The 46,706-nt window shown below is 64.3% G+C and carries 35 protein-coding genes, 1 tRNA gene and 2 rRNA genes (2 of these 38 running past the window's edge); 23 read left to right on the top strand and 15 right to left on the bottom strand.

Going from position 1 to position 46,706, the window contains the following annotated elements; translation table 11 throughout:
* The 9 genes from ACZ1JV_RS24450 to ACZ1JV_RS24410 all read left to right on the top strand — a co-directional run.
* Positions 1 to 1,589, top strand: a 23S ribosomal RNA gene (locus tag ACZ1JV_RS24450) (it extends 1,204 nt beyond the left edge of the window).
* 121 nt (positions 1,590 to 1,710) lie between these two features.
* Positions 1,711 to 1,825, top strand: a 5S ribosomal RNA gene (gene rrf, locus ACZ1JV_RS24445).
* Positions 1,826 to 2,031: 206 nt separating this feature from the next.
* Positions 2,032 to 2,108: transfer RNA gene (locus ACZ1JV_RS24440), tRNA-Met, on the top strand.
* Between the two features lie 893 nt (positions 2,109 to 3,001).
* Positions 3,002 to 4,183, top strand: coding sequence for a class I SAM-dependent methyltransferase (locus ACZ1JV_RS24435; RefSeq protein ID WP_465150899.1), 1,182 nt, complete (start codon positions 3,002 to 3,004; stop codon positions 4,181 to 4,183).
* 297 nt (positions 4,184 to 4,480) lie between these two features.
* The gene (locus ACZ1JV_RS24430; protein WP_465150898.1) at positions 4,481 to 6,160 is read left to right on the top strand and encodes a M28 family metallopeptidase; all 1,680 of its coding nucleotides are present in this window, start codon (positions 4,481 to 4,483) and stop codon (positions 6,158 to 6,160) included.
* 267 nt (positions 6,161 to 6,427) lie between these two features.
* Positions 6,428 to 8,914: a TonB-dependent receptor gene (locus ACZ1JV_RS24425; RefSeq protein WP_465150897.1), complete on the top strand. Its 2,487-nt coding sequence runs from the start codon at positions 6,428 to 6,430 to the stop codon at positions 8,912 to 8,914.
* Between the two features lie 102 nt (positions 8,915 to 9,016).
* Positions 9,017 to 9,361 (top strand): DNA-directed RNA polymerase subunit omega, encoded by a 345-nt coding sequence (gene rpoZ / locus ACZ1JV_RS24420; RefSeq protein ID WP_465137228.1) that lies wholly within the window; start codon positions 9,017 to 9,019, stop codon positions 9,359 to 9,361.
* 214 nt (positions 9,362 to 9,575) lie between these two features.
* A complete protein-coding gene (locus ACZ1JV_RS24415; RefSeq protein WP_465152645.1) occupies positions 9,576 to 10,304 on the top strand; it encodes a ParA family protein in 729 nt (242 codons plus the stop codon).
* Positions 10,305 to 10,420: 116 nt separating this feature from the next.
* A complete protein-coding gene (locus ACZ1JV_RS24410) occupies positions 10,421 to 11,467 on the top strand; it encodes a DUF3667 domain-containing protein (RefSeq protein WP_465150896.1) in 1,047 nt (348 codons plus the stop codon).
* A 373-nt stretch (positions 11,468 to 11,840) separates the two neighbouring features.
* Here the strand turns inward: ACZ1JV_RS24410 and ftsH are convergent, their stop codons facing one another.
* The 4 genes from ftsH to ACZ1JV_RS24390 form a co-directional block, all read right to left on the bottom strand.
* The gene (ftsH, locus tag ACZ1JV_RS24405; RefSeq protein WP_465150895.1) at positions 11,841 to 13,772 is read right to left on the bottom strand and encodes an ATP-dependent zinc metalloprotease FtsH; all 1,932 of its coding nucleotides are present in this window, start codon (positions 13,770 to 13,772) and stop codon (positions 11,841 to 11,843) included.
* 125 nt (positions 13,773 to 13,897) lie between these two features.
* On the bottom strand, positions 13,898 to 15,004 hold the full coding sequence (locus ACZ1JV_RS24400) for a sensor histidine kinase (RefSeq protein WP_465150894.1): 1,107 nt from the start codon (positions 15,002 to 15,004) through the stop codon (positions 13,898 to 13,900).
* 115 nt (positions 15,005 to 15,119) lie between these two features.
* The gene (locus ACZ1JV_RS24395) at positions 15,120 to 17,192 is read right to left on the bottom strand and encodes a hydantoinase/oxoprolinase family protein (RefSeq protein ID WP_465150893.1); all 2,073 of its coding nucleotides are present in this window, start codon (positions 17,190 to 17,192) and stop codon (positions 15,120 to 15,122) included.
* A 158-nt stretch (positions 17,193 to 17,350) separates the two neighbouring features.
* Entirely contained in the window at positions 17,351 to 19,171 is a 1,821-nt protein-coding gene (locus ACZ1JV_RS24390) for a hydantoinase B/oxoprolinase family protein (protein WP_465150892.1), read from the bottom strand.
* A gap of 137 nt (positions 19,172 to 19,308) precedes the next feature.
* Between ACZ1JV_RS24390 and ACZ1JV_RS24385 the strand changes: the two genes are divergently transcribed.
* Positions 19,309 to 20,535 (top strand): aminotransferase, encoded by a 1,227-nt coding sequence (locus ACZ1JV_RS24385; protein ID WP_465150891.1) that lies wholly within the window; start codon positions 19,309 to 19,311, stop codon positions 20,533 to 20,535.
* A gap of 76 nt (positions 20,536 to 20,611) precedes the next feature.
* Positions 20,612 to 22,087, top strand: a complete 1,476-nt coding sequence (locus ACZ1JV_RS24380) for an NCS1 family nucleobase:cation symporter-1 (RefSeq protein ID WP_465150890.1) — start codon at positions 20,612 to 20,614, stop codon at positions 22,085 to 22,087.
* A 195-nt stretch (positions 22,088 to 22,282) separates the two neighbouring features.
* Here ACZ1JV_RS24380 and ACZ1JV_RS24375 read toward each other — a convergent pair whose 3' ends face one another.
* The gene (locus tag ACZ1JV_RS24375; RefSeq protein ID WP_465137236.1) at positions 22,283 to 23,794 is read right to left on the bottom strand and encodes a replicative DNA helicase; all 1,512 of its coding nucleotides are present in this window, start codon (positions 23,792 to 23,794) and stop codon (positions 22,283 to 22,285) included.
* A 289-nt stretch (positions 23,795 to 24,083) separates the two neighbouring features.
* On the opposite strand from ACZ1JV_RS24375, the gene ACZ1JV_RS24370 reads away from it, so the two are divergent.
* The 4 genes from ACZ1JV_RS24370 to ACZ1JV_RS24355 all read left to right on the top strand — a co-directional run bounded on the left by ACZ1JV_RS24370 (position 24,084) and on the right by ACZ1JV_RS24355 (position 26,557).
* Positions 24,084 to 24,566, top strand: a complete 483-nt coding sequence (locus ACZ1JV_RS24370; protein ID WP_395393325.1) for a UPF0262 family protein — start codon at positions 24,084 to 24,086, stop codon at positions 24,564 to 24,566.
* A gap of 13 nt (positions 24,567 to 24,579) precedes the next feature.
* The gene (locus ACZ1JV_RS24365; RefSeq protein WP_465150889.1) at positions 24,580 to 25,317 is read left to right on the top strand and encodes a glycoside hydrolase family 25 protein; all 738 of its coding nucleotides are present in this window, start codon (positions 24,580 to 24,582) and stop codon (positions 25,315 to 25,317) included.
* Positions 25,314 to 25,757: a cytidine deaminase gene (locus tag ACZ1JV_RS24360; RefSeq protein ID WP_465150888.1), complete on the top strand. Its 444-nt coding sequence runs from the start codon at positions 25,314 to 25,316 to the stop codon at positions 25,755 to 25,757. The genes ACZ1JV_RS24365 and ACZ1JV_RS24360 overlap by 4 nt, the downstream gene beginning before the upstream one ends.
* A 167-nt stretch (positions 25,758 to 25,924) precedes the next feature.
* On the top strand, positions 25,925 to 26,557 hold the full coding sequence (locus tag ACZ1JV_RS24355; protein WP_395330614.1) for an RBBP9/YdeN family alpha/beta hydrolase: 633 nt from the start codon (positions 25,925 to 25,927) through the stop codon (positions 26,555 to 26,557).
* A gap of 233 nt (positions 26,558 to 26,790) precedes the next feature.
* Here ACZ1JV_RS24355 and ACZ1JV_RS24350 read toward each other — a convergent pair whose 3' ends face one another.
* From ACZ1JV_RS24350 to ACZ1JV_RS24340, 3 genes are all read right to left on the bottom strand, one after another.
* Positions 26,791 to 27,939: a M14 family metallopeptidase gene (locus ACZ1JV_RS24350; RefSeq protein WP_465150887.1), complete on the bottom strand. Its 1,149-nt coding sequence runs from the start codon at positions 27,937 to 27,939 to the stop codon at positions 26,791 to 26,793.
* Positions 27,936 to 28,550 carry a DUF4136 domain-containing protein gene (locus tag ACZ1JV_RS24345; protein ID WP_465150886.1) on the bottom strand — a complete coding sequence of 205 codons (615 nt, stop codon included), beginning with the start codon at positions 28,548 to 28,550 and terminating at the stop codon, positions 27,936 to 27,938. The genes ACZ1JV_RS24350 and ACZ1JV_RS24345 overlap by 4 nt, the downstream gene beginning before the upstream one ends.
* A gap of 149 nt (positions 28,551 to 28,699) precedes the next feature.
* Complete coding sequence (locus ACZ1JV_RS24340; protein WP_465137242.1) at positions 28,700 to 29,452, bottom strand: DUF4136 domain-containing protein; 753 nt, start codon at positions 29,450 to 29,452, stop codon at positions 28,700 to 28,702.
* A 251-nt stretch (positions 29,453 to 29,703) separates the two neighbouring features.
* Between ACZ1JV_RS24340 and ykgO the strand changes: the two genes are divergently transcribed.
* The 6 genes from ykgO to ACZ1JV_RS24310 all read left to right on the top strand — a co-directional run bounded on the left by ykgO (position 29,704) and on the right by ACZ1JV_RS24310 (position 34,959).
* Positions 29,704 to 29,829 carry a type B 50S ribosomal protein L36 gene (ykgO, locus tag ACZ1JV_RS24335; protein WP_029724010.1) on the top strand — a complete coding sequence of 42 codons (126 nt, stop codon included), beginning with the start codon at positions 29,704 to 29,706 and terminating at the stop codon, positions 29,827 to 29,829.
* A 113-nt stretch (positions 29,830 to 29,942) separates the two neighbouring features.
* On the top strand, positions 29,943 to 30,566 hold the full coding sequence (locus ACZ1JV_RS24330) for an HAD family hydrolase (protein WP_465152644.1): 624 nt from the start codon (positions 29,943 to 29,945) through the stop codon (positions 30,564 to 30,566).
* A 139-nt stretch (positions 30,567 to 30,705) separates the two neighbouring features.
* Positions 30,706 to 32,142 carry a circularly permuted type 2 ATP-grasp protein gene (locus ACZ1JV_RS24325; protein WP_465150885.1) on the top strand — a complete coding sequence of 479 codons (1,437 nt, stop codon included), beginning with the start codon at positions 30,706 to 30,708 and terminating at the stop codon, positions 32,140 to 32,142.
* Positions 32,142 to 33,089 carry an alpha-E domain-containing protein gene (locus ACZ1JV_RS24320; protein ID WP_465137245.1) on the top strand — a complete coding sequence of 316 codons (948 nt, stop codon included), beginning with the start codon at positions 32,142 to 32,144 and terminating at the stop codon, positions 33,087 to 33,089. Before ACZ1JV_RS24325 ends, ACZ1JV_RS24320 begins: the two co-directional genes overlap by 1 nt.
* Before the next feature lie 17 nt (positions 33,090 to 33,106).
* A complete protein-coding gene (locus ACZ1JV_RS24315; protein ID WP_465150884.1) occupies positions 33,107 to 33,964 on the top strand; it encodes a transglutaminase family protein in 858 nt (285 codons plus the stop codon).
* 218 nt (positions 33,965 to 34,182) lie between these two features.
* Positions 34,183 to 34,959: a proteasome-type protease gene (locus ACZ1JV_RS24310; RefSeq protein ID WP_465150883.1), complete on the top strand. Its 777-nt coding sequence runs from the start codon at positions 34,183 to 34,185 to the stop codon at positions 34,957 to 34,959.
* A 33-nt stretch (positions 34,960 to 34,992) separates the two neighbouring features.
* On the opposite strand, the gene ACZ1JV_RS24305 is transcribed toward ACZ1JV_RS24310, so the two are convergent.
* From ACZ1JV_RS24305 to ACZ1JV_RS24280, 6 genes are all read right to left on the bottom strand, one after another.
* Positions 34,993 to 35,640: a DUF4198 domain-containing protein gene (locus ACZ1JV_RS24305; RefSeq protein WP_465150882.1), complete on the bottom strand. Its 648-nt coding sequence runs from the start codon at positions 35,638 to 35,640 to the stop codon at positions 34,993 to 34,995.
* Positions 35,641 to 35,756: 116 nt separating this feature from the next.
* Positions 35,757 to 37,151, bottom strand: coding sequence for a mannitol dehydrogenase family protein (locus tag ACZ1JV_RS24300; protein WP_465150881.1), 1,395 nt, complete (start codon positions 37,149 to 37,151; stop codon positions 35,757 to 35,759).
* Positions 37,148 to 38,566 carry a glucuronate isomerase gene (gene uxaC / locus ACZ1JV_RS24295; protein WP_465150880.1) on the bottom strand — a complete coding sequence of 473 codons (1,419 nt, stop codon included), beginning with the start codon at positions 38,564 to 38,566 and terminating at the stop codon, positions 37,148 to 37,150. The genes ACZ1JV_RS24300 and uxaC overlap by 4 nt, the downstream gene beginning before the upstream one ends.
* Positions 38,566 to 40,206: a family 43 glycosylhydrolase gene (locus ACZ1JV_RS24290; protein ID WP_465150879.1), complete on the bottom strand. Its 1,641-nt coding sequence runs from the start codon at positions 40,204 to 40,206 to the stop codon at positions 38,566 to 38,568. Before ACZ1JV_RS24290 ends, uxaC begins: the two co-directional genes overlap by 1 nt.
* An 18-nt stretch (positions 40,207 to 40,224) precedes the next feature.
* The gene (locus ACZ1JV_RS24285; RefSeq protein ID WP_465150878.1) at positions 40,225 to 41,226 is read right to left on the bottom strand and encodes an alpha/beta hydrolase; all 1,002 of its coding nucleotides are present in this window, start codon (positions 41,224 to 41,226) and stop codon (positions 40,225 to 40,227) included.
* 74 nt (positions 41,227 to 41,300) lie between these two features.
* Positions 41,301 to 44,192, bottom strand: a complete 2,892-nt coding sequence (locus ACZ1JV_RS24280; RefSeq protein ID WP_465150877.1) for a TonB-dependent receptor — start codon at positions 44,190 to 44,192, stop codon at positions 41,301 to 41,303.
* Positions 44,193 to 44,513: 321 nt separating this feature from the next.
* On the opposite strand from ACZ1JV_RS24280, the gene ACZ1JV_RS24275 reads away from it, so the two are divergent.
* The gene (locus tag ACZ1JV_RS24275) at positions 44,514 to 45,809 is read left to right on the top strand and encodes a pectate lyase family protein (RefSeq protein WP_465152643.1); all 1,296 of its coding nucleotides are present in this window, start codon (positions 44,514 to 44,516) and stop codon (positions 45,807 to 45,809) included.
* Complete coding sequence (locus ACZ1JV_RS24270; RefSeq protein WP_465150876.1) at positions 45,806 to 46,210, top strand: cupin domain-containing protein; 405 nt, start codon at positions 45,806 to 45,808, stop codon at positions 46,208 to 46,210. The genes ACZ1JV_RS24275 and ACZ1JV_RS24270 overlap by 4 nt, the downstream gene beginning before the upstream one ends.
* Positions 46,211 to 46,390: 180 nt before the next feature.
* Here the strand turns inward: ACZ1JV_RS24270 and ACZ1JV_RS24265 are convergent, their stop codons facing one another.
* On the bottom strand, positions 46,391 to 46,706 hold the 3' end of the coding sequence (locus ACZ1JV_RS24265; protein WP_465150875.1) for a carboxylesterase/lipase family protein. Its footprint extends 1,265 nt past the window's final position; the window shows 316 of its 1,581 coding nt (coding positions 1,266–1,581); its start codon lies off the right edge, out of view; its stop codon occupies positions 46,391 to 46,393.

Genomic DNA, 46,706 nt, shown 5'->3' with positions numbered 1-46,706 from the left:
GAACTTGTTCTGAGCGGTAGCGGAGCGTTCCGTAAGCGAGTGAAGCGGGAGGGTAACCGACCGTGGACGTATCGGAAGTGCGAATGCTGACATGAGTAGCGATAAAGAGGGTGAGATGCCCTCTCGCCGAAAGACCAAGGGTTCCTGCTTAAAGCTAATCTGAGCAGGGTGAGCCGGCCCCTAAGACGAGCCCGAAGGGGGTAGTCGATGGGAACCACGTTAATATTCGTGGGCCTGGTGGTGTGTGACGGATCTCGTGTATTGTACAACCTTATCGGATTGGTTGTGCTTTGAAGAGGTTCCAGGAAATAGCCCCACCGTATAGACCGTACCCGAAACCGACACAGGTGGTCAGGTAGAGTATACCAAGGCGCTTGAGAGAAGTATCCTGAAGGAACTCGGCAAATTGCCTCCGTACCTTCGGAAGAAGGAGGCCCCGTCTATGCGCAAGCACTGGCGGGGGGCACAGGCCAGGGGGTAGCGACTGTTTAGCAAAAACACAGGACTCTGCTAAGTCGGCTTCAAGACGACGTATAGGGTCTGACGCCTGCCCGGTGCCGGAAGGTTAAGAGGAGGAGTGCAAGCTCCGAATTGAAGCCCCGGTAAACGGCGGCCGTAACTATAACGGTCCTAAGGTAGCGAAATTCCTTGTCGGGTAAGTTCCGACCTGCACGAATGGCGTAACGACTTCCCCACTGTCTCCAGGATATGCTCAGCGAAATTGAATTCTCCGTGAAGATGCGGAGTACCCGCGGTTAGACGGAAAGACCCCGTGCACCTTTACTGCAGCTTCAGAGTGGCATTAGGATAGAATTGTGTAGCATAGGTGGGAGGCTTTGAAGCACCGGCGCCAGCTGGTGTGGAGCCATAGGTGAAATACCACCCTGTTATGTTCTGATGTCTAACCTCGCACCGTTATCCGGTGCAGGGACCCTCTGTGGCGGGTAGTTTGACTGGGGCGGTCGCCTCCTAAAGAGTAACGGAGGCGCGCGATGGTAGGCTCAGGCCGGTTGGAAACCGGCTGCAAGAGTGCAATGGCATAAGCCTGCCTGACTGCGAGATTGACGAATCGAGCAGAGACGAAAGTCGGTCATAGTGATCCGGTGGTCCCTCGTGGAAGGGCCATCGCTCAACGGATAAAAGGTACGCCGGGGATAACAGGCTGATGATTCCCAAGAGCTCATATCGACGGAATCGTTTGGCACCTCGATGTCGGCTCATCACATCCTGGGGCTGGAGCAGGTCCCAAGGGTTTGGCTGTTCGCCAATTAAAGTGGTACGTGAGCTGGGTTCAGAACGTCGCGAGACAGTTTGGTCCCTATCTGCCGTGGGCGTCGATACTTGAGAGGAGTTGACCCTAGTACGAGAGGACCGGGTTGAACATGCCTCTGGTGTACCTGTCGTGGCGCCAGCCGCGCAGCAGGGTAGCTATGCATGGACGGGATAACCGCTGAAAGCATCTAAGCGGGAAGCCTCCCTCAAGATTAGGTATCTTCGAGTCGTGATAGACCATCACGTTGATAGGCCGGGTGTGGAAGTGCGGTAACGCATGGAGCTAACCGGTCCTAATAACTCTGTTCATGCTTGATGAATCCCACCATCAATGACAACCCTGCTACCAAGCAGCACCGTCACTGATGATCGGACGATCATCCAGCCAGATATCAAAGCACGGGCTATCGATTAAAAAACAGCACGCCGTCTCCATTGCTTGGTGACCATAGCGTCAGTGACCCACCCGATCCCATCTCGAACTCGGCCGTGAAACCTGTCAGCGCCAATGGTACTGTGGCTCAAGCCCCGGAAGAGTAGGACGTCGCCAGGCATTGAAGCCGGCGGGCTGATTAATAACCCATCACAATGACAAAGGGCACCAAGTGCCCCAAAGAGGGCCCTCGAGGCCCTCTTCGCGTCTCTACAAGACGCAAAACACGCTAACGCGGGGTGGAGCAGCCCGCCGTTCAGGCCGACGCAGTCGGAATGAACACACAAAAACGCTTCCGGGCTGACACTCTCAGCTCTCAATGGTGACGCGGGGTGGAGCAGCCCGGTAGCTCGTCAGGCTCATAACCTGAAGGTCGTAGGTTCAAATCCTACCCCCGCAACCAATCACAATCGCAACGCCTCAGAAGCCCGCGCTTCCGGGGCGTTTTTGATTCCTGCACAAGCACACGGCTCCATTTCCAACGCGGGCGCGCCGCTGCATCAAAAGATTCTGGCCTTCTAGCGTGTAGGACCACGGCTGCGGGTCAGGTCGCGGAATCGCTCAATCGCTTGCGCTCTCAAAGCCTTGCCCGCGCGAAGGTCTTCGTGGGGCCGCGACTGTCTCACGGTACACGTGTGTACGCGTACCTCAGGCTCCCAGGACATCGGGAGCATCAGCATATGGCAAATCGCCATAATGGCCGAACCGCCTTCGCCCGTCTTCCGAAGCCAATGCATCTGCGCCTTCCTGGAAATTCAGGACCGCCGCGGCGTGATCACTCGCACGCTCACGAAGGTTGGGCGTCTGGTGCGAGATGATGAAAAATGCAGCCCGGACCTGAAGCTCTGCCTTGCGACGTCATCCAGAGGCGATCGCGGACAAGGCCGGCTTCTGTCGGCGCGGTCCAATTACCTCTCCACCCCTCTATAAATGCAGAAGCAAGCGAACACGCGAGCGGTGCGCAGGCACTTCGCCGGGCCCTCAATGCGCGCCCATTGATGAGGTTGTCAGAGATGAATTTCCAAAGCTCCGCCATGCTTGAGCCGATAATCGAAACGACGGCTCATTCCATGAGCCATCGGGCGGATTGCGACATTGCGGCACCCCCGCAGGCTGTATCGGCGTTGAGGTAAGTCCCGAGCCTATCATTCAGGCCTGAACTGTCCTGACAAAGCACAGATTTCCGTAATCGTGATTATGAATATCGGGTGTAAGCGTCACTCTTTCCAAAAAATGTGCCGCTGACCGCCTCTAACGTCGCATTCAATCGCGGTCGTGAGTTTATAGGGAAAAACAATGTCTCAGTCCTACCGCATCGATGGCGATAAGTATATTTGTCGTGTGCCGATTGAAATGTTGTTCTGCGAAAGTAACGACTTTATTCACGGCCCGAATGCCTATGCCGAGCGTCCGCCGCTGTGGCATCAGCAGCACAATATCACCGACGGCCTGCCCATCATGAGCCTGCGGTCCCACATCCGGCTTTTCGAAGGCTTCTTCGATCCTTCGCAGCTTGATGTCGGTTATTACGAGAATTGGTGGAACACCATCCATCACACGATGGGCATCGCGCTGCCGTGCAGTGCGACGCAGCAGATTTCCCAGCGCTACGACTATTTCAATCATCTCAATGCACGTTATGCGGAAAATGGCATTGAAGACGCTGCCTTCGCCCTTGAAGGTGAATACGATGCGTCGACCGGCCGCTTCATTCTGCGGGATGGCCATCATCGCACCTGCTATCTGATCGCGCGTCGCGAACGCTGGGCCAATGTGCGTATGTCGCGTTCATCCTTCTCGGCGTTGTTCGAGCCGACCATCGGCGAGCGTGTGCGCAAGCATGTCGAACAGATCGGCTATACCCAACCCTATGCTCCCATCGAGCATCCGCAATTCCATGTGCCCTTCGCCTATCGGGACAATTTCTTCCCGAACCGGCTCAGCTGCATAGCCGACACGCTCGGCTATATCCGGCCGGCGAGCGTACTGGATATCGGCTGCAACGCCGGATATTTTTCGCGTCATTTCAGCCGCATGGGCGCGCATGTTGTCGGCGTGGAACCGCAGGATTGCCATTTCAGCACCGCTTCGATCCTCAACGAACTTTTCAACACGCGGTGTGATTATCGACAGGATACGGCGGAAAACGTCGATTTGGGCGACCAGGTATTCGAAGTCGCGATCATGCTTACTGTCCTATACCACTTCCTCGATAAGGGGGACACGGCGGTGAAGATCGCCAAGAAGATCGATAGTCACGTGTCGCACTTCGTGTTTTGGGAATCCGGCTCTGATGCCGAACGCGAAATCGACTTCATGAGGCGACATACGGGCTTCAATGCCTATCGCCGCCTGCGCACGACCATCGGAACCGGCCGTGTTCGCGAACTGGGCGTATTCGCGCGCGAGGCCGAAACCATCGATAACCTTCTGGCCTTCAACCCCTATCACCATTTCATGCTCGCAACCGCCCTTTGAAGGCTGCGATGATCTGCCCCCTCACCGGCTTGTTGGTAGGTCGGTGAAGGGGGCAGTAGCAGATGCACAGTGCGGATAAGCGGGGTGGCGCGATGCTTTCCTGCGGCACGCACCTCACCCTCAAAACCCATTCCAAAAACTGGCCTTGTGCACACGGCACGCGCGCATACCACGTGCCTGTCGAAATTATGTCGTATACTATCGACAACTCAATCCAGATGGGCATCATCACAGTCAGCGGATCGTCCTGATCCGATGACCCTGCATGTCTGGCGGCCTTTGGGCCAAGGAGTATCGATGATCACCCGCACCCTTCGTTCTTCGCGCAAGTCTCTGCGCCTGATCGCGCTTGGCGGTCTGTGCTCGGCCTCGGCCATTGCCATCGCGGCCGCGCCGTCCGCGCCCAGCTTCGACGTCGCGCGCGTGTCCAACGACATCAAGACGCTCTCCAGCGACGCCTTCGAAGGCCGTGGCCCTGCCACCCGCGCTGAAGTAAAGACCATCGACTACATCGCCGCGCAGATGAAGGCCGCCGGTCTCAAGCCGGCGGGCGACAAGGGAACCTGGTTCCAGAACGTGCCGCTGCTGCAGTCGGACATCGTGGGAACCCCGTCGCTCTCGATGAGCATCGGCGGAACCGCGACGCCGCTGTCGCAGGGCAACGAGATCGCCGTGCGCGCGGCTGAGAACGGCCAGTCGACCGTCAACTTCAAGGACCTGCCGCTGGTCTTCGTCGGCTATGGCGTGAAGGCGCCCGAGCGTGGTTGGGACGACTTCAAGGGCGTTGATCTCAAGGGCAAGATCATGGTCGTGCTCATCAACGACCCCGACTTCGAGGGCGGTGAAGGCGACTTCGGCGGCAAGCTGATGACCTACTACGGCCGCTGGACCTACAAGTACGAGGAAGCCGCGCGCCAGGGGGCGGCGGGCGTGCTGGTGGTACACGAGAGCGAGCCCGCCTCCTATGGCTGGGCCACGGTCAAGAACTCCAACACCAACACCATGTTCGACATCGTCCGCGCCGATCCCAAGTCGGCGCACACGCAGATGGAAGGCTGGATCCAGAAGGACCTTGCCGCGCAGCTACTGAAGGCGTCCGGCATCGATTTCGAAGCAGCCAAGGCTGCCGCGCGGAAGAAGGATTTCCAGCCCATTCCGCTGAAGGCGACGATGAGCGCCGACTATGCGGTGAAGTCGCAGGTCATCACTTCGCACAACGTCGCCGGAATCGTGCCCGGTTCGAAGTATCAGAACGAGACCGTGATCTACTCCGCGCACTGGGATCACCTTGGCGTCGGTGCACCGGATGCCAAGGGCGACCGCATCTACAACGGCGCGCGCGACAACGCTTCGGGTACGGCGGCGCTGCTCGAACTGGCGCGCGCTTTCGCCAAGGGGCCGAAGCCTGAGCGCACCGTGCTGTTCCTGGCGGTGACGGCGGAAGAGAAGGGCCTGCTCGGCTCCGAATACTATGCCGACAATCCGCTGCGTTCGCTGGCGACCACCGCCGGCGTGATCAACATGGACGGTCCGCTCTCGATCTCCAAGACCACCAACTTCAGCATCTCCGGCGCAGCCAAGCTGGATCTGCTGACCGTGCTGACCGAGGAGGGCCAGAAGCTCGGCCGACACTACACGCCTGACGCCCGTCCGGAGGCGGGCAGCTTCTACCGTTCGGATCATTTCTCGATGGCGAAGCGCGGCGTTCCGGCGATCTCGTTCAGCCCGGGGCGCGAGCTGGTCGATGGCGGCGATGCGCGCGGCAAGGAACTGTCCGACGCCTATACCCGCGACAAGTACCACCAGCCTGCCGACGAATACGATCCCAGCTGGGATACCAGCGGTTGGACCAGCGATCTGACGCTGCTCTACAATACCGGCGCGCGTCTGGCCGACAGCCACGTCTGGCCGAACTGGTCGCAGGACAGCGAATTCCGCGCAACGCGTGACGCCACCGGAGCGCAGCGCAAGCCCTGAGTGTCTCCCGTCTGACGGGCCATTTCACGCCCCGGTGCCGCAAGGTGCCGGGGCGTTTTCCGTATCGGGCAAGCGGGTTATCGCAATTAGACCAAGGCCGATGCCGCCTGCCTTGTTCCCTGCGGCACATCGGCTTGCCGAGCCGGCAAGACTTGCCTCAAACGGATTGATCGCGCCTCAGCGATTGCCCGACAGTCCCGTTCGAAACGCACGCGGCCGCGAAAAGCGACCGTGCAGGAAAAAGACGTTCGAGGGGAGGATCGGTTCATGCTCAGCAGGAAAGCAGCCTTGTGCCTTGCTGCCGCGCTCGTTTTCGCGCCGGAAGTGGTGTTGGCGCAGGAGGCTGAGGCGCCGGCGCCTGAGGACGCAGCGCAGCCCAAGACCGGAGAGATTATCGTCACCGCCCGCAAGCGGCAGGAATCGATCCTGCGCGTGCCGGTGGTGGAAAGCGTGCTGAGCGGTGAAGCGCTGCAGCAACAGCAGATCACCTCGATCCAGGGAGTGACCAGCCGCATTCCCGGGCTTGTGCTCGGCAATTCGGTCCTTTCGGTCGGCTCGCAGATTTCGCTGCGTGGCGTCGGCACCAGCGCGCTCGACGCCGGTATCGACCAGTCGGTCTCGCTCAATATCGACGGTCAGCAGTTCAGTCAGGGCCTGTCGTTCCGTAGCGGGCTGTTCGATCTGGCGCAGGCGGAAGTGCTGAAGGGGCCGCAGGCGTTGTTCTTCGGCAAGAATAGCCCCGGCGGCGTGATTGCGCTGACCACCGCCGATCCGGGGCGGACGTTCGAACTGATCACCCGCACCAGCTATGAGTTCGAGGCGCGTGAGATGCGCGGGGAACTTATCGTCTCCGGTCCGGTGACCGATACGCTGGGGCTGCGACTTGCCGGCACATGGTCGGATTCCGATGGCTGGTTTCGCAACCGGGCGGTGGCCTATCCCGGCACCGGCGCGGTGGATCCGCGCCAGCCGCGCACCGGCGGCAACGAGAACTACATCATTCGCGGCACTGCCGTGTGGGAGCCGGATCCCAGCTTCAAGGCACGGCTCAAGCTGAACTTCACCAAGGACCACAGCGACAATCCCGCCACCACGCAAAGCGTATCCTGCCCCGACGGGATCGCCCCGGTGGTGAGCCCCACCAGCATCGGCTATCCCTTTCTGGTCAGCTGCAAGCAGAGCCGAAACGTCTACTTCGTGTCGATGGACCCGGCCGCCTTCACCGGCTTGCGCCGCGATGGAACGCCGGGGCTGCGCAACAACGGTGAACCCTTCACCAACATCGTCCAGAACTTCGGCGTGCTGGACATGACCTGGCGGCCGGCAACAGACCTCAGCCTGACGTCCACCACGACGTATTACCACAACACCACCGATGCCGCGATCAACGGCACCGGCACCAGCGCGGCCGGCCCGGCGCTGTTCGCGGACAACCATTTCAAGCGCCGCGACGTGACCGAGGAACTGCGTCTGGAATCGGACTGGCGCGACAGCCCGGTCAATTTCCTGCTGGGCGGCTATTACCAGAACGGCAAAGTGACCAACGACGTGTTCGTCGGCGGCAATACCAGCCAACTGCTCTACGTGGGCGCCTATGGCATCTTCATTCCGATCCCGGCGGTGCTCTCGGCCGGCACGCACGACATGCGGATCGAATCGACATCGCTGTTCGGGCAAGTCCGCTGGAACCCGGTGAAGACGCTGGAACTGGCGCTGGGCGCGCGCTGGACCAGCGAGCAGCGGCGCGACGACGCGGTCTCGCGCAATGCCTTGGGCGAATACGTCGATATCGACCTGCCGACGCCGAAGATCTCGTCCAAAAACATCTCGCCCGAACTGACGGTGACATGGACGCCCAGCGATGACTTCACCGTGTTCGGCGCGCTGAAGCAGGGCTACAAGTCCGGCTCCTACTCGATCACCACCCCGGCGGTGGCCGGCGTCGACAACTCCTTTGGCGACGAGCGTGTGCGCGGCGGCGAACTGGGGGTGAAGGCGCGCACGGCCGACCGTTCGCTCACCGCCAACGCGGCCTTCTACTATTACCGCTACAAGGGGTTGCAGGTGGGCACCAATGTGCCGGCGCTGAACGGCATTCCGGTGGTGCGGACGATGAATGCGGGATCGTCCAAGGTCTATGGCGTCGATTTCGATACGACATGGCATCCGCCGCAAGTGGAAGACCTGTCGCTGACCGCCGCTGTCAACTGGAACAAGGCCAGCTTCATCAGCCTTGACGGCGTGCCCTGCTACGGCGGGCAAACGTATGCGGGAGGCTGCAACCAGCTGCTCGATCCCTCGACCGGGCTCTACACCGGGCAAAGCGCCTCGGGCGAGCCGCTGGAGCGCGCGCCCGAATGGCAATTTTCGGCGGGGGCGGATTACGAACTGCCGGTCAGCAGCACCACGCGGTTCGCCCTGGGCAGTTCGGTGCAGTATTCGTCCAGCTATCACGCCACGATCGGCCCGCGTGAGGATTACATTCAGGGCTCCTATGCCAAGCTCAATGCCTATCTGACGTTGAAGGGCGCGGACGACCGCTGGGAAGTCTCGCTGATCGCCAACAACCTCACCAACGTGATCCGCGCCGGCTATTGCACCAACGGCAATTTCCAGAACGGCCAGATCCTGGGCGGGCAAGTGACCGGCAGCCCGACCAACGCGGCGGGGCCAGCGGGGATCGACGAAGTATCCTGCGTGCTCGATCCGGGCCGGCAGGTGTTCCTGAAGCTGACTCTTCGGCCGTTTGGGTAAGCGGCCGATCGGTGCCGGGCGCGCGCAGTTTCCTTGACTCTGCGCGCCCCGCCGCTTATCGGGCGGAGTTTACCGATCCAGCGAATTTTTCACGGAGTGCCCATGGCGCGCGTTACTGTCGAAGACTGTGTCGACAAGATCCCCAACCGGTTCGATCTCGTCCTGCTCGCCGCGCAGCGTGCGCGCGAGATTTCGGGCGGCGCCGAACTCACGCTTGAGCGTGACCGCGACAAGAATCCGGTCGTCGCCCTGCGCGAAATCGCCGAACAGAACGTCAAGCCCACCGAGCTGAAGGAATCGCTCGTCACCTCGATGCAGCGCGTGCTGCCCGACGACGACGATGCGATGGACGATGTCGGCTCGCTCAGCCAGTCGGCAGAGGCTCTGCGCATCACCGCTTCGGCACCGACGCGCAATACCTCGATCGGCGGCGATTACGACGGTTGATGTCTTCCTTGCGATCGCTCCGTATCAGCCCTGATGGCTTGACTACGGAGGGATCGCGGGCAACCATCGCCAGGTGGTTGCAGGAAAGCACAGATTGCCCCGCATAGCCGGGAGCGGCGGGTCGGCCCTGAAAAGGGTACGGCCCGTTGTCGCGTCCGGGGAAGGGGTATCGGAAAAGGCGGGGGCGCCTGCCGAGGCGGCGCGCAGTGCCACCATCGCCATCTACAGCGTCAAGGGCGGGGTGGGGAAAACCACCTTTGCCGCCAATCTTGCCTGGTGTTCGGCGCAGTCGACCGCTCACCGCACCTTGCTCTGGGATCTCGACGCCGCAGGCGGTTCGGGCTTTCTCTATGGGCTTGAGCCGAAAGGATCGCGCCTCGCAGAGGAAGTCTTCACCAAGGATCGTCCGGCCACCAAGCTGATCCAGGCGACTCGCGATCCGCTGGTGGACGTGCTGCCCGCCGATGAGAGCATCCGCGCGCTCGACGCGCAATTGACGCGCATCGGCAAGCGCAAGCGGCTTGCCAGACTGGCGGAGGAGCTTTCGGCGGACTATCCGCGCATCGTGCTCGATTGCCCGCCGGTGCTGAATGAGCTTTCGGCGCAAGTCGCCCGTGCTGCAGACCTCATCATCGTGCCGCTGCCGCCCTCGCCGCTGTCGGCGCGGGCGCTGGAACTGGTGGTGCGCGAGATTGCGGGAACCACCAAGCGTCACCCGCCGATCCTGCCCGTGCTCTCCATGCTCGACATGCGCCGCGCGCTGCACCGGCAAGTGCGTGAGGCACAGCCGGACTGGCCGGCGGTGCCTTATGCCAGCGTGGTCGAACAATGCGCGGTGCAGCACCGCCCGGTGGGCGCGATCGCCCCCACCAGTCCGGCGGCGCAGGCCTTCGCGATGCTGTGGCGAGCGATCGAGGCCAAGCTGGCAGAGAAGCGCAACTGAGGCCTTTCCACGGGCGATGGGCGCGACTTTCGCCTGCCGCGCGCAATGGCTGTTCACCCACCGCGTGACAGGTTAAGTTCCCCCGCCCGTTTTCGTTCGGGCGACAGGGGGAAGTGGTGAGCGAACTAACTGAAAGTCTGGCGGAAATCGGGCAAGGTGCGATGGCGGCGCGCGCGGCCGAGCCCTACGCGGGGGAGGCCGAGGACGGCCATACGCATGAGACGGCCTGCCTGAACTGCGGTACCGCGCTGATCGGATCGCACTGCCATTCCTGCGGGCAGGCGGCGCATGTCCACCGCACGCTGGGCGCATTCTTTCACGATCTGCTGCACGGCGTCTTCCATTTCGAGGGCAAGATCTGGCGCACGCTGCCGATGCTGGTCCGCTACCCCGGCGCCCTGACGCGCGAATATATCGACGGCAAGCGCGCCAGCTTCGTTTCGCCCATCGCGCTGTTCCTGTTCTGCGTTTTCCTGATGTTCGCCGTGTTCCACGCGACGCACGACGAAAGCGTAAAGGGCGCCCGGGCGGTGACCAATCCCAAGGAACTGGCTGCGGCGATCGCCGGCAACGACAAGTTGATCGCCGACCTGAAGGCCCGCCGCAAGCAGTTGGCAGATGCCGGCAAGGATACAGACCGGATCGATAAGCAGATCGAGAACAAGGAAAACGCGCAGGAAGTGCTGCGTGATACGCACGATGCCATCGCCGAAAACACCAGCGACGAGCAGTTGAGCGATTTCAAGCCGCTGCAGAAGGCCGTGGCCAAATTCCGGGACGACCCGGATTTCGCGGCCTACAAGATGCAGAACTATGCGTACAAATACAGCTGGACGCTCATTCCGATCTCGGTGCCGTTCCTCTGGCTGCTGTTTCCGTTCAGCCGACGGTTCCACCTCTACGATCATACCGTGTTCGTTACCTATTCGCTGTGCTTCATGACCTTGCTGGCCATCGTGGAGATGCTGATGGGGGCCATCGGTACCTTTTCGCTGGAGAGGCTGCTGTTCTTCGTGCCGCCATTCCACATGTATGCGCAGCTCAAGGGCACCTACGGCCTTACCCGCCGTGCGGCATTGTGGCGAACCGCGCTGCTGGTGATCTTCGCCTCTACCGCGCTGCTGCTGTTCTTCGTGGCACTGACCGCGCAGAGCGGGGCGTAAGGGTGAGGGCCGTCGGTCAGGCGGCTCTGGCTTGCGGAGGTGCGATTTGTGCGTGCCGCATGCCGCAAGGCTCCCTGCGCAACCTAAGGGCGGGAACCTGAGGCGCAACCTTACGGCAGCCCCCTTCGTCATCCCCGCGCAGGCGGGGATCCCGCTTTTCTTGCGGCCATACGAAAGGTTGCAGAAGGAAGCGGGGCCCCCGCCTACGCGGGGGCGACGAGGTAGTGATGCAAGAGGCGATCCACCTTAAGTGAGCCGACCCTCCGCCCAATCAAGACAACAAAAAAGGGCGAGGACACCGCCGTCCTCGCCCTTTCCTGCATTCTTCCCCGAGGGGAAGCCTTGTTTCGGAAGTCTTGTTTCGGAAGTCCCGTCAGGCGCCTTGGGGCGTCGCGCTGCCGGAGTAGCGGCGGCCGGCCTTGGGGATCGACGAACCCGTCATCGGACGCGGCGTGCCGCTTCCGCGCGGTTCGCTCGGCCGGTCGATCTTGCCGTCGGACAGCAGCTGGTTGATCTCCTCGCCCGAAAGCGTTTCGTATTCCAGCAGCGCCTGTGCCAGCGCTTCGAGCTGCTCGGCATTGTCCCGAAGCAGCGTGGTCGCACGGGCGTGGGCATCGTCCACCAGACCGCGGATTTCGCTGTCGATCACCTTGTTGGTCTCGTCAGAGGCCATCAGGCGATGCGATCCGCCCATGCCCAGGTAGCCTTCCTGCTGCTCTTCGTACTGCAGCGGGCCCAGCTTGTCCGACATGCCCCACTTGGTGACCATGTTGCGGGCGAGGCCGGTGGCATACTGGATGTCCGACGAGGCGCCCGAGGAGACCTTGTCGTAGCCGAAGATCAGCTCTTCCGCCACGCGGCCGCCCATGGCGACCGAGAGGTTCGCGAGCATCTTGTCGCGGTGGTACGAATAGCTGTCGCGCTCCGGCAGGCGCATCACCATGCCCAGCGCGCGGCCGCGCGGGATGATGGTGGCCTTGTGGATCGGGTCCGAAGCCGCTTCGTGCAGCGAGACGATGGCATGGCCGGCCTCGTGATAGGCGGTCATCTTCTTCTCGTCGTCGGTCATGACCATGGAGCGGCGTTCCGCGCCCATCATCACTTTGTCCTTGGCGTCTTCGAACTCCTGCATGGCGACCAGGCGCTTGTTGCGGCGCGCGGCGAGCAGGGCGGCTTCGTTGACGAGGTTGGCAAGATCCGCGCCCGAGAAGCCCGGCGTGCCGCGCGCGATCACGCGCGGGTTTACGTCGGGCGCCAGAGGCACCTTCTTCATGTGCACGGCCAGGATCTTTTCGCGGCCCTCGATATCCGGCACCGGTACCACGACCTGACGGTCGAAGCGGCCGGGACGCAGCAGCGCGGGATCCAGCACGTCGGGGCGGTTGGTCGCCGCGATGATGATGATGCCTTCGTTCGCCTCGAAGCCGTCCATTTCGACCAGCAGCTGGTTCAGCGTCTGCTCGCGCTCGTCGTTCGAATTGCCGAGGCCGTGGCCGCGATGGCGGCCCACCGCGTCGATTTCGTCGATGAAGACGATGCAGGGCGCGTTCTTCTTGGCCTGTTCGAACATGTCGCGCACGCGGCTTGCACCCACGCCGACGAACATCTCGACGAAGTCCGAGCCGGAGATCGTGAAGAACGGCACGCCCGCCTCACCGGCGATGGCGCGGGCGAGCAGGGTCTTGCCGGTGCCGGGCGAGCCGACCAGCAGCGCGCCCTTCGGGATCTGGCCGCCCAGCTTGGAGAAGCGGGTGGGATCGCGCAGGAACTCGACGATTTCCTCCAGCTCCTCACGCGCTTCGTCGATGCCGGCAACGTCGTCGAACGTGACGCGTCCCGAACGTTCGGTCAACAGCTTGGCCTTGGACTTGCCGAAGCCCATCGCGCCCGAACCGCCGCCCTTCTGGACCTGGCGCAGCGCGAAGAAGGCGATGCCGACGATCAGCAGGAAAGGCAGGGTCTGCGCCAGGATATAGACCAGCACGGAGCCTTCTTCCTGGCTCGCGCCGGCGTAACGCACGTCATGGTCCTGCAGAAGCTGGGTCAGCGTGGTGTCGTTCGGCACCGGTACGGTGGTAAACGAATCGCCGTTCTTCAGCTTGCCGTCGATGCGGTCTTTGCCGATTTCCACCGTCTGCACGCTGCCTTCGGCAACTTTTGCACGGAAGTCGGAATAGGCGATGTTCGGCCCGCTTTCGGCGCGGGTGTTGAACATCGACACAACCAGAAGGAGGGCGACAAAGATGCCGCCCCATACGAGCAGGCTCTTGACCCAGGGATTGCCGCTAGGCTGGTCGTCGTTCATCGTCTGTTGAAACCGTCCTTTCGCCCGTCAATGTAAGATCGGGCGGTTGAATCGCAAGCGTGCGGAATGCAGTCACTGTAATCGAAACCGCACTTCGCTGCGAGCATTTCGCGTTCGATTGCCGTTCAAGCTTGCGCAGCCGCGCGACAGGGCGGGAGAGTCAGCGTCATTCTGGCACCTTGGGCGAGGGTTTCGGCGGCCGATTTCGGAGCGTTTGCCGGGCTGGGGAGGGTCACCGATTCCAGCGCATAGTCCGCGCCGATCTGGCGGGCCAACGCGCGCGAGATGCTAAGCCCCACCGAATCACCTTCGATTGCGACAAAGCCCGGGGGCAGCCCGGCACCGTCATCCTCCACGCTTAGCGCGATGCTTTCGCCGGTGCGACGCAGGCCGACGCGGATGGTGCCCCGGTCGCGTTGACCCAGTCCGTGCTCGAGCGCATTCGCAATCGCCTCGTTCAGGATCAGTGCCACCGGCACGGAGGCTTCGGGCCGCAGGATCAGGCCCGGCTCGGCCACGACGACGGTGGCGATGCCGTCGCGGCCGCTCGTCTCCATGACATTGCGCGTCAGTTCGGAGATGAACGAATCGAGCGCCACCAGCGCGCCATCGGTATGGTAGAGCCGGCGCTGGATGCGGCCGATCACATGTAGCCGCTTGGCCGCATCGCTGATCGCGCGGCGGGCGACCGGTTCCTCAAGCCCGCGCAATTGCAGGGACAGCACGGCCGCGATCATCTGCAGATTGTTGCCTACACGGTGCTGCAATTCCTGAAACAACACTTCCGAGCGATCCGCCAACTGGCCGCGTTCCTCGGCCAGCACGCGCACTTTCTCGCGCGTGTCGGACAGGCGGGCATTGGCGCGCTGCATCAGGTGGACGAGCGCGATATCCACCGTGACCACGGCGCAGTAGAAAGCCATGGCCACCAGCGTGCGTCCGTCCAGTGAAATACCGAAGCGCGGGGGAATGAAGAAGAACCAGGCGAAGGCCCCGCAGACCACCGCCGTCAGAATGCCCGGGCGCGGTCCGAACAGGAACGAGGACAGCGTCACCGCCGGGAAAAAGCTGAGAAACGGGTATCCCGGCGGAAAGGCATCGTCCAGTTCCCACCGCAGTCCCAGCGCGACAAGGCAGAGGCAGAGCGAGATCGCATAGCCGAGCAGCGGGCGCTCGGGAATCAACGGCAGGCGTTCGATGAAGCGGATGGAAAGAGGGGCCAGTCGGATCACGTCTTGTTTGTCGCTCGCTACGCATGGTGCGGCGAGATCGCGTCCGGCAGGTGTGTCCGGGCCGGGCGTCTCGATAGCAGAGACGCGCGATCCGGCGCGCAAGTTCCCGTGTGTGTTATCTTACCAACTGATAGTCTCCGGCCGTATCGATCTGGGCCACCCATCCGGGATAGACGACGATGGTGGTGAAGGTCTCCTCGATGATCGCGGGCGCGGCCACTTCCATCCCGGGCGCAAGGTCCGCGCCGCGATAGACCGGCACATCCGCGAAGCCCTGACCCAGATTGGCGCGGCGGTGGCGGTTCGGCTGCGGTATGACGCCGCTGGGGGCGAAGTCTCCGCCGGCCGCGGGTGAGGGCGTCTCGACATGGGCGGCGAGGCGGACGCCCGAGATTTCGGGAACCTCGTGCTCGCGGATATGGCCGTATTCGGCCATGTGGCGGGCGTTGAACAGTTCGATGGCGCGTGCGGCAAAGGCTTCGTCGATGAAGCCGAGATCGCCCAGCGGGGTATCGGCGGCGAAATCGAACGAGAGCGAGAAGTTCTGCCCCGGATAGCGCATGTTGAGCCGGTAATCGGCGCGGATGTCCTTTGTACGGAACTGCGCGGCAGTGAAGTAGCGCGCGGCGCGGTCCGACAGTTCGGTCCAGAGCTTGCGGATGCGTGCCACATCGAGCGCCGAAGCGGAGGCGATGTAGGAGCGTTCCTCGTCGATGGTCGGGTTCGCCACCAAGGTGCCCAGCGCCGAGAATGTGGGCGATGCCTTGGGCACCAGCACGCGGGTGATGCCAAGGTCTTCGGCCTGAATCGCCGCGAAGGCGGGGCCGTTGCCGCCATAGGCCAGCATGACCAAGTCTTTGGGATCGATGCCCTTGCCCGCCGTGGTGCGGCGCACGCCCTGGCTCATATGGGCGTTGACCACGCGCCAGCAGTCGAAAGCGGCGCGTTCCGCGTCGTCGTGGCCGAGTGCGTTGGCGATCTGGCGGAAGGCTTCTTCCACGCCGCCTCGGGTCAGGCGGAAGCTGCCGCCGGCGAAGCCTTCCTCGGTGGAGAGGATGCCCAGCATGACCAGCGCATCGGTCACCGTCGGCTCGGTGCCGCCGCGTCCGTAGCAGATCGGGCCGGGTTCCGACCCCGCCGAGCGCGGGCCGACTTCCAGCGCGCCCTTGTTGACGTGGCAGATCGAACCGCCGCCGGCGCCCAAGGTCTCCACTTTCACCATCGGCACGCCGACGAGATAGCGGTGATGCATGTTCCAGCCCGCCTCGGCCGGGGCTTCGCCGTTCAGCACCAGCGCCATGTCGTAGCTGGTGCCGCCCATGTCGACGCAGAGCAGGTCCGGGCAACCCTTGGCGCGCCCGGCATGGGCGGAACCGACTACGCCGCCCGCCGGGCCCGAGGCGAGCACGCGGATCGGCGCGCCGTCGATATAGTCCTTGGTCATCACCCCGCCGGAGGCCTGCATGACCATCAGCTGATTGCGGTATCCACCCTCGCCAAGCCGCTGCACCAGCCGTTCGAGATAGCCAGTGACGCGCGGGCCGACATAGGCGTTGACCACCGTGGTCGAGGTGCGATCGTACTCCGGCGCGCGGGGCAGCACTTCGTGGCTGGCGGAAACGTAGGCGTTCTGGATTTCCTGCCGCACGATCTCCTTGGCGCGGCGCTCATGCTCCGGATTGACGAAGGAGAACAGGAACGAGATCGCCACCGATTCCACGTTCTGCAGCCGCAGCTTGCGGCAGGCTTCGCGCAGCGCCGCTTCGTCCAGCTCCTTGTGGACCGATCCGTCGTGCAGGACGCGTTCGGGTACTGTCAGGCGGCGGCGGCGCGGGGTGATCTGCTGCGGCGCTTCGAGGCGGACGTCCCAGATATCTTCCTTGTAGCCGCGCCGATATTCGATCTCGTCGCGGAACCCCTCGGTGGTAATCAGGCCGGTGAGGGCGCCGTTCATCTCGATCAGGGTGTTGTCGGCCACGGTGGTGCCGTGGACGATCGCCTCGCAGCGGCCGAGGAATTCGGGGAGGGGCAGGCCTTCCTTCTCGGCCAGCTTGCCCAGACCCTCCATCACCCCCAGCGAGCGATCCTCCGGGGTGGAGAGGTTCTTGTGGAGCACCACTTCGTCGCCCTTCAGGAGCGCGAAGTCGGTGAAGGTGCCGCCGATGTCGATGCCTACTCGGTACGTCATTCAGGTTTTCTCACTCTCCAGATCCTCCCCCAGCGGGGGAGGGGGACCGCCGCAGGCGGTGGAGGGGGATTGGCGCGGCGTTGTGTTGTTCCGCGCCCCCTCCGTCGGCCCCTTGGGCCGCCACCTCCCCCGGTGGGGGAGGATCGCGAACCGTCTTGCTATTCCGCTGCCTCGGCCATGCTCGCCATTTCGGCCCTGAGCGCCTCGGTCGCGGCGTGGTCCACCGCCAGCGAGTAGTCGTCGAGGCTGCCGGTCAGCACCACGCCGTACTTCACCCGCGCCGCCTCCGGGCTGACGTACTCGTCGAGCACATCCTCCTTCACCGCCTCCGGATCGCGCTGGAGCGGGCGGCCAAATCCGGCGCCACCGCCGTGCTGGTAGGCGATCACGGCCCCTTCCGGCAGCAGGTCCTGCGCGGTGTGAAGAATGGCGCGCTCGTTGGGGGAGCCGACCTCGAAGCGGTTGGTATAGGGGATCGCATCGTCCCCGCCGCGAAGACCGCGCAAGGGGTGGTCGGCCGAAACCATCCACGCCATCGCCGAAGTCGGCCGCAGCACTTGCTTGACGTTGAGCGAGCCGGGGCACCCGCGCCACTGTCCGGCGCCGCCGCCATCGGTGGTCATCTCACGGCTGATATTGAGGATCGGGAAGCGGCTTTCCGCATCCTCCGCCTCGGAGAGGATCAGGCTGCCCAGAGCGGAAGGGCAGGAGCCCCAGCCGTCGAGCCCTTCCACCGCCGAAACGTCCATCGATCGGCAATCGACGCCCTGATCCATCCACATCATGCCGCCCTCATCGAAGCCGACGACCATGTTGGGCATGCCGATCTTGTAGAGCTGCGGCTGCGACCGTTCGGGCGCCACATTGGACAGCGCGATACAGACCGCCTCGGTAATCTCGCAGGCCGGGTGGAACGATCCCAGCGCGGCAGGCTTGTTCGGCGGCGGCTGGGCGATGCAGCCTTCGGGGATCAGGATATCGACCGCGTTGAAGAACCCTTCGTTCTTCACGATCGTCGGGTCCATCGCCGCGACCACCTGGCACATCACGTAGCTGCGCGAATTGGCGAACGTGTTCCACACGCCGACAAGGTTCTGCCGATCATCGGTGCCCGCAAGGTCGACGGTGAGCTGGTCCCCGGCGATGGTGCAGGCGACCTGGACCTTGATGTCCTTGGTCCCGGCCGTGTCGTGATCGATCCAGACGGTCGCCTCGTGGCACCCATCGGGCCATTTCGCCACTTCCTCGCGCACGCGGCGCTCCGTGTGTTCGATCGAGTGGTTGATCGCCGCCTTGATCGTCTCCCCGCCCCACTTGCCGATCAGGTCGTCCAGCATCCGCACGGCGTGCTGCACGCCGCCGACCATCGCCGCGATATCGCCCGCGAACGTGGCGAAGCGGTTGTTGCGCACCACCGTGTCGAACACGTCGCGGCGCAGCTCGCCCCGGTGGACCAGCTTGAGGCAGGGGTAGATCACCCCCTCGGTGAAGACGTCGGTGGCATCGAGCGAGAAGCCGCCCGGATCTTTGCCGCCGGTGTCGCCCTGATGCGCCTGCAAGGTCTGGATGCAGATCAGCTCGCCCTTGTCGTCATAGACCGGGCCATAGATGCAGTAATCCGGTAGGTGACCGCCGCCGTGATCGGGATCGTTGCCCAGGAAGACATCGCCCGGCCCCCAGTCATAACGGTCCTGATTCATCAGCCCCCAGCGCGTTTCCATCTGGTTGACGAACGTCAGGTGCGGGGTGCCCACCGCGCCCATGGCAAGGCGGCCGTGGGCATCGACGATGGCGGCATTGCGCTCGTTCGACTGGTTGATGATCGGGCTGGAGGCGGCACGGCCAAGATAGGTCGCAGCCTCGAAACAGACCGTTTCGAACGCGCCGCGAATGATGTCGCCGGTTACCGGGTCGATTTCCGCCGCGGTCGGCAGGGGCCCGCGCCGCTCGGCGAGCTTGCGGTTCAGCTCGTAGGACACGTCTTGCTCTCCCTTGTGGTTTGTCCGAGGTAGGAGCGGAGAGGGCGCGCTTCTCGACAGCGAGCGCATCGGCCCATGCAGATCACGAAACATCCGCGCCGGGCTTGTCCATGGCCGCCATTGGAGCAGCACTGAGAATGAAGACAGCTGGCCGTATCCACCCGGTCTATGCGGAAATGGAGCGCACGGTGTTCGATCGCATGTCGGCGCTGGCGCGTGAGCATGGCGCGATCAACCTGGGGCAGGGCTTCCCCGATGGTCCGCCGCCGCCCGCGCTGATCGAGGCCGCAAGCCGCGCCTTGCATGAAAAGTCGAACCAGTATCCGCCCGGCGCGGGGCTGATCGAACTGCGTGAGGCGATCTGCGGCTATTACGCGCGGCGACAGGGGCTTGAGCTTGCGCCCGAGCAGGTGACGGTGACTTCCGGCGCCACGGAAGCACTGGCCGCTGCCGTCTTCGCTTTCGTGAAGCCGGGCGATGAAGTCATCCTGTTCCAGCCCGCCTACGATGCCTATGCGCCGCTGGTGCGCCGGGCGGGCGGCATCGCGGTTTCGATCCCGCTCTCGCCCCCCGATTTCCGCTACCCGGCCGAGGCGCTGGAGGCGGCTTTGCAGGAGCGGTCCACCCTACTGGCGCGTTCCGGCCTGCCCGATCCGGCACCGGTAAAGCCGCGCGTGCTGATGCTGAACGATCCGCTCAATCCAGCAGGCACAGTCGCCAGTCACGAGGAACTGGCGATGATCGCCAAGGCCTGCGTGGAGCATGACCTGATCGCGATCTGCGACGAAGTCTGGGAGGATGTGCGCTTCGACGGCGTGCCGCATCGTTCGCTGATGAGCTTTCCCGGCATGGCCGAACGGACGGTGAAGATCGGTTCGGCGGGCAAGATCTTCGGGCTCACCGGCTGGAAGATCGGTTGGATGATCGCGGCGGGCCATCTGGCGACGGCGATCTCGCGCGCGCACCAGTTCCTGACGTATGCTACCGCCGTACCGCTGCAGTGGGCGGTGGCGGAGGGGCTGTCGCTGCCCGACGCGGTGCTGGACGAGCAGCGCGCCACATGGGCCGCCGCGCGCCAGCGGCTGAAGGCCGGGCTTACCGAGGCCGGGTTCACGGTGCTGCCCAATGCGGCGACGTGGTTCCTCAATGTCGATCTCGCCGCGTCGGGAATTTCATTGTGCGACCGCGAATTCAGCGAGCGTGCGGTGACCGAAGCCGGGGTGGCGAGCGTTCCGGTGGCTGCACTCTATCAGGGTGAGGAAGCACCCGAACATCTGGTGCGTTTCTGCTTCACCAAGCCCGCAGATGTGCTGGATGAGGCGGTTTCGCGGCTTGCCCGTTTCCGCAAGGCGCTGATCGGCTGAGCGCCGTCACACAACCGTCGCTTGACACTTTGCTGCAGTGCGGCATCGTGGTCCCCTCACGCATCGGGGGACGCGCATGGTTGAAGCTGAAGACACGCTCTGGAACGCGGACCTCGCGCCGACGGGCGCGGCGCAGCGCAACTGGCGCTGGTGGCATTTCGCGGCGCTGTGGGTGGGCATGGTCGTCGCGGTGCCCAGCTGGATGCTCTGTGCCGGGCTGATCGATCAGGGCATGTCGGCCCTGCAGGCGATCGGCACGGTGCTGCTGGGCAACCTGATCATCCTGGTGCCGATGCTGCTGATCGGCCACTCGGGCGCGCGCTACGGCGTGCCTTTCGCGGTCCTGGCGCGCGCTTCGTTCGGTACGGTGGGCGCCCGCCTGCCCGCCATGGCCCGCGCGCTGGTCGCTTGCGGCTGGTACGGCATCCAGACGTGGATCGGCGGCGAGGCACTGCTGACGCTGCTCGGCATCTTCCTTGGCGCGGACTTGCGCGGCACGCCGCTGCCGTTTCTCGGCATTGGCCTCGGTCAATTGCTCGCCTTTCTGGTGTTCTGGGGCGTGCAACTGTTCTTCGTGCGCAAGGGGCTGGCGACGATCCGCAAGCTGGAGACCTGGACCGCGCCCGCCAAGCTTATCGCCTGCATCGGTCTCGTCTGGTGGGCGATGGACGCAGCGGGCGGCGTCGGTCCGATCTTCTCGGCCCCTTCGGCCTTCGGGCCCGGCGGCGCGCGGGAAGGGCAGTTCTGGGCGGTCTGGCTGCCCGCGCTGACGGCGATGGTCGGCTTTTGGGGCACGCTGGCGCTCAATATCGCGGACTTCACCCGCTTCGCCAAAAGCCAGCGCGACCAGATGCTGGGGCAGGCGCTGGGCCTGCCACCGACGATGGGGCTGATCGCCTTGCTGAGCGTCATCACCACCTCCGCTACCGTGGTCGTCCATGGCCGGGCGATCTGGGATCCGGTGGAACTGGCCGGCACGCTGCATGGGCCGTTCGTGCTGCTGGGGCTGATCGTGATCGCGGTGGACACGGTATCGTGCAACATCGCCGCCAATCTGGTCTGCTCGGCTTTCGACTTCGCTTCGCTGAAACCATCGAAGATCAGCTATCGCACCGGCGCGCTGATCACCGCGACCATCGGCCTTGTCATGATGCCATGGAAGATCATGGCGAGCACGCAGGGCTACATCTTCACCTGGCTGACCGGCTACGGCGCGCTGCTAGGCCCGATCACCGGCATCCTGATCGCCGATTACTGGCTGCTGCGCGATGCGCGGCTGGATGTGGATGGGCTCTACCGCGAGCATGGCCCCTATACCTACCGCAAGGGCTGGAACCCGCGCGCGCTGATCGCGCTGGCGCTGGGCATCGCGCCCAACGTGCCGGGCTTCCTCTCGGTCGCCGCGCCGGGCGTGTTCGGGGAGGCGGGGCCGGTGTTCTCGGCGATCTATACATATGCCTGGTTCGTCGGCGTGGCGGTGGCGCTGGGCAGCTATACGCTGATGATGCGGGGCAGGGCGGCAGCGGTGGAGCCGGTGTTTTCGGGGGCGTAAGCGCGCTCCCCAACACGGCCAAGGGTATGAGCAGGGCAAGCCCCGCCTCCAATCAATTCGTCATCCCCGCGCAGGCGGGGATCCCGCTGCCTGCCTTACGGCCTTTCGTGTTGCCGCAAGAAAGCGGGGCCCCCGCCTGCGCGGGGGCGACGAATTGATTGGAGGCGGGGCGGTGTAGGAGCCCGAGACGGGCGCTTAGTCGCTCTCGAACGCCGCGCGCATATCGTCGTCGGCCAGATCCGAGAACTTGGTGATCCGCGCTTCGAAGCGCATGCGGACCTTGCCGGTGGCGCCGTGGCGCTGCTTGGCGATGATGAGTTCCGACAGGCCGGTCACTTCTTCCATCTTCGCGCGCCACGATTCCCACTTGTCGCGCACGTCCGGGGTGTCGGTGTCGCTGGGGAACTTCGGCTCGGTCGCCTTCACGTAATAGTCTTCGCGGAACACGAACCAGACCATGTCCGCGTCCTGCTCGATCGAGCCCGATTCGCGAAGGTCGGACAGCATCGGGCGCTTGTCTTCGCGCGATTCCACCGCACGGGAGAGCTGCGAGAGCGCGATCACCGGAACGTGCAGTTCCTTGGCCAGCGTCTTCAGGCCACGCGAAATTTCGGAAATTTCGTTCACGCGGTTGTCGGTGGCGCGGCCGGAACCCTGCAGCAGCTGCAGGTAGTCGATGATGACGAGGCCGATGTTGTGGCGGCGCTTCAGGCGGCGGGCGCGAGTGCGCAGGCCGGCGATGGTAAGGCCGGGGGTATCGTCGATGAACAGCGGCAGTTCGGCCAGACGCTGGCTGGCGAAGGACAGCTGCTGGAAGTCCTCGCGGCTGATCTTGCCCATACGCAGCGCTTCGGAACTGATGCCCGATTGTTCGGCAAGGATACGCGTGGCCAGCTGGTCCGCGCTCATTTCGAGGCTGAAGAACGCGGTTGCCGCACCCACCGATTTTTCGACCGGGATGCCGTCCGCCAGATCGCGCTGCAGCCGGTCGGAGGCGTTGAAGGCGATGTTGGTGACGAGCGAGGTCTTGCCCATGCCCGGACGGCCGGCAAGGATGATCAAGTCGGAATCGTGAAGACCACCGATCTTGTTGTTCACCGAGTTGAGGCCGGTGGTCTTGCCCGAGATGTGGCCGCCCGAATTGAACGCCTTTTCGATGGCGCCGATCGCGGTGCGGGTGGCTGCGGCGAAGCTTTTGGCCTCGTTCGCGGTGGAGGCACCTTCGGCCACTTTGTAGAGCGCGGCTTCGGCACGTTCCACCTGCTCCATCGGCTCCACCGATTCGGAGGTGTCCATGGCCTCGGCCACGAGATTGCGGCCCACCGAGATCAGTTCGCGCAGCAGGGCGAGGTCGTAGATCTGGTCCGCCAGTTCGCGCGGGGCCAGCAGGCCCTGACCGTCCGCGGTCAGACGAGCGAGGTAGGAAACGCCGCCCAGCGCCTTAAGCTGTTCATCGGCCTCGAAATAGGGGCGCAGAGTAACCGGGGTGACCACGGCCTTGCGATCGAGCAGCTGCAGGATGCGCTCATAGATGCGGGCGTGGACGGGTTCGAAGAAGTGCGTGGGCGAGAGCTGGGTGGGAAGCTCCTCGATCACGCGGTTGTCGATCAGCACGGCACCAAGGAATGCAGCCTCCGCCTCGACGTTCGAGGGCAGACTACGGGCTTGGGCCGCGGGCTCGCGGGTGATGACGGCTTCTTCTGACATGAGGGATTCGACAATGCCCCAAGAGACCCCGCGCCAGCAAGCGCGCGGATCGAGCATTTCTATCCACAGCCTGTTGATGGCTGGTGGATAGAAATGTTCCTGGCTTCTCTGCGGCACCAGCCCACTCCCCCACCCGACCTCCCCTACGGGGTAGAATCTGGGAGGTCGGGTGGGGGAGTGGGCTGGTGCCGCAAGCCTTCGACGGATGTCGAAGGCGTACCAAACAAAGACTCTTCTTATCGCACGGGCTTGCCCGCTTATGCCGCAACCGCGTAAAGGCCTTCCGATCATGGCCGATCCGCGAATCTCGCATATCGAACTCGACGAGGCGACCATCCTGTGGCGCAACGCCGATATCGAGCAGGAACGGCGCATCGCGATATTCGATCTCATTGAAGACAATGTCTTCAAGCCCATGCGCGCCTTCGAAGCAGGGCACGCGGGGCCTTATCGTCTGCGTCTTTCGGTGCGCGACGGGCGCCTCTCGCTGGACATCGCGGCGGAAGGCGGCGATCCCATCGAGACGATGGTGCTGGGCCTTGCCCGTTTCCGCCGTCCGGTCCGCGAATACTTCGCAATCTGCGAAAGCTACTATCAGGCGATTCGCAAAGCCTCGACCCAGGAGATCGAGACGATCGACATGGCCCGCCGCGCTATCCACAACAATGCGGCGGAACTTCTGCTCGAAAGGCTCGATGGCAAGGTCGAAACCGACTTTCCGACTGCGCGCAGGCTTTTCACGCTGATCTGCGTCCTGCATATCCGGGGCTGAAGGGGGCTTCACGATGGCAAGGACTGCAGCGGGGACTGCATCGGGCGCGGTTTCGCGCAAACGTTTGCTGTGGCGCTGGGGGCGGCAGGCGCTGGCCGCACTGCTGCTGATCGCACTGATTGCAAGTGCCTGGGGCTGGTGGACGATGCGCCACTGGCAGCCTTCCCGAACGACTTTCCCGGTACAGGGCGTGGAAGTGGGCGCAGCGGACGGCCAGTTCGACTGGAAATCGCTGAAGGCGATCGGCGTGGACTTCGCCTATGTCGACGCCAGCGCCAGCGCCTTTGCGCGTGATCCGCGCTTCGTCAGCAATTTCGGGGAAGCGCGTGCCGCAGGCGTGCAGGTGGGGGCGGTTCACCGCTACGATCCCTGCCAGCCCGCGCAGGCGCAATCGGCCAATTTCGTGACCACGGTTCCGCGCGATTCGCGCCTCCTGCCGCCGGCCATCGATCTGGACATGCTGGCCGACGACTGCGCCACGCCGGTTTCCGACGCCAAGGTCGAAAGCGAGCTGATGACCTTCATCAACCAGATCGAGACGCACACCGGCAAGGAAGTGCTGCTGAAGATCAGCCCGGCCTTCCAGACGCGCTACCACATCGCCGCCAAGTTCGATCGCAAGCTCTGGCTGATCGGCGACCGGTTGCTGCCCGATTATGCCGGGCGGCCCTGGACGATGTGGACGGCGAACCAGTCCGCCGCCAACGAGATTGCGCAAGGAGGCCTGCGCTGGGTAGTGGTGCAGCCATGACCACAGCTTTCACCCAGGAACAGCGCGACGCGCTGCTCGCCACCGCGCGCCAGGCCGCGAGCCGCGCCTATGCCCCCTATTCGAAGTTCCACGTCGGCGCCGCGCTGCTGATGGCGGACGGATCGGTGGTGACCGGCGCCAATGTAGAGAATGCCAGCTACGGCCTGTCGCTCTGCGCGGAAACGGTGGCGGTGGCCTCGATCCTGTCTTCCGGCGAATATGGCAAGCTGGAAGCCGTCGCCGTGACCGGCGGCGCGCCGGGCGCGCCGGGTGAGGGCGACGTCGTCAGCCCCTGCGGCCGCTGCCGTCAGGTGCTGAATGAGATCGCCCAGCTTGGCGGCACCGACCCGCTGGTCTGGTGCGACGGCAAGGACGGCGTGATCGAGATGCGCCTGTCCGAACTGCTGCCTCACGCGTTCGGGCCGGCCAACCTTCTGTAATTCCGGGAAATCGCGAAACGGCGCCGATGCCCGCCGCGCAAAGCGGCGCGGCAAGGCGTCGTTTCGTCGGAATCTTATTGTCAACTGAATTGGTTGAGTTATGGTGCGCATAGTCGGGACGTAGACAGAGTCGACCGGCGGTTTCCCAACCTTGTTGGAGCACCTCCATGACGCACTACCGCTATCCGCATGAGCAGGACCATCTTCCCCTGATCCTTCTGGTTCCCGGCGGCCCGCTTCGCGATGGCCACTGGATGAAGCGCTGGGCGCAGTGGAGCGAGCATTGCCGCGTGCTGGAACTGGGCATGTGGGACGAACCGCACCGCAACACCTGGGTCAACAAGCTGAACCTGGCGATCCGCCGCGCCGATCGGCCGGTGGTGATCGTCACTGATGACATCGCCGCGCTCGCTCTGGCCTGGTGGGTGGAATTCGAAGGCGTGGGCCCGGAAAACCCGGTGCTGGGCGCGATTGCCGTCAATCCGCCGAACATGGACCTTCCCGGCGCCGACCCGCGCCTGTCGCGCTTCGGAGCTTGTCCAAGGCAGCCCTTACCGTTCACGTCCTTCGTGGTGAGCGATCTGGACGCCACGGTGGCGCAGCAACGCTCGGTGATCCGCCTGGCCAAGGACTGGGGCGCGTCGCCGGTCTGCGACGACACGCGCGGCGACTGGGCTTCCGGCTGGGTAATGCTGCAAAGCGTGCTGGGGCTGGTGCCGGCATCTGCGCTGACGCCGCGCTGGTCTCAGGACGAGAACCTCGCCGTGCGCGAGGCTCTGCGCCAGTGGGCAGGTATTTGACGAGCGGAATTTTGAAGGGCGGCTAACCGCGCCTCAAATCCTTCACCACCCAATCCCCGTCATCCCCGCGAAGGCGGGGATCCCGCTTGTTCTTTGTCTCCGCGTGAACGCAAAAAGCGGGGCCCCCGCCTTCGCGGGGGCGACGAAGTGAATAGGGTACGGGAGGCGCTAATCGTGCGCCGAGAGAAGCAGGCAGCGGAAATGGAGGCCCCATTCCCGCTGCCTCGAATCCCTTACTTCGCCTCGCGCTCGATCAGCCATTCCAGCAGCGCGCCCATGCAGTCGGCGCCGAGCTGGGCGGAACGTTCCGGGCTCCACGCCTGCGCCGGATCGGCGGCATCATCGTGGTCCTTGAACGGCATTTCCAGCGTCATCGACACCGCGCCGAAGCGCTCTGCCAACTGGTTGGTGGACATCGTCAGGTTCGCGCGGCCCGGCGCGGCGACGGCATAGCCCAGCTTGCGCTGGAAATCGGGCGTGCGGCGGTCAAGGATTTCGCTGAAGCGGTCGTAACCGGCCTGCTGCTCGGCCTTGATGGAGGGGATACCCTGGAAGCCGGCCATGAACACCGCCGGGATCGCCTCGTCGCCATGGACGTCCATGGCGAAGTCAACGCCGGTCTCATCCATGGCACCGCGCACGGCGAGCACTTCGGGCGACTTTTCCGCCGTCGGCGTTTCCCATTCGCGGTTGAGGTTCACGCCCACGGCATTGGTGCGCAAGTGGCCGCGCACCGAACCGTCCGGGTTCATGTTGGGCACCACATGGAAGCGGCAGCGCTTGCGCAGTTCGCGCCCGGTCGAATCGGCGGGATCGGCCAGGACTTCCAGCGCGCCTTCCATCCACCATTCGGCCATCGATTCGCCGGGGTGCTGGCGGGCATAGAGCCAGACTTGCGTGTCGCCGTCGCCCATTTCCAGGCAATCGAGCGCTTGGCCGTCCAGCGTCTGGCCCAGGCTGCGATAGGTCACGCCTTCGGTGGTCGCCAGATCGGCGATCAGGTCGTGGTGGCGCTCCATCGAATAGGGCGCGAAGTAGGCGAACCAGGCTAGATCGCTTTCGGGCATGTAGCGGATGGTCAGCGTGCCGTTGTCCTCGGCCGCGTCCCAGCTGCATTCGGCCAGCGCCCAGTACTGGCGGTCTTCCGAAACGCGCGCGTTGTAGTTCGGCCAGCCGCCGGGATAGGCCGAACCGTTGAGCCCGGTGATCTTCAGCACCAGTTCCTGCCCGGCAATGCCGGCCCCGCTGACGCGGAAGTGGAACCACTGCAGGAATTCGGAATCCTTGTCGTGCCGGATCGCGAGGCGGGCGGTGAGCCCTTCGGTGGAGAGGACTTCGATGTTACCGGAATCGAAGGCGGAGGTGATGTGGAGGGTGGTCATTTCACAAGAATAGTTTCGCCGGACTGGCCCGGAAAGCCCTTGAACAGCGCTTCGGCCATTTTTGCGGAGCCCAGCGAGGTCTGCGCCATCGGTGACTTGGAACTGACGGTGAAGGCGGCGCGGCCTTCCCACAAGGTGCGGCCGCCGGGACGATCGCGAATCATGACCTGCATCCGGGTTTCCACCTGATCGGCGGGACGGCCAGACAAGTTGATGCCGATGCCAAGGCCCACGCCCGAACCGTAACTGCCGGCAGTGCCAAGGCCGCCCACCGAAACGGGGCTGCCCTGATTTCCGGCCTGGAGCGTGCGGCGCTCCACCGTCAGCACGGCCACTTTGGTATCGGAAACCGTCTCGCCCGGAAGCGCCTGCCGGAAGCCGACGCGGGCCAGTTCCTGCCCGACGGCGGCGGCATAGGCGCGGAATTCAAGGCTGGACGCGTCTTGCCCGGGGCCGGCGTCCACGCGGATGAGCCCGCCGTTCAGCGCCGGCGCATCCGGTGCGGTAAAGCGCGTGACTTCCACCGGACCGACTTGCGCGGCACATCCGCCAAGCGCGAGCGCGCCTGCAAGGAGCATCATGGCGACGAAAGGGCGGGCGCTGCGGGTCATCTGGGCTCTCCGGGGGCTAAGGGGTTGGACGATAACCCTTGTTGGCCGTCAGAGCCAGACGCGGGCTACGTCTGGAAATCCCGAAAAAGGGGAATCTGGGCCGGTATCGCGTGGAAATGCCCGCGCGGGGGCATTTCCACGCAAACTCTTCAGCCGGCGGAGCCGCCTACGGGATCGGCCTTGGGGAAGCCGTCGAAGAGGGCGCTGGCCAGCTTTCCGGCAATGCGGTCGTCCGGCCAGTTGTTGTCGCCTTCGCGCGTGGCGATCGTGGCGTAGCCTTCCCACAGCACCTTGCCGCTCGCCTTGTCGACGATGCGGGTGTCGAGGCGGGTGCTGACAAGCGCGCTGCGCGGCTTGGAGAGGTCCACATTGACGGCAAGGCCATAGGCCGATCCGCGATTGCTGACGCCCATTGCCGCCGTGCCGCTGACCGGGTTGCGCTTTTCTTCGGCGGGGGTGAGGACCTGGCGGGTGATCTTGAGTTCGACGTCTTGCCCGCCGTTATCGGCCTTGGCCTGGGTGTCGTAGCCGGCGCCGACGAGGGCATCGATGATCGCCGCTTCGTAGCGGGCGCGTTCGGGGCCGGCGACCCACGGGCCATCGCCCGATTCGGACGTGACGTTGACGGCGCCGTGGCCCAGTTCGCCGGCCTCGGGCCCTTGCGCCACGAATCGGCTCACTTCGACTCGGCCCTCGCGCGGGTCCTTGGTGTTGGTGCGATAGGGCGAAGATGTGGGGCCGCCCATCAGCGGATCGTTCCAGCCGCCGCCCCAGCCGGAACCGTATCCGCCGCCCCAGCGCGAACCCCAACCGGGTTGGGCCTGAACGGAGGACGCTGCGCCAAGGGCGGAAAGGGTGAGAGCCATGCCAGAGGCGAGAATCGCGGCTTTTAGCGTGTGCATCGGTGTTCTAATGTCCGAAAGAATCGGTTGGGTCGCACCCGGTATTGCGCTATCGGCTCGTCGCGATTGCCCCGCGATGAACGGAGCCGATCGACGGAAAACCGCGCCTGACCGGAGCAAGTTCGAGCAGAAGGAATGGGCGCTCACGCTTGACTTTGCAAGCCACTGCCACTAACGGCGCCACTTCAAATTTCTGGCGGCGGCCCAGTTGCTGTTGGAACAACCGCCGAACCACCAAGACGAGACGAACCATGAAGATTGTGAACAGCCTGAAGTCGCTCAAGGGTCGCCACCGGGACAACCGCGTGATCCGTCGTCGCGGCCGCACTTACGTGATCAACAAAACCAACCGTCGCTTCAAGGCTCGCCAGGGCTGATTCGTCTTGCCCGTCCCCGCTGTAACGGCGGGGTATGAGGCAGGCGGTCATCGCGACGACATTGGACCCCCGCCACAGGCGGGGGTCTTGTCATGTCCGGAGCATGCGTGAAAATGCAGAGTGAAGTGCCTGTAGAGGCTGTCGTCTTCGATGTCGGCCGCGTGCTCGTGCAATGGGACATGCGCGGCGCGCTGTTCGCCAAGCTGATCGACGATCCCGAAAAGCTCGACTGGTTTTGCGCCAATGTCGTCTCCGAAGAATGGCATTTCGCGCATGATGCCGGGGCCGATCTCGGCGAGCTGGTCGCCGCCCGCAAGGCCGAGTTTCCCGGGCATGACGCGTTGATCGACGCCTACGCCACGCGCTTCCTCGAAACGATTCCCGGCAATGTGCCCGGCAGTCACGAAATCGTGCGCGAATTGGCCGCGCGCGATGTGCCGCTCTATGCCATTACCAATTTCGCCAGCACCTTCTGGCGCGAGTATCGCGAGAGCGAACCGCTGTTCGACCTGTTCGGCGATGTCGTCGTTTCCGGCGACGAGAAGCTGGTGAAGCCGCACCGCGAAATCTACGATCTCGCTGCCCGCCGCTTCGGTCACGATCCGCGTGCGATGCTGTTCATCGACGACAATGCCGACAATATCGCCGGCGCCGCCGCGCTCGGCTGGCAGGTGCATCATTTTCGCGATGCCGAAACCCTGCGTGCCGATCTGACGGCACGTGGGCTGCTGGGGTGAAATTGCCGGACGCCCCGCCAGGGCGACCGAATAGTTCTCCGTAGGCGATCTTAAGGTAAAAATTTTTCTTCGCAGTTGCAGCGTAACTGCTTGGCAAGTGCGAATCCTTGTTGCATCACTTGGTCAACAGGGAGTCACAATGTCGGCTGCGGGCAAAACGAACTTCGATGAAATGCTCAATGCGGACGGGTCTGTAAGACCCGCCTATGCCGATCTCAGCCAGTGGTACGATTCGCAGGACAAGGCCTGGTTCAACCGCCAGCAGGTAGAGGCCGAACGCTTCTTCCGCCGCATCGGCATCACCTTCAACGTCTATGGTGACGAGGCGGCCGAGGAACGGCTGATCCCGTTCGACCTGATCCCCCGCATCATCACCGCGCGGGAATGGCGCAAGCTGACGCGCGGCATCGAACAGCGGGTGCGTGCGCTCAACGCCTTTCTGCAGGACCTCTACCACCGGCAGGAAATCGTCCGCTCCGGCCGGCTGCCGATGGAGGCGCTGCGCGACAATGTGGCGTTCCTGCCGCAGATGATCGGCATGACCCCGCCCGGCGGCGTCTATACCCACATCGTCGGCATCGACCTCGTCCGCACCGGGCCCGAAGAGTTCATGGTGCTGGAGGACAATGCCCGCACCCCGTCCGGCGTCTCCTACATGCTGGAGAACCGCGAGACGATGATGGCGATGTTCCCGGAATTGTTCACCAAGGTTCCGGTGCGTCCCGTCTCCGACTATCCGCGCCGGCTGGCCCGCAGCTTGCGCGCCTGCGCGCCGCCTGCCTTCAAGGGATCGGGCCGGCCGACCGTGGCGGTGCTGACCCCCGGTATCTACAATTCGGCCTATTTCGAACATGCCTTCCTGGCCGATCAGATGGGCGCCGAACTGGTGGAGGGCAGCGACCTTCGGGTGGTCGACGGCCGCGTCGCCATGCGCACCACCACCGGCTACAAGGCGATCGACGTGATCTACCGCCGGGTGGACGATGAATACCTCGATCCGCTGACCTTCCATCCCGATTCGGTGCTGGGCGTCGCCGGGATCATGGATGTCTACCGGTCCGGCGGCATCACCATCGCCAATGCGCCGGGCACCGGTATCGCCGACGACAAGGCGATCTACAGCTACATGCCGGAGATCGTGGAGTTCTACACGGGCGAGAAACCGATCCTGCCCAATGTGCCGACCTGGCGCTGTTCGGAGCCGAAGGCGCTGGCCTACGTGCTGGACAATCTGGCGGAGCTGGTCGTCAAGGAAGTGCACGGCTCCGGCGGCTACGGCATGCTGATCGGGCCGACCTCCTCGAAGAAGGAACTGGCCGCGTTCGAGGCCAAGCTGCGGGCCAAGCCGCATAACTACATCGCGCAGCCCACGCTGTCGCTTTCCACCGTGCCGATCTTCACCAAGGCCGGCCTCTCGCCGCGCCATGTGGACCTGCGGCCCTATGTCTTGGTCTCTCCCGACGGGATCGACATCACGCCGGGCGGGCTCACCCGCGTGGCGCTGAAAAAGGGCTCGCTGGTGGTCAATTCGTCGCAGGGCGGCGGCACCAAGGATACCTGGGTACTGGACGAATAATGCTCGGACGTGCTGCCAACGGCGTTTACTGGATGAGCCGCTACCTTGAGCGGGCGGAGAATACCGCGCGGCTGATCGACGTGGGTTTCCACCTCGCCCTCACGCGCAGCGACAAGCACGCGCAGGAAGAGGAGTGGAAGTCCGTCCTTACCACCACGGGGCAAGTGGACGATTATGCCGCGCGCCATTCGGACTTCGGCGGGCCCCAAGTGTTCAACTATCTGCTGCGAGAGAAGGACAATCCCGCCTCCGTCCTGCGCATGATCGAGAATGCGCGGACGAACGCGCGCATGGTCCGCACCAGCCTGACCAACTCGGTATGGGAAGCCACCAACGAAGGGTGGATGATCCTGTCCGAACTGCTTTCCCGCCCGGTGCGCGAATCGAATCTGGGCGAAGTGCTCACCGCGATCCGCCGGCAGGGGACTTTGGTTCGCGGCGCGCTGGAAGGCACGATGCTGCGCAACGAGGTGTTCAACTTCGCGCGCATCGGCACCTTCATCGAACGGGCGGACAGCACCGCGCGCATTCTGGACGTGAAGTATTACGTGCTCTTGCCCTCGGTGGCGTGGGTTGGCTCCAGTCTCGACAACGTCCAGTGGGATACGCTGCTGCGCTCGGTGGCGGGCAACCGCGCCTATTCGTGGCTCAATGCCGGCGCCATGGACCCGCGCGGCATCGCCCGCTTCCTGATCCTGGACGGCCAGTTCCCGCGCAGTCTGGTGTTCTGCTATGAAAAGCTGCGTAGCAATCTGGCCGGGCTCGCCAAGGAATATGGCGAGGAAACCTCCGCGCACGAACTGATGCGCGAAACGAGCGCGGCGCTGAATCAGACCACGATCGAACATATCTTCGAGACCGGCCTGCACGAATTCCTGCAGGACTTCGTCGGCAAGACCAACCGCCTCGGCAATGCCATCGCCGCCGATTACCGTTTCATCGAGTAGAAAGGGACTATCTCCCCGTGCTGCTGACCGTGACTCACACCACTCGCTACACTTTCGACGCGCCGGTCACGCATGGTCTCCAGCGGTTGAAACTCCGGCCGAAGAGCACGCACGGCCAGGACGTGATCGACTGGACGATGGATCTGACCGGCGCCAGCGCAGAGGCGGAATACGACGATCATCACCACAGCCATACCGCGCTCGTTTCGATCGAGCCGGGGGCGGACATCGTGGTCGTGGCGTGCCGGGGCACCGTGCGCACCATCGACAACAGCGGCATCACCGGCAACCACACCGGGCTGATGCCGCTCTGGACGTTCCTGCGCCCCACGCGCCTGACCAAGGCCGGAGCCCGTGTGCGGGCGCTGGTCGAGGATGTGGATGCCGACCGGCGCGATCCGCTGGAGTTTCTTCACGCCCTGTCGCGCAAGGTGGCAGATCGGATCGAGTACCGACCCGGTGCCACCGATGCGAAGACCACGGCGGAAGAGGCCTTGGCGGCGGGCAAGGGCGTGTGCCAGGACCATGCCCATACGTTCATTTCGGCCGGGCGCCTGCTCGATATCCCGATGCGCTATATCGGCGGCTACCTGAAGATGAACGACCGGGAGGAGCAGGAAGCCGGCCACGGCTGGGCAGAGGCGCACGTGCCCGGCCTCGGCTGGGTGGGATTCGACGTGTCCAACGGCATGTCGCCGGACGAACGGTATATTCGCGTGGCCAGCGGTTGCGATTATAGTGAGGCCGCACCTGTAACCGGAATCGCTGCGGGAGGTGGGGATAGCCGCCTTGAAGTGCGTTTGTCGGTGGGAGAGAAAGTGCTAGGTCAACAGCAACAGCAGCAGTCCTCCACCGGGCAGCAGCAAAGCGGCTAAGGCTTGGTTGAAAATTCGCGCTACGCGAATTTTGCGGCACCGGCCCGCTCCCCCACCCGACCGCCCTTAGGGTACTATCGTCGGGTGGCCGGGTGGGGGAGAGGGCCGGCGCCGCGACGAAAATGCCCTTTTTTGGGCATTTTTCGAACAGAGACTAGGGCGCTCCCCGCCAAGGACAGGACGTGCGGGGAAGCGTATTGATCGGGGCGTAGAATTCCATGACCTATTGCGTGGGCATGATGCTGGACCGCGGGCTCGTGTTGATGAGCGACACCCGCACCAATTCCGGGGTCGACAACATTTCGACCTTCCGGAAGATGTACCATTGGCAGATCCCCGGCGAACGCGTGATCTCGGTGATGACGGCGGGGAACCTAGCCACGACGCAGGCGGTTATCAGCCAGCTTGAGGAACGCAACAAGGCCCCGGCGGAGCGGCACAATTCGCTGCTGGAAGCCCCCACGATGTTCCAGGTGGCCACCATCGTCGGCAATCTGCTGCAGGACGTGATCGAGGAACGCGCGGCCGACAACGGCCAGACGGCGGCATCCGGCACTTTCAGCGCGACGATGATCGTGGCCGGCCAGATCAAGGGCATGGAACCGCGCCTGTTCCTGATCTACCCCGAAGGCAACTTCATCGAAGCCAGCTTCGACACGCCGTTCTTCCAGATCGGGGAGACCAAGTACGGCCGCCCGATCCTGATTCGCGGCTACGACCGCGACATGAGTTTCGAGGCGGCGATCAAGCTGCTGTGCGTGTCGTTCGATTCGACCGTGAAGGCCAACCTTTCGGTCGGCATGCCGCTGGATCTGCTGGTGCTGGAAACGGACAACTTCACACCGCTGCACCAACGGCGGATCGAAGGGAACGATCCCTATTACCAGTCGATCTCGGCCAGTTGGGGTGAGGCGCTGCGGCAGGCATTGGACGGCCTGCCGGACTACTCTTTGAACAAGGGTAAAGGCGGTAAGTTGAAAGACGCGGCCGCCTGACGGCGGCCGGCCTTTTCAACCTGCCGTTCCCGATCAATCCACCACGAACGTGGTCGTGGCGATCCGGTGCAGGACGGCGACTTTGCCAAGGCTGGTTTCGGCGCCGGCTTCGTCCTTGTGCGAAGCTGAAAGGATGTAACGCCCCTTCTCACGCGAGGGCAGGGTGAAGCCGCCTTGGGCATCGGTCTTGAACGACTTCGACCATTTTTCCGGCGTGATCACCGTAACCGCCGCATCGGCCATGGGCTTGCCGTCGCGTGTCAGCACGAAACGGTCGCTGCCCGCCGCGACGGGGGCAATCTCGAAAGGCATCACCGCACGGGCATCGCTGCGGCCGGCGCGGGCGAAGTAGGCAACGCCTTCCTTCTTGCCGTCCTCTCCCCAAGGCGCGAACACCGTGTCGTCATGCGCGCGCACGTCACCCGGCGGAACCGCGACTTCGATGTAGCCCGCCTTGCGGACTTGCGCGGCATTGGAGGCGGGCACCAGCTTTGGTGCCTTCAGATGGTCGAATTCGGGATCGCCGCCGGCGGGCAGCGGCTCTGCCGGTTCGCCGAGATAGATGCGCGCCGGCCCGGCGCCGTCGCGTTCGATCCACACTTCATGCGCCTGTACCGCCGGTGCGACGACAGCCGCTAGAACCGGGGCAAGAACCAGGGCGGGCAGGTAGCGTGCGATCATAATCGTTCCCCCAAAACAGCGAATGCGTTCCGGATTGAGTAATGCGACTGATTATTGATTGCAATAGTGGTGCCCGTCGCTCCGGATGGGGATGCATCCCGCCAAGAGGCGGACGGTCAGGCCGTAGCCCGCGCCAGTCGTTCGGCCAAAGCCGCGAAGTCGGCTTCGTTGGCCTGCCAGGTCTTGGCGAACAGGCCGCCTTCGCCGAACAGCGCGCGCGGGGTGCCGTCCTTGCCCTCTTCGCGCCAGATGTCGGCAAGGCGACCGGCCATCGGGTCGTCCACCGGGCCCCACTTGGCGGCATTGTCGCCGCGCACGTGGCGCAGCCATGCGGCCAGCGCGGTCAGGATCGCCGGGCACTGCTTGCCTTTTGCCTGATTGGCGGCGAGCGTTTCCAGCCAGCGCTGCGGGATCTTCTGGCTGCCGTCCATCGCGATCTGGATCAGCCGGTGCTGGAGCGCGGGATTGGCGAAGCGGGCCAGCAGCGCGTCGGCATAGGCCTGCAGATCTTGTGCCGGCGCGGCCTTGATGGTCGGCTGGGCTTCCTCATGCATCAGCCGCTCGATCAGCGGGCGGATCGCCGGATCGCCCACCGCCTGATGGACGAAGGCGTGCCCGTGTTCGAGGCCGAGGTAGGCCAGCGCCGAATGCGCGCCGTTGAGCATGCGCAGCTTCGCCGCCTCATAAGGCGCGACATCGCTGACCAGTTCGGCGCCGACCTTTTCCCACTGCGGGCGGGGGCCGGCGAACTTGTCCTCGATCACCCATTGGCTGAACGGTTCGGTCATCACCGCGCCGTCGTCGTCCAGTCGGGCGAGCGTTGCCACCATCTTGCGATCGGCGGCGGTGGTGGCGGGCACGATGCGGTCGATCATCGCGCAGGGGAACGTGCATTCCGCTGCCACCCATGCGCCCAGATCGGCATCCTTGAGCGCGAGGTATTCGCCCATCAGCCGCTCAAGCTGGCGGCCGTTGAGCGCAAGATTGTCGCACGAAAGCAGCGTCAGGCCGGGCAGGCCCTGCTCGCGGCGGCGGCGCAAGCCGGCTTCGAGGAAGGCGTAGATGCTGCCGTGATGCGCCAGGAACGGGTCGAGCGATCCGTCGGCCGCGCGGCAATAGCCCTTTTCGGTGACGGTGAAGGTCACGATCCGGGTTTCCGGTGCGGCGATGGCAGCGATCACCGCCTCCGAATCCTCGCTGGCGACGATCACGCGCTGGACCGATCCGACCACGCGCATGCGGTTGCGCTCCGCCGAACATTCGGTGAGCGTGTAGAGCCCGTCCTGCGGATTGAGCTGGCGCGCGACATTGGCCGAACGCAGCGAAACGCCGATGATGCCCCAATCGCGGTCGCCCTTGGCCATCGCTCGGTCGGTATACCAGGCCTGATGCGCGCGGTGGAACGCGCCGATGCCGAAATGGACGATGCCCGCCGCCTGCGCGGCGCGGTCATAGCCCGGACGGGCGACGGATTCGGGCAGACGGGACAGCGTTTCGCTGGAGAGTCTCACAGACGATAGGCCTTCTTGACGAGATTGTAGGTCAGGTCACGCGCCAGTTCGGCGGCTTCCCAATCCTCGATACGATGCTCCATTACGAGTTCGGCAAGGAACCCGCAATCGATCCTGCGCGCGACATCGTGGCGGGCGGGGATCGACAGGAACGCGCGGGTATCGTCGTTGAAGCCCACGGTATTGTAAAAACCGGCGGTTTCCGTGGTCATGCGGCGGAAGCGGCGCATGCCTTCCGGGCTGTCATGGAACCACCATGCCGGGCCCAGCTTCAGGCAGGGATAGTGCCCGGCCAGCGGCGCCAGTTCGCGGGCATAAGTGCTCTCATCCAGCGTGAAGAGGATCACCGAGAGGCCGGGCTCGTTGCCGTACTTGTCCAGCAGCGGCTTCAGATTGGCGACGTATTCGGTGCGCGAGGGGATGTCTGCGCCCTTGTCGCGCCCGAAGCGTTCGAACACGCGGGCGTTGTGGTTGCGGAATGCGCCCGGATGGATCTGCATGACCAGCCCGTCGTCCAGGCTCATGCCCGCCATTTCGGTGAGCATCTGCGCGCGGAACAGTTCGGCGTCTTCGCCCGTGAAGGCGCGCTTGCTCACCTTGTCGAACAGCGCTTCCGCTTCGGCGGGCGAGAGGTCGGCGGTCTTGGGTGTCGGGTGGCCGTGGTCGGTGGAGGTCGCGCCCATTTCCGCGAAGAAGCGGCGGCGCTGGCGGTGCGCGGCGAGGTAGCCGTTCCAGGTGAGGCAATCCTCCCCGGTGATCTCGGAGAACTTTGCAAGGTTGTCGCGGAAGCCCTCGAACTCCGGATCGACCACCGGATCGGGGCGATAGGCAGTGATCACCTTGCCCTGCCAGCCTCCCGGACGCGCGTTCTCCGCGCGGATCGCGGCGTGGTATTCCAGCGTGTCGAGCGGGCTTTCGGTCGTCGCGATCGCCTCTATGCCATAGCGGTCGAACAGTGCGCGCGGGCGGAAATCGTTCGTCGCCAGCTTGTCGGTGATCGTGTCGAAGTAGAGGTCGCTGGTCTCGGCGCCGAGTTGCACGCTGATCCCGAACGCCTCGGCGAAGACCCAGTCCAGCCACATGCGCGAGGGCGTGCCGCGGAACAGGAAGTAGTTTTCCGCAAACAGCCGCCACGCCGCGCGCGGATCGGCATTGCGGTTGCGCACGCCGAGGTCCTCCATCGCGATCCCTTGCGAATAGAGCATGCGGAACACGTAGTGGTCCGGCACCAGCAGCAGATCGGTGGCGTTGCCGAAGGTCTCGTTGCCGGCGAACCAGCGCGGATCGGTGTGGCCGTGCGGGCTGACGATCGGCAGGTCCGCGACGCGGGCGTAGAGTTCGCGCGCCAGCTTGCGCGTGGCGGGATCGGCGGGGAGCAGACGATCGGGATGAAGCTCAAGGGGGCGAATGGGCATCAGTCTTCCAGAGCGGTGAAACGGAAATCGCGGAAAATGGCTTCGCCTTCACCCGCAGCATATAGGCCGGGACGCAGCATGAGGAACCCCCCACGAACATTGTGGTGGTATCCGGAGACCTCCATGCCGCGATCAAATCGCTTCCACGTTTTCCCGCCATCGCCGGAGGTATGGTACGAAACGATGTGGCGGCGGTTGGTCACGCGCATCTTCATGCGGCGGCCGAGCGGGTTGGCGGGGCGGCCGCGTTCCATGCCGTATTGGTGGGTGACGAAGCGGGTCTGGTCGAAGCCCAGCCCGGCGTAGAGCTTGTCGTCATAGAACAGCACGAGGCCAGCGGTGCCGCCAGGCGGAATCTCGATATCGCATTCGAACTGATAGCTGGTGTCGCCGGCGATCAGCAGCAGCGGGGAGCCGCTCGACGGGGCGAGGCCCTTGCCCTTGAGATGCAGCGCGCCGCGTTCGACCCGCACGCGGCTGGCCTCGTCGGGCGCGGGGCGGAAGAAGGACCACTTGGAGCCCATCGCCAGCGGTTTCGCAAAATCGTCCGACAGCGGCATGCCATGGGGCAGGGGCGTGGCGACTTTGGGCACCGGCAGCGGCCCCGACAGGTCGCCGCCGGTCATGCGGAACCAGCCGTCGTCGGTCCACTCGATGGTATCGAGCAGGCATTGGCGGCCGAGCGTCCAGAAGCCGTTCTCGAACCCGTGGTAGAGCGTGTACCAGCGCTTGTCCGGCCCCTCGACCAGCGAGGCGTGGCCGCGCGACCACCAGGCTTCGGACTGGTTCTCGGTACGGACCAGCGGATTGCCGGGGTGCTGTTCCCACGGACCGTGGATCGATCGGGCGCGGGCGGCGATCACCATGTGGCCGGTCGGCGGGCCGGCCGTGCCGCCGACGGCGGTGAGCATGTAGAACCAGCCCCCGTGGCGGTGGATCTTGGGGCCTTCGGGGGAGAACCCCTCGACATCCCAGTCCTCCGGATAGTGCCACGGATCGTAGACATGCTCCACCTTGCCGGCCAGCGAGAGGCCGTCTTCGGAGAGGCGCACGCGGTCTCCGCCTGACAGGAACAGCCAGCGCGATCCGTCTTCACCCACGGCGTGGCAGGGGTCGATATGATCGTGCAGGCCCAGCGGCTTCGGATCGCTCCACGGGCCGTCGATGTGATCGGCCCAGATCACGTAGATCTCGTTGGGCTCCGCCTTGACCGGGATGTAGAGGAAATAGCGCCCCTTGTGCTTTTCCAGGCTCACCGCCCAGACCGAGCCGATATTGCGGGTGAGCGCGGGCTTCCGCGGCTGCCAGTTCACCAGATCGCGGCTGTGCCAGATGGTGAGGCCGGGATAGGAATCGAAGCTGGAGAAGGTGAGGTAATAGTCCTCCCCATCCTTGAGGATCGCCGGGTCGGGCCGGTCTCCGGAAAGCACGGGATTGAGCATCGTTCCGTTTCCGAGATCGGCAATGCGCTGATTGTCGAACCCGCGCCGCCATCGGACGGGAGCCGGGGCGGGCGGGGGAGGAGGCCCTCCCGCCCCGGGCTCCCTTGCGGCGGCGGCTTCCCCCTGAAGCCCGCCTGCTGCAAGACCTGCGCCACCGATCAGGGCGGCCTTCAATGCTTCGCGTCTGTCCATGCTCATCTCGTCAGTCAGAGAATGTTATCCGAACCCCTTGGTCCGCGCCCAGGCGCGCCAGAGTTCCGGCCATGCCTCCACCGGCTTGCCGATGGCGCGGCGCAGGCCAAAGCCGTGGCCGCCGTGTTCGAAGAAATGCGCCTCCACCGGAATGCCGCGCGCCTTCAATGCGGCGCGCAGGCGCACGGTGTTTTCCACCGGCACGGCGTCGTCATCCTCGGCATGGAGCAGCCAGTGCGGCGGGGCGTCGGCAGGCACGGTGCGCTCGGGCGAATGGGTCGCTTCCAGCGCGGAGGTAGGGTTGGGGCCCAGCAGCAGATCGCGCGATCCGGCGTGGGCGATCGCGGGGTCCATGGAAACCACCGGATAGATCGGCGCGGCGCAGAAAGGCTTGGCGGAAAGACGGTCCGCCGCGTCCACCGGCGCATAGACCTCAGCGGCGAAGCGGGTGGAAAGGCTGGCGCAGACATGGCCGCCGGCGGAAAAGCCCATGGCGGCCACGCGCTCGGGATCGATCGCGAAGTCCCGAGCGCGGTGGCGGATCAGGCGCATGGCGCGCTGCGCATCGATCAGCGGGGTATCGGGTCCGCTGGCCCAGCCTTCGCCGGGCAGCCGGTAGAACAGCACGAAGGCGGCGAAGCCGCGCGCGGTCAGCCAGCGCGCCATCTCGTAGCCTTCCTTGTCGACCACCACCCACTTGTAGCCGCCGCCGGGCGTCAGCAGCACCGCCGCGCCATTGGGGCGGTCGGGCCGGAACACCGCCATGCGCGGGCGGGTAATACCGTAGACGGCGCGGTCGGTGACGAGTTCGTCGCTAGAGCGTTCGTCGACCGTTTCGGCAAGGGTTTTCGCGGGCAGGCCCGGTGCGCCCTTGGGCCAGAGGTCGATGGTCTCGCTGGGTTGGGGCAGGCCGGGGGCACGGGGCTTGTTTGTTGCCACCGGCGGCGCGGTTTGCGCGGCGGCTTCCCCCGCGAGCAGGCCGGAAACGAGAGAGGCCGCCATGAACGATCGACGGTCGAAGGTCATGACGGCACTCTCCAGTCTTATTTCATGTATTAATTTAAGTCAGGTATTTAGGGCCATCCGGCCAGCGTGCGGGATCAGTACTTGACCCGCGCGCCGAACAGGATGGTGCGCCCGAAGTGGTTGTTCTCGTAGTTACGTTCCGCATCGACGTCGTTCCAGCGGTAGCGGTATTCGTCGGTCAGGTTGTTGCCGTCGATCGAGAGTTCCAGCCAGTCCGTCGCCTGATAGCGGATCGCGGCATCGACGCTGGTGTAGGAGCCATAGCCTTCGAACACGTTGCCGGTGGCACTGCCCTGATCGACGAAGGGCCCGCGATAGCTGACCGATCCGCGAATACTGAACTTGCCGTCGTCATAGTACAGCGTGGCGTTCCAGGCCCGCTTCGAAACGCCGTAGAGCGTCGAATGATAGATCGCCGAAACGCCGGCCAGCGTGCAGGCACCCGAGCTGTTGCGCGTGCAGGCGGAAACCGCCGGGCCGGTCTGCTGATAGTCGGCATCGCTCTTGATGAAAGTGGCGTTGCCCTGGAAGCCGGTGTGGCTGAGGATGCCCGGCAGGAAGGTGAAGGGCATCTGCAGCGCCACTTCCACGCCCTTCAACGTCGCACCCGCGCCGTTCACCTGCGAAGACACCACGTATTCCTGATTGGGATCGTAGTTGATGTAGGCCGGCGAACTGGGCGTCAGCACCGACTTGTCGAGGCCGAGCTGCGGCAGCGTGGCGGTGTAAGTGCCGGAAACCGGGAAGCTTTCGATCTTCTTGATGAAGCCCGCCACCGAGAGCAGCGCGCCGGGTGCGAAATACCATTCGACCGAGGCGTCGAAGTTGGTGGCGCGATAGGGATCGAGGAACGGGTTGCCGTAAGTGACCTTGTAGTTGAACCCGTCTACCGAACCGCCGGGGTTCAGGTTGCCTAGCGAAGGCCGGGTGATGACCTTGGCCACGGCGCCGCGCACGATCACGTCATGCGTGGGATAGAAGGCCAGGTTCATCGACGGCAGCCAGTCGTCGTAGGTCCGCTTCACGGTTGCCGCGACGCCGGCGGTGTAGCCGGTCGACTGCTGGTTGGTGTGGGCATAGCGCATGCCCGCGTTGCCGGCGAATTCCAGGCCGAAGATATCGCCCTTCACGTCGAACTGCAGGTACCCGCCCGAGGTGGTTTCCTGCACGCGGCGGTTGCTGCCGAGGTCTTCCACCGCCGCACGTTGGTAGAGATTGGTGTAGTCGGCGGCGTTGTTGATGTTCGCCACCAGCCAGGAGTCGGTCGTGCCGCTCGGCTGGCCCGCATCGCCCAGATTGACCAGCTGCGAGATGTCGGAGGTTACCGGCAACCCGTAGACACTGGCCGAGCAGGTGGTGGTGCCCAGGATCAGGTCGGGCTTGCCATTGCCGTTGCAGGCCACGGTGTCGCGCGTCCACAGCTGGGTGCGGAAGTTGTACCGCCGCCAGACCGCGCCGGCCTTTACGGTGAAGCCTTCGGCAACATCCCATTCGCTGCGCAGCTGGCCGGTCTTGAACTGGTTCTTCACATAGGAAGGACGGTCGCGGATTTCAGCAAGCTGGAAGGTGGCGGGGTTGGTCACGTCGATGCCGTAGCTGAGCACCGGCGATTTCATGTCCGAATAGTCGAAGTTGAAGCCGTTCGCGCCCTTGGCGTCATAGGCGAAGGTGGTTTCGACCGGGATCTTGGCGTTGGATTGAGAGATGCCGCCCAGCGCGGTGACGCGGAAGCTATCGGTCACGTCCTGATCCAGCGTGGCGCCGATCTGGTAGAATTCGGTGTCCGACTTGCGCAGGTAGCTTTCGGTGCGGACATAGGCGTTGTTGTACGTGCCGCTGACCATGTTGCCATTGTCGTCATAGGTCGGGTCGACGACGTTGAAGCTGCGTTCGTTCGAACGGGCCAGCACTTCCAGCCACTGTTCGGCGCGCTTTTCCTTGAAGCGCGAATAGAGCCCGTCGATCGAAAGCTTGGTGCGGTCGGTCGGTTCGAACTGGATCGATCCGGTCAGGCCCAGACGCTCACGATCGTGCTCGACCTTGCCATAGCGGGGGATGCGCGCGTGGAACGAGAGCGAGGCTTCGTCGCAGGCGGCCGAGGGGCGGTAATAGCCGCCGGAATTGACCGGATTGCCGCCGGTGGCGCCGGGAACCGAATAGAAGCAGGGCGTGCCGTCCACCGAGTTGAAATAGGCCTGCGCCCAGCGCACGGTGTTGTTGCCGGTTTCCAGTGTATCGGTGTGCGAATAGGCGGCCGAAAGGTTTACGCCCAAGGTGCCGGCATCGTTCTTCCACGAAAGCAGGCCGGCGATGCGCGGGCCGACGTTCTTCGACAGATCGTTGTACGAACCCTGCACGTTCAGCACGGCGGAAAGGCCGGTCTTGCCCGCCAGCGGATTGCCGGTGTTGAGATCGACGACGGCGCCCAGCGATCCTTCGTCCAGGCTGGCTTCGGCGGTCTTGTGCACGACCAGGCTGCTGAACAGTTCGGATGCGAAGACGTTGAAATCGAACGAACGATCGCGGTTGGCGCTGGCGCCGTCGGAACTGGTGGCGATGGTCTCAAGGCCGTTCACGCGAACGCGGGTGAACTGGGCGCCAAGGCCGCGCACGGTGATCGAGCGGCCTTCGCCGCCGTCACGCTGGATCGAGATGCCGGGGATGCGCTGCAGCGATTCGGCCAGGTTCTGGTCGGGGAACTTGGCCATGTCTTCGGCGACGACGGCATCGACGGCGGAAACCGAATCGCGCTTCACGCTCAGCGCGGCTTCCAGCGACTTGCGATAGCCGGTGACGATGATGGCTTCGGTCGGCGTGTCTTCGGCGCCGACAGTGGGTGCCGGGTTGGCAGCCTGCGGTGCGGCGTCCTGCGCGAAGGCAGCTTGCGGCAACGCCAGCGCGGCGCCGGCGGTCCCCAACGTCAGGGCAATCTTGAACAGCGAAATCCTCGAAACATGCGAATGCATGATCACTCCCCCTCGCGGCCTTGTCGGCCTTTCTATGATACCGGTGTCATGAGGAGTCGCGGGATAACCGCGCACCCTTTCATCCGGCATTCTGCTCCCTGCGCCTCACAGCGCACGCTCATGCACCGTTCGGTGCATTTCGGCGAGCCCGCATTCGCCCTTATGGACAATCTGCGGTCAGCACCCAGTTCTTTCTTGCCGGTCTTGGTAACCGGTGTCATGAACTATGAGCGCAGGGACCCCACCCTGTCAAGAACCAGTGCAAACGGGAGATGCACAGTGAAGAAATCGACGGCGTTCAGCCGCTTGCTCCTCGCCTCCATGCTGGCTTTGGCCGCCCCTCACACCGCTTTCGCGCAGGCCAAGGATCCGACCACGGGCGGCGACGGCGGGCGAATCATCCGCGTCACCACGCTGGCGAAGGACGGCCCCGGATCGCTGAAGGCCGCGATCGATGCGAAGGGCAAGCGGACGGTCGTGTTCGAAGTGGGCGGGGTGATCGACCTTGGCCGCAGCGTGCTTGAAATAGACGAGCCGAATCTGACGATTGCGGGCCAGACCGCGCCCTCGCCGGGCATCACCATCATTCGCGGCGGCATCGATCTGAAGGGGCATGACGTCAAGATCAGCCACATCCGCGTGATGACCGGCGTGGACGGCCAGCCGCACCTTTCCGGCTGGGAAGCGGACGCCTTCTCCACGGTCGGCGCGCACAATGTGGTGATCGAACACTGCTCGTTCTTCTGGGCGATCGACGAAAACATGTCGACCTCCGGCCCGCGCTTCAACGGCAAGGACGTGAAGGAATGGCGCGCCAACACCAGCCATGACGTGCTGTTCCGCGAGAACCTTGCCGCAGAGGGCCTTGCCAATGCCAGCCACCCGAAGGGCGAGCATTCCAAGGGCTCGCTGGTGCATGACAACACCACCGGCATCGTCTTCTACCGCAACGTCTGGGCGCACAATCTGGAGCGCTCGCCGCTGGTGAAGGGCGGGGCACAGGTGCTGATGATCAACAACATGATCTACGACCCCGGCCACCGCGCGGTGCACTACAACCTGATGAACCTCGAATGGACCGGCCACCCTTACGTCACCGGGGAGATCACCGCCGTCGGCAACGTGATGCGCGCGGGCAATTCCACCGCGACGGGCCTGCCGTTCCTGACCTTGGGTGGCGACGGCGACCTTGCCTGGTTCTCCAAGGATAACATCAACGTCGACCGTTGGGGCAACCCCGCGCCGATGTTCGGCCGCTACGGCGTGACCAAGGCCAAGGTGATCGAAGCGCCGCAGCCGCTCGCCAGCCTTGACGGCTACAAGATTACTCCCGCCGCCGATCTGGAAACCGATCTGCTGCAAACCGTCGGCGCCCGTCCGTGGGACCGTTCGGCGGACGAGATCCGCGTGCTGTTCTTCGTGGCCGAAGGACGCGGCGAGGTGATCGACGATGAGAAGGTGGTGGGCGGCTATCCCCACCTCGCCGAAACCCGCGCGCCTTTCGTGGAGAAGGACTGGAACCTCACGACGATGACGCCGAAGTCGGGTCATTATCCAGGGGACCATACGGGGGCGCAAGAAAAGCTCTCTAACCGCGATCAGGCGATGAGGCAGTGATAGCGGCACTGCTGCTGATGGCCGCATCTGCGCCGCCAATGGCCGTGATCGACGAGAAGGACACCGTGCGCGAGGAAGCCCCTCCGCACGGATCCATCGGCATGAGCACCGCCTACCGCATCTCCGACGCCGTCCCGGCGCCGCGCGCGATGGAATTCCGCCGCCGCATTCTCCACAAGGGCGCGGCGATCGGCGAACATCCCATCGCGCACGACGAGGTCTACTACGTGCTCTCGGGCGAGGGCGAGGTGGTGTCGGACGGCAAGCGGGCCACGCTTAAGCCGGGGATGACGGCCTATCTCTACAACGGCGCGGTCGTGGGGATCTGGCAGAAGGGGGAGGCGCCGCTGTCGTTGATCGTGGCTTATCCCAATCCGCCCAAGGTTGAAGAGAAGAAGTAAGGGGGCGCTCTGCGTCGCCGTCTTCCTCTCAATTTTAACACCTCGTCATCCCCGCGTAGGCGGGGATCCCGCTTCCTTGAACGGTGCGTCTGATCGCGACGTCGCAATGAAAAACGGGGCCCCCGCCTACGCGGGGGCGACGAGGTGTGTGGGGAAATCGTGGGTTGGGAACGAGCCCGGTCAGGTCCCCGGCTGCACGTAAGGCGCGGTGGCCCACAGTTCCCGCTGCCACCCACGCGGATCGTTCTCGACGCGAACCCTGTCCCCGAACACCATCGTCGCACGCTGAGGAACCGTATAGGCCGCCCAGTCCGCAACTCCCGGACGCCCGGTTTTCGCCAGACCGGTGAACGCCCCCATCATCGCCTTGCTCAGCCCCTGCGCACCCGCGTCGACACCCGAAAAACTGCCTTTCGCATCAAGCGTGCCGAATACGTAAGGAATGTCGTCCGTATGCGCCGCACCGCGCAGCGGATCGACGGGGGAGGGGCGCTCA

This window comes from Novosphingobium sp. BL-S-19, from assembly GCF_055521675.1.
This window is presented reverse-complemented; position numbering and strand designations above follow the sequence as displayed.

Coding starts and splice junctions, on each gene's coding strand:
- ACZ1JV_RS24355 (WP_395330614.1), top strand. CDS start 25,925: ATGACGCACTACCGCTATCCGCATGAGCAGGACCATCTTCCCCTGATC.
- ACZ1JV_RS24430 (WP_465150898.1), top strand. CDS start 4,481: ATGATCACCCGCACCCTTCGTTCTTCGCGCAAGTCTCTGCGCCTGATC.
- ACZ1JV_RS24310 (WP_465150883.1), top strand. CDS start 34,183: ATGACCTATTGCGTGGGCATGATGCTGGACCGCGGGCTCGTGTTGATG.
- ACZ1JV_RS24375 (WP_465137236.1), bottom strand. CDS start 23,794: ATGTCAGAAGAAGCCGTCATCACCCGCGAGCCCGCGGCCCAAGCCCGT.
- ACZ1JV_RS24360 (WP_465150888.1), top strand. CDS start 25,314: ATGACCACAGCTTTCACCCAGGAACAGCGCGACGCGCTGCTCGCCACC.
- ACZ1JV_RS24305 (WP_465150882.1), bottom strand. CDS start 35,640: ATGATCGCACGCTACCTGCCCGCCCTGGTTCTTGCCCCGGTTCTAGCG.
- ACZ1JV_RS24370 (WP_395393325.1), top strand. CDS start 24,084: ATGGCCGATCCGCGAATCTCGCATATCGAACTCGACGAGGCGACCATC.
- ACZ1JV_RS24380 (WP_465150890.1), top strand. CDS start 20,612: ATGGTTGAAGCTGAAGACACGCTCTGGAACGCGGACCTCGCGCCGACG.
- ACZ1JV_RS24290 (WP_465150879.1), bottom strand. CDS start 40,206: ATGAGCATGGACAGACGCGAAGCATTGAAGGCCGCCCTGATCGGTGGC.
- rpoZ (WP_465137228.1), top strand. CDS start 9,017: ATGGCGCGCGTTACTGTCGAAGACTGTGTCGACAAGATCCCCAACCGG.
- ACZ1JV_RS24385 (WP_465150891.1), top strand. CDS start 19,309: ATGAAGACAGCTGGCCGTATCCACCCGGTCTATGCGGAAATGGAGCGC.
- ACZ1JV_RS24435 (WP_465150899.1), top strand. CDS start 3,002: ATGTCTCAGTCCTACCGCATCGATGGCGATAAGTATATTTGTCGTGTG.
- ACZ1JV_RS24280 (WP_465150877.1), bottom strand. CDS start 44,192: ATGCATTCGCATGTTTCGAGGATTTCGCTGTTCAAGATTGCCCTGACG.
- ACZ1JV_RS24325 (WP_465150885.1), top strand. CDS start 30,706: ATGTCGGCTGCGGGCAAAACGAACTTCGATGAAATGCTCAATGCGGAC.
- ACZ1JV_RS24345 (WP_465150886.1), bottom strand. CDS start 28,550: ATGACCCGCAGCGCCCGCCCTTTCGTCGCCATGATGCTCCTTGCAGGC.
- ACZ1JV_RS24425 (WP_465150897.1), top strand. CDS start 6,428: ATGCTCAGCAGGAAAGCAGCCTTGTGCCTTGCTGCCGCGCTCGTTTTC.
- ykgO (WP_029724010.1), top strand. CDS start 29,704: ATGAAGATTGTGAACAGCCTGAAGTCGCTCAAGGGTCGCCACCGGGAC.
- ACZ1JV_RS24340 (WP_465137242.1), bottom strand. CDS start 29,452: ATGCACACGCTAAAAGCCGCGATTCTCGCCTCTGGCATGGCTCTCACC.
- ACZ1JV_RS24275 (WP_465152643.1), top strand. CDS start 44,514: ATGCTGGCTTTGGCCGCCCCTCACACCGCTTTCGCGCAGGCCAAGGAT.
- ACZ1JV_RS24330 (WP_465152644.1), top strand. CDS start 29,943: ATGCAGAGTGAAGTGCCTGTAGAGGCTGTCGTCTTCGATGTCGGCCGC.
- ACZ1JV_RS24285 (WP_465150878.1), bottom strand. CDS start 41,226: ATGACCTTCGACCGTCGATCGTTCATGGCGGCCTCTCTCGTTTCCGGC.
- ACZ1JV_RS24320 (WP_465137245.1), top strand. CDS start 32,142: ATGCTCGGACGTGCTGCCAACGGCGTTTACTGGATGAGCCGCTACCTT.
- ACZ1JV_RS24365 (WP_465150889.1), top strand. CDS start 24,580: ATGGCAAGGACTGCAGCGGGGACTGCATCGGGCGCGGTTTCGCGCAAA.
- ftsH (WP_465150895.1), bottom strand. CDS start 13,772: ATGAACGACGACCAGCCTAGCGGCAATCCCTGGGTCAAGAGCCTGCTC.
- uxaC (WP_465150880.1), bottom strand. CDS start 38,566: ATGCCCATTCGCCCCCTTGAGCTTCATCCCGATCGTCTGCTCCCCGCC.
- ACZ1JV_RS24350 (WP_465150887.1), bottom strand. CDS start 27,939: ATGACCACCCTCCACATCACCTCCGCCTTCGATTCCGGTAACATCGAA.
- ACZ1JV_RS24395 (WP_465150893.1), bottom strand. CDS start 17,192: ATGACGTACCGAGTAGGCATCGACATCGGCGGCACCTTCACCGACTTC.